The sequence below is a fragment of the Chelativorans sp. M5D2P16 genome (assembly GCF_034427935.1).
Lineage (GTDB): Bacteria > Pseudomonadota > Alphaproteobacteria > Rhizobiales > Rhizobiaceae > Chelativorans.
The window spans coordinates 54862-109868 of record NZ_JAXQNM010000003.1; the positions used below are offsets into that span (position 1 = coordinate 54862).

At 66.9% G+C, this 55007-nt stretch carries 55 protein-coding genes, 3 pseudogenes and 2 riboswitches (2 of these 60 only partly in view); of the genes and pseudogenes, 30 read left to right on the forward strand and 28 right to left on the reverse strand.

The genetic code is table 11. From position 1 onward, the window contains the following. The 4 genes in view from cobA to cbiE are tightly spaced (each overlapping or abutting the next) and all read right to left on the reverse strand, a layout consistent with a single transcriptional unit that may run on beyond the window. Nucleotides 1–363: the 5' end (the start) of a uroporphyrinogen-III C-methyltransferase gene (gene cobA / locus SIN08_RS01070; RefSeq protein ID WP_322449627.1), read on the reverse strand. It extends 444 nt beyond the left edge of the window; the window shows 363 of its 807 coding nt (coding positions 1–363); it begins with the start codon at nt 361–363; its stop codon lies beyond the left edge, outside the window. Further along, entirely contained in the window at nt 360–1124 is a 765-nt protein-coding gene (gene cobM, locus SIN08_RS01075) for a precorrin-4 C(11)-methyltransferase (RefSeq protein ID WP_322449629.1), read from the reverse strand. Before cobM ends, cobA begins: the two co-directional genes overlap by 4 nt. Beyond that, nucleotides 1121–1807: a cobalamin biosynthesis protein gene (locus tag SIN08_RS01080; protein ID WP_322449630.1), complete on the reverse strand. Its 687-nt coding sequence runs from the start codon at nt 1805–1807 to the stop codon at nt 1121–1123. The genes cobM and SIN08_RS01080 overlap by 4 nt, the downstream gene beginning before the upstream one ends. Then, a complete protein-coding gene (gene cbiE, locus SIN08_RS01085; protein ID WP_322449631.1) occupies nt 1804–3045 on the reverse strand; it encodes a precorrin-6y C5,15-methyltransferase (decarboxylating) subunit CbiE in 1242 nt (413 codons plus the stop codon). The genes SIN08_RS01080 and cbiE overlap by 4 nt, the downstream gene beginning before the upstream one ends. Before the next feature lies 1 nt (nt 3046). On the opposite strand from cbiE, the gene SIN08_RS01090 reads away from it, so the two are divergent. After that, complete coding sequence (locus tag SIN08_RS01090) at nt 3047–3817, forward strand: cobalt-precorrin-6A reductase (RefSeq protein ID WP_322449883.1); 771 nt, start codon at nt 3047–3049, stop codon at nt 3815–3817. Here SIN08_RS01090 and SIN08_RS01095 read toward each other — a convergent pair. The 7 genes and pseudogenes from SIN08_RS01095 to SIN08_RS01125 all read right to left on the reverse strand — a co-directional run bounded on the left by SIN08_RS01095 (nt 3781) and on the right by SIN08_RS01125 (nt 12425). Continuing rightward, complete coding sequence (locus SIN08_RS01095) at nt 3781–4545, reverse strand: precorrin-3B C(17)-methyltransferase (protein WP_322449632.1); 765 nt, start codon at nt 4543–4545, stop codon at nt 3781–3783. The genes SIN08_RS01090 and SIN08_RS01095 overlap by 37 nt on opposite strands. Nucleotides 4546–4724: 179 nt before the next feature. Further along, nucleotides 4725–5444, reverse strand: a pseudogene (locus SIN08_RS01100) (precorrin-2 C(20)-methyltransferase); the annotation flags it as partial. Further along, nucleotides 5441–6076 carry a precorrin-8X methylmutase gene (locus SIN08_RS01105; RefSeq protein ID WP_322449633.1) on the reverse strand — a complete coding sequence of 212 codons (636 nt, stop codon included), beginning with the start codon at nt 6074–6076 and terminating at the stop codon, nt 5441–5443. The pseudogene SIN08_RS01100 and the gene SIN08_RS01105, both read right to left, overlap by 4 nt. Continuing rightward, on the reverse strand, nt 6073–7338 hold the full coding sequence (gene cobG, locus SIN08_RS01110; RefSeq protein WP_322449634.1) for a precorrin-3B synthase: 1266 nt from the start codon (nt 7336–7338) through the stop codon (nt 6073–6075). The genes SIN08_RS01105 and cobG overlap by 4 nt, the downstream gene beginning before the upstream one ends. After that, nucleotides 7335–10949, reverse strand: coding sequence for a cobaltochelatase subunit CobN (gene cobN / locus SIN08_RS01115; protein ID WP_322449635.1), 3615 nt, complete (start codon nt 10947–10949; stop codon nt 7335–7337). Before cobN ends, cobG begins: the two co-directional genes overlap by 4 nt. 4 nt (nt 10950–10953) lie before the next feature. After that, nucleotides 10954–11991: a cobalamin biosynthesis protein CobW gene (gene cobW, locus SIN08_RS01120; protein ID WP_322449636.1), complete on the reverse strand. Its 1038-nt coding sequence runs from the start codon at nt 11989–11991 to the stop codon at nt 10954–10956. Then, nucleotides 11988–12425 carry a DUF1636 family protein gene (locus tag SIN08_RS01125; RefSeq protein WP_322449637.1) on the reverse strand — a complete coding sequence of 146 codons (438 nt, stop codon included), beginning with the start codon at nt 12423–12425 and terminating at the stop codon, nt 11988–11990. Before SIN08_RS01125 ends, cobW begins: the two co-directional genes overlap by 4 nt. Nucleotides 12426–12462: 37 nt before the next feature. Then, nucleotides 12463–12675: riboswitch (cobalamin riboswitch) on the reverse strand. A gap of 105 nt (nt 12676–12780) precedes the next feature. On the opposite strand from SIN08_RS01125, the gene SIN08_RS01130 reads away from it, so the two are divergent. The 6 genes from SIN08_RS01130 to SIN08_RS01155 all read left to right on the forward strand — a co-directional run bounded on the left by SIN08_RS01130 (nt 12781) and on the right by SIN08_RS01155 (nt 17239). Beyond that, nucleotides 12781–13068, forward strand: coding sequence for a GIY-YIG nuclease family protein (locus tag SIN08_RS01130; RefSeq protein WP_322449638.1), 288 nt, complete (start codon nt 12781–12783; stop codon nt 13066–13068). A 217-nt stretch (nt 13069–13285) separates the two neighbouring features. Beyond that, nucleotides 13286–13483: riboswitch (cobalamin riboswitch) on the forward strand. 36 nt (nt 13484–13519) lie between these two features. Continuing rightward, entirely contained in the window at nt 13520–13693 is a 174-nt protein-coding gene (locus SIN08_RS01135; RefSeq protein WP_322449639.1) for a CbtB domain-containing protein, read from the forward strand. Between the two features lie 19 nt (nt 13694–13712). After that, complete coding sequence (locus SIN08_RS01140) at nt 13713–14447, forward strand: CbtA family protein (RefSeq protein WP_322449640.1); 735 nt, start codon at nt 13713–13715, stop codon at nt 14445–14447. After that, nucleotides 14440–14952 (forward strand): bifunctional adenosylcobinamide kinase/adenosylcobinamide-phosphate guanylyltransferase, encoded by a 513-nt coding sequence (gene cobU, locus SIN08_RS01145; protein WP_322449641.1) that lies wholly within the window; start codon nt 14440–14442, stop codon nt 14950–14952. The genes SIN08_RS01140 and cobU overlap by 8 nt, the downstream gene beginning before the upstream one ends. Nucleotide 14953: 1 nt before the next feature. Next, nucleotides 14954–15568, forward strand: coding sequence for a cob(I)yrinic acid a,c-diamide adenosyltransferase (gene cobO / locus SIN08_RS01150; protein ID WP_322449642.1), 615 nt, complete (start codon nt 14954–14956; stop codon nt 15566–15568). 213 nt (nt 15569–15781) lie between these two features. Further along, nucleotides 15782–17239 carry a cobyric acid synthase gene (locus SIN08_RS01155; protein WP_322449643.1) on the forward strand — a complete coding sequence of 486 codons (1458 nt, stop codon included), beginning with the start codon at nt 15782–15784 and terminating at the stop codon, nt 17237–17239. Here SIN08_RS01155 and cbiB read toward each other — a convergent pair. Next, a complete protein-coding gene (gene cbiB / locus SIN08_RS01160; RefSeq protein ID WP_322449644.1) occupies nt 17223–18191 on the reverse strand; it encodes an adenosylcobinamide-phosphate synthase CbiB in 969 nt (322 codons plus the stop codon). The genes SIN08_RS01155 and cbiB overlap by 17 nt on opposite strands. Between cbiB and cobD the strand changes: the two genes are divergently transcribed. Then, complete coding sequence (gene cobD / locus SIN08_RS01165; RefSeq protein ID WP_416207997.1) at nt 18190–19224, forward strand: threonine-phosphate decarboxylase CobD; 1035 nt, start codon at nt 18190–18192, stop codon at nt 19222–19224. The genes cbiB and cobD overlap by 2 nt on opposite strands. 10 nt (nt 19225–19234) lie before the next feature. Further along, complete coding sequence (locus tag SIN08_RS01170) at nt 19235–19765, forward strand: protein tyrosine phosphatase (protein ID WP_322449646.1); 531 nt, start codon at nt 19235–19237, stop codon at nt 19763–19765. 117 nt (nt 19766–19882) lie between these two features. Here SIN08_RS01170 and SIN08_RS01175 read toward each other — a convergent pair. Next, nucleotides 19883–20629, reverse strand: a pseudogene (locus tag SIN08_RS01175) (malonyl-CoA decarboxylase domain-containing protein); the annotation flags it as partial. A 114-nt stretch (nt 20630–20743) separates the two neighbouring features. Here SIN08_RS01175 and SIN08_RS01180 point away from each other — a divergent pair. Next, nucleotides 20744–21685 carry a sugar-binding transcriptional regulator gene (locus SIN08_RS01180; protein WP_322449647.1) on the forward strand — a complete coding sequence of 314 codons (942 nt, stop codon included), beginning with the start codon at nt 20744–20746 and terminating at the stop codon, nt 21683–21685. Between the two features lie 143 nt (nt 21686–21828). On the opposite strand, the gene SIN08_RS01185 is transcribed toward SIN08_RS01180, so the two are convergent. Together SIN08_RS01185 and SIN08_RS01190 are read right to left on the reverse strand one after the other, a co-directional pair. Beyond that, nucleotides 21829–24033: an amylo-alpha-1,6-glucosidase gene (locus SIN08_RS01185; protein WP_322449648.1), complete on the reverse strand. Its 2205-nt coding sequence runs from the start codon at nt 24031–24033 to the stop codon at nt 21829–21831. 32 nt (nt 24034–24065) lie between these two features. Then, nucleotides 24066–25157 carry a glycosyltransferase family 4 protein gene (locus SIN08_RS01190; RefSeq protein ID WP_322449649.1) on the reverse strand — a complete coding sequence of 364 codons (1092 nt, stop codon included), beginning with the start codon at nt 25155–25157 and terminating at the stop codon, nt 24066–24068. Between the two features lie 588 nt (nt 25158–25745). On the opposite strand from SIN08_RS01190, the gene SIN08_RS01195 reads away from it, so the two are divergent. After that, nucleotides 25746–26921, forward strand: a complete 1176-nt coding sequence (locus SIN08_RS01195; protein ID WP_322449650.1) for a CaiB/BaiF CoA-transferase family protein — start codon at nt 25746–25748, stop codon at nt 26919–26921. Between the two features lie 20 nt (nt 26922–26941). Then, nucleotides 26942–28069, forward strand: coding sequence for an ABC transporter substrate-binding protein (locus SIN08_RS01200; protein ID WP_322449884.1), 1128 nt, complete (start codon nt 26942–26944; stop codon nt 28067–28069). Here the strand turns inward: SIN08_RS01200 and SIN08_RS01205 are convergent. The 3 genes from SIN08_RS01205 to SIN08_RS01215 form a co-directional block, all read right to left on the reverse strand. Beyond that, nucleotides 28061–28954 (reverse strand): aminoglycoside phosphotransferase family protein, encoded by an 894-nt coding sequence (locus SIN08_RS01205; RefSeq protein WP_322449651.1) that lies wholly within the window; start codon nt 28952–28954, stop codon nt 28061–28063. The genes SIN08_RS01200 and SIN08_RS01205 overlap by 9 nt on opposite strands. Before the next feature lie 30 nt (nt 28955–28984). Then, the gene (locus tag SIN08_RS01210; protein WP_322449652.1) at nt 28985–29821 is read right to left on the reverse strand and encodes an amidohydrolase; all 837 of its coding nucleotides are present in this window, start codon (nt 29819–29821) and stop codon (nt 28985–28987) included. Between the two features lie 137 nt (nt 29822–29958). Then, nucleotides 29959–30741, reverse strand: a complete 783-nt coding sequence (locus tag SIN08_RS01215; protein WP_322449654.1) for an IclR family transcriptional regulator — start codon at nt 30739–30741, stop codon at nt 29959–29961. Nucleotides 30742–30917: 176 nt separating this feature from the next. On the opposite strand from SIN08_RS01215, the gene SIN08_RS01220 reads away from it, so the two are divergent. The 10 genes and pseudogenes from SIN08_RS01220 (at nt 30918) to SIN08_RS01265 (ending at nt 40366) form a co-directional block, all read left to right on the forward strand. Beyond that, the gene (locus tag SIN08_RS01220) at nt 30918–32237 is read left to right on the forward strand and encodes a sugar ABC transporter substrate-binding protein (RefSeq protein ID WP_322449655.1); all 1320 of its coding nucleotides are present in this window, start codon (nt 30918–30920) and stop codon (nt 32235–32237) included. 55 nt (nt 32238–32292) lie between these two features. Further along, entirely contained in the window at nt 32293–33270 is a 978-nt protein-coding gene (locus SIN08_RS01225) for a sugar ABC transporter permease (RefSeq protein ID WP_322449656.1), read from the forward strand. 1 nt (nt 33271) lies between these two features. After that, the gene (locus tag SIN08_RS01230) at nt 33272–34138 is read left to right on the forward strand and encodes a carbohydrate ABC transporter permease (protein ID WP_322449657.1); all 867 of its coding nucleotides are present in this window, start codon (nt 33272–33274) and stop codon (nt 34136–34138) included. A 3-nt stretch (nt 34139–34141) separates the two neighbouring features. Continuing rightward, a complete protein-coding gene (locus SIN08_RS01235) occupies nt 34142–35239 on the forward strand; it encodes a sn-glycerol-3-phosphate ABC transporter ATP-binding protein UgpC (RefSeq protein WP_322449659.1) in 1098 nt (365 codons plus the stop codon). 2 nt (nt 35240–35241) lie between these two features. Then, a complete protein-coding gene (locus tag SIN08_RS01240) occupies nt 35242–36354 on the forward strand; it encodes a mandelate racemase/muconate lactonizing enzyme family protein (RefSeq protein WP_322449660.1) in 1113 nt (370 codons plus the stop codon). A gap of 9 nt (nt 36355–36363) precedes the next feature. Beyond that, nucleotides 36364–36693: an L-rhamnose mutarotase gene (locus tag SIN08_RS01245; protein WP_322449661.1), complete on the forward strand. Its 330-nt coding sequence runs from the start codon at nt 36364–36366 to the stop codon at nt 36691–36693. Next, the gene (locus SIN08_RS01250) at nt 36689–37762 is read left to right on the forward strand and encodes a Gfo/Idh/MocA family oxidoreductase (protein ID WP_322449885.1); all 1074 of its coding nucleotides are present in this window, start codon (nt 36689–36691) and stop codon (nt 37760–37762) included. Before SIN08_RS01245 ends, SIN08_RS01250 begins: the two co-directional genes overlap by 5 nt. A 109-nt stretch (nt 37763–37871) precedes the next feature. Continuing rightward, a pseudogene (locus tag SIN08_RS01255) lies at nt 37872–38333 on the forward strand (MaoC/PaaZ C-terminal domain-containing protein); the annotation flags it as partial. 14 nt (nt 38334–38347) lie between these two features. Beyond that, complete coding sequence (locus SIN08_RS01260) at nt 38348–39073, forward strand: SDR family oxidoreductase (RefSeq protein ID WP_322449663.1); 726 nt, start codon at nt 38348–38350, stop codon at nt 39071–39073. A 21-nt stretch (nt 39074–39094) separates the two neighbouring features. Further along, nucleotides 39095–40366, forward strand: a complete 1272-nt coding sequence (locus tag SIN08_RS01265) for an L-fuconate dehydratase (protein ID WP_322449664.1) — start codon at nt 39095–39097, stop codon at nt 40364–40366. 18 nt (nt 40367–40384) lie between these two features. Here the strand turns inward: SIN08_RS01265 and SIN08_RS01270 are convergent, their stop codons facing one another. The 6 genes from SIN08_RS01270 to SIN08_RS01295 form a co-directional block, all read right to left on the reverse strand. Continuing rightward, nucleotides 40385–40837: a DoxX family protein gene (locus tag SIN08_RS01270; protein WP_322449665.1), complete on the reverse strand. Its 453-nt coding sequence runs from the start codon at nt 40835–40837 to the stop codon at nt 40385–40387. Between the two features lie 193 nt (nt 40838–41030). Continuing rightward, the gene (locus SIN08_RS01275) at nt 41031–41495 is read right to left on the reverse strand and encodes a YbhB/YbcL family Raf kinase inhibitor-like protein (RefSeq protein WP_322449666.1); all 465 of its coding nucleotides are present in this window, start codon (nt 41493–41495) and stop codon (nt 41031–41033) included. A gap of 32 nt (nt 41496–41527) precedes the next feature. Next, nucleotides 41528–42202 (reverse strand): phosphoribosyltransferase, encoded by a 675-nt coding sequence (locus SIN08_RS01280; protein ID WP_322449667.1) that lies wholly within the window; start codon nt 42200–42202, stop codon nt 41528–41530. Nucleotides 42203–42207: 5 nt separating this feature from the next. Continuing rightward, nucleotides 42208–42879 (reverse strand): dienelactone hydrolase family protein, encoded by a 672-nt coding sequence (locus tag SIN08_RS01285; RefSeq protein ID WP_322449668.1) that lies wholly within the window; start codon nt 42877–42879, stop codon nt 42208–42210. 2 nt (nt 42880–42881) lie between these two features. Continuing rightward, nucleotides 42882–44144 carry an erythromycin esterase family protein gene (locus SIN08_RS01290; protein WP_322449669.1) on the reverse strand — a complete coding sequence of 421 codons (1263 nt, stop codon included), beginning with the start codon at nt 44142–44144 and terminating at the stop codon, nt 42882–42884. A gap of 22 nt (nt 44145–44166) precedes the next feature. Then, nucleotides 44167–44604 (reverse strand): DUF2267 domain-containing protein, encoded by a 438-nt coding sequence (locus SIN08_RS01295; RefSeq protein WP_322449671.1) that lies wholly within the window; start codon nt 44602–44604, stop codon nt 44167–44169. A gap of 223 nt (nt 44605–44827) precedes the next feature. Here SIN08_RS01295 and SIN08_RS01300 point away from each other — a divergent pair, with 223 nt between their 5' ends. The 4 genes from SIN08_RS01300 (at nt 44828) to SIN08_RS01315 (ending at nt 48812) form a co-directional block, all read left to right on the forward strand. Then, entirely contained in the window at nt 44828–47503 is a 2676-nt protein-coding gene (locus SIN08_RS01300) for a PQQ-binding-like beta-propeller repeat protein (RefSeq protein ID WP_322449672.1), read from the forward strand. Between the two features lie 17 nt (nt 47504–47520). Then, the gene (locus SIN08_RS01305; RefSeq protein WP_322449673.1) at nt 47521–47757 is read left to right on the forward strand and encodes a hypothetical protein; all 237 of its coding nucleotides are present in this window, start codon (nt 47521–47523) and stop codon (nt 47755–47757) included. A 124-nt stretch (nt 47758–47881) separates the two neighbouring features. Then, nucleotides 47882–48367 (forward strand): CAP domain-containing protein, encoded by a 486-nt coding sequence (locus SIN08_RS01310; protein ID WP_322449674.1) that lies wholly within the window; start codon nt 47882–47884, stop codon nt 48365–48367. Nucleotides 48368–48602: 235 nt separating this feature from the next. Further along, nucleotides 48603–48812, forward strand: coding sequence for a cold-shock protein (locus SIN08_RS01315; protein WP_322449675.1), 210 nt, complete (start codon nt 48603–48605; stop codon nt 48810–48812). A gap of 145 nt (nt 48813–48957) precedes the next feature. Here the strand turns inward: SIN08_RS01315 and SIN08_RS01320 are convergent, their stop codons facing one another. The 4 genes from SIN08_RS01320 to SIN08_RS01335 form a co-directional block, all read right to left on the reverse strand. Beyond that, complete coding sequence (locus tag SIN08_RS01320) at nt 48958–49461, reverse strand: DoxX family protein (RefSeq protein WP_416207998.1); 504 nt, start codon at nt 49459–49461, stop codon at nt 48958–48960. Continuing rightward, on the reverse strand, nt 49451–50254 hold the full coding sequence (locus SIN08_RS01325) for a DNA-binding domain-containing protein (RefSeq protein WP_322449677.1): 804 nt from the start codon (nt 50252–50254) through the stop codon (nt 49451–49453). Before SIN08_RS01325 ends, SIN08_RS01320 begins: the two co-directional genes overlap by 11 nt. Next, nucleotides 50244–51161 carry a DUF692 domain-containing protein gene (locus tag SIN08_RS01330; RefSeq protein WP_322449886.1) on the reverse strand — a complete coding sequence of 306 codons (918 nt, stop codon included), beginning with the start codon at nt 51159–51161 and terminating at the stop codon, nt 50244–50246. Before SIN08_RS01330 ends, SIN08_RS01325 begins: the two co-directional genes overlap by 11 nt. Before the next feature lie 113 nt (nt 51162–51274). Then, nucleotides 51275–51598: a DUF2282 domain-containing protein gene (locus tag SIN08_RS01335; protein ID WP_322449678.1), complete on the reverse strand. Its 324-nt coding sequence runs from the start codon at nt 51596–51598 to the stop codon at nt 51275–51277. A gap of 174 nt (nt 51599–51772) precedes the next feature. On the opposite strand from SIN08_RS01335, the gene SIN08_RS01340 reads away from it, so the two are divergent. From SIN08_RS01340 to SIN08_RS01355, 4 genes are all read left to right on the forward strand, one after another. Further along, nucleotides 51773–52327 (forward strand): sigma-70 family RNA polymerase sigma factor, encoded by a 555-nt coding sequence (locus SIN08_RS01340; RefSeq protein ID WP_416207992.1) that lies wholly within the window; start codon nt 51773–51775, stop codon nt 52325–52327. An 11-nt stretch (nt 52328–52338) separates the two neighbouring features. Then, nucleotides 52339–52971, forward strand: coding sequence for an NrsF family protein (locus SIN08_RS01345; RefSeq protein WP_322449681.1), 633 nt, complete (start codon nt 52339–52341; stop codon nt 52969–52971). A gap of 395 nt (nt 52972–53366) precedes the next feature. After that, nucleotides 53367–54041 carry an SRPBCC family protein gene (locus SIN08_RS01350; RefSeq protein WP_322449682.1) on the forward strand — a complete coding sequence of 225 codons (675 nt, stop codon included), beginning with the start codon at nt 53367–53369 and terminating at the stop codon, nt 54039–54041. 19 nt (nt 54042–54060) lie between these two features. Next, nucleotides 54061–55007, forward strand: partial view of a zinc-dependent alcohol dehydrogenase gene (locus SIN08_RS01355; protein ID WP_322449683.1) — the 5' portion only. Its footprint extends 247 nt past the window's final position; only the first 947 of its 1194 coding nucleotides appear in the window; it begins with the start codon at nt 54061–54063; its stop codon lies beyond the right edge, outside the window.

Sequence of the window (55007 nt, forward strand, 5' to 3'; positions counted from 1 at the left end):
CGCGAGCGCCAGCGCCTCCTCCCCGCCGCGGCCGAAAGTGTTCGGATCGCCGCCCTTCAGCCGCAAGACGCGGCGGCCGGCCCGCGCTCTTTCCACCATCAGGCGGTTGATCTCGTCCTGCGGAGTGGAGGGCTTGCCCCCGCGCTTGCCGACGAAAAGACGCTCCGCGCCCGCCGCCGCCTTCAATACATCCGGCTCGACGAGTGCATCGTAGATGACGGTATCGGCCCGGCCGAGCGCGGCCACCACGTCGAGCGTCAGACAGCCGAGCCCGCCCGGCCCTGCGCCGGCAAGCCAGACATGGCCCGGCTCGAAGGCCGCCGGGGCGTAAGCCAGCCGCGCTATCGCGTCACCAAGGCTCATAGCCCCTCCCGGCCCCTGAAGCGCCGCTGATAGGCGGCATCGTAAAGCGCGCTTTCGCGAAAGCCTTCCGCCCCGAGGCCATGCCCGACGAAGATGATCGCGGTCCGTTCGATCGGGCTGCGTGCGACCTCGCCCTCGATCGTCGCCAGCGTGCCGCGCACGATGCGCTCGTCCGGCCATGTGGCACGCGCGACGATCACCACCGGGCAATCACGCCCGTAAAGAGGTGTAAGCTCCGCCACGATCTCCCCGAGCTTGTGGATGGCAAGGTGGATGGCGAGCGTGGCGCCCGTGCGGCCGAACGCTTCCAACGTCTCGCCTTCCGGCATCTTCGAGGCACGGCCGGAAACGCGCGTCAGCACGAGGCTCTGGGCGACCTCCGGGATGGTGAGCTCCCGCCCCAGCGACGCTGCCGCGGCGGAGAAGGCCGGCACGCCGGGCGTGAGCGTATAGTCGATGCCGAGCCGCTCCAGCCGCCGGATCTGCTCGGCCACCGCGCTCCAGACCGAAAGGTCTCCCGAATGCAGCCGGGCCACGTCGCGTCCCGCCTCGTGGGCGGCCAGATATTCGGCCTCGATCTCGTCGAGCGACAACGGCGCGGTGTCGACGAGCCTGGCGTCCGCCGGACAATGGGAAAGCAGTTCGCCGGGCACGATGGAGCCGGCATAGAGGCAGACCGGGCAGCGGGCGAGCAGGTCGCGTCCCCTGACGGTGATGAGATCCGCCGCGCCGGGGCCGGCGCCGATGAAATGTACGGTCATGTGTCGTCCCTGTCTTGCGCGATGGCGCATGTGACGTTGCCTGTTGCGATGCGCGGGCCCAGAAGGCGCCCCTCTTCGCCCACTGCAGCGAGCGCGGCTGCCTCGGCGAGCGAAGGAACGCCGGTCGCGGCCAGGGAAGCGGCCGAGCGGGTGAGGCAGCGGGCCGAGACGCGCTTCAGATCGCATTCTGAAACTGTTATCAGAGGTAATCCCAAAAATTCCGCCGCTCCGGCAATGCCAGGCTCGTCTCCTTTTGAGGCAGCAGTGGCGAGGGCGTCGATTTGCGGGTGTGGCGCCTCTGCCCCGCCGACGGGTTGAGACGTATCTCCCGAAAGGATCGGCAAACCCGCACTCTTGCGATTTCTAACACTTAGCCTCCGCTTTGCTCCGGCTAAGCCGTTGAAATCGCTTTCTCCCCCGCCAAGGGGGAGAAAGGCGCCCGCACCAGTGAGGCCATCAATCTCCACCGCCGGCAAGTTGTGGCGCAGCAGCGGCGCCTCTTTCTCCCCCTTGGCGGGGGAGAAAGTAAATTCCTGGGCTTGGGCAGCGCACAAGTCCTTGGAATTTACAAGAGAGGGGGTCGGCCGATGCTGTTGCAACAACGCAGCCAGCGCCGCCTCCACCGCCGCGAGTACGTCGCCCACGGCCACGCCTTTGCGGCAGCCGATCCCTGCGACCCTCATGGCTTCCTCCAGGCCCATTGGGTGACCGGCATGGCCGGTCGCCAGCCGGTCATCCCGCCGATGGGTGCTGCGCGGGAGAGCGCGATCCGGGTGAGATCGCCGCCGATGCGGGCATGGAGATGAAGGAGAACGGCTTCCATCTCCAGCGTCACCCCATTGGCAACCAGGCGCCCGCCGAACGCAAGCGCCGCGACGGCCGCATCCATCACGCCTTCGTCGCTGCCCCCGCCGCCGACGAATATCGCATCCGGTGCGGGCAGGTCTTCGAGCGCGCCGGGCGCCGCGCCTTCGACCACCCTCAGGTCCGGCACGCCGAGTTCCGCGGCGTTCCCGTATATGCGCCGTGCCCGTTCCGCGTCTTGCTCGATCGCCACCGCGCGCATGGAGGGATGCGCCAGCATCCATTCGATGGCGACGGAGCCGGCGCCCGCCCCGATGTCCCACAGCAACTCCCCGCGCCGCGGCGCGAGCGCGGAAAGCGTGACCGCGCGGATTTCGCGCTTGGTGATCTGCCCGTCATGATCGAAGAGATCGTCAGCAAGGCCGGGGCCGAGTGGCAGGACGCGCGCACCGGCAGCTTCCCGCATCTCGATCGCCACCACGTTGAGCGGATCGAAAGCGCGCTCGTCAAGTTCCCCGGCGGGGAAGGTGCTCACCTTCTCGCGCGGGCCGCCCAGCGCCTCCAATATGTGCACGCGCGCGGCGCCGAAGCCGTTGCGCCGAAGCAGGGCGGCAACCGCCTTCGGTCCGTCGCCGTCGGAGGTGAGCGCGATGACGCGCCGGCCCGGATGGAGCAGCGGCAGGATGCGCTCGACCGCCCGGCCGTGCAGCGAGACGGTCTCCACCTCCTGGAGCGCCCAGCCGAGCCGGGCGGCGGCAAGGCTGAAGGCGGAAGGTGCCGGGACGACCTGCATCTCGGCGGCGTCCACGTGGCGCGCCAGCGTGGCGCCCACGCCGAAATGAAGGGGATCGCCCGAGGCGAGCACGCAGACCCTGCGTCCGCGCAAGCCCAGCACCTCGGTCATGGCGCTGTCGAAGGGCACCGGCCATGGCCGCGCCTCACCGCCGATCAGCGATCCGGCCAGATCGAAATGACGCCGGCCGCCGAAGACGAATTCCGCCTGCGCGATGAGATCGCGCGCTTTCGGGCTCAGCCCGTCGGCGCCGTCCTCGCCGATGCCGACGATGACGAGCCATTTCTCCGTTGCGCCGGCACGGGTCCATTCTCTAGATGGCATGATGAACCCTCGGCACGTTCTCATCCTCGGCGGCACGGGCGAAGCGCGACGGCTTGCCGAAGCGCTGGCCGGCGAGCCTGCCCTCAGCGTCACCCTGTCCCTGGCAGGACGTACTTCGAACCCGCGCGCGCAGACAGGTCATGTGCGCGTCGGCGGCTTCGGGGGCGCCGATGGCCTGGTGCGCTACATGCGCGAGAACGGCATCGGCATCCTGGTCGACGCCACCCATCCGTTCGCCGCCCGCATTTCGCAGAATGCCGAGCGCGCGACGACTGAAGCCGGAGTGCCGCTCGTGAAACTGGAGCGCCCGCCCTGGCAGGCCGTCGAGGGCGACCGCTGGGTCGAGGCCACGGACGCGGCGGAAGCCGCGCGCCTTCTCGGCGCGGCACCGCGCACGGTCTTCCTCGCCATCGGCCGGCAGGAACTCGTGCCCTTCGCGGCCTTCTCCCAGCACGCCTACATCATCCGCAGCGTCGATCCGGTAGCGCCAGAGGACGCGCCGGCCGGGGCGCGCTTCATCCTCGAACGCGGGCCCTTCGACGCGGCGGCGGAGCGGGCGCTGCTTGAAGAAAACGGCGTCGACATCGTCGTGGCCAAGAACAGCGGCGGCGAGGCCACCTACGGCAAGATCGCCGCGGCGCGTGCGCTCGGCCTGCCCGTCGTCATGGTGCGCCGGCCCCGGCCGCCGGCGGAGGGCGGCATTGCCACGGTCGAGGAGGCGGCGGCGCGCATCCGTCATATGGCGGGTCTCCCGGTCGAACGGGGAGAATAGACGAGCGGCGCCCTGCCCTTGCGTTCGATCACGCGTGTCTCCGCCGAGCCGACGATGATGCAGGTCGCCATGTCGGCCTGGTCGGGGCGGGCTTCGCCGAGCGTGGCCACGGCCATGTGTTCGTCGGCCCGGCCGACGGCGCGGCCGAAGATCACCGGTGTCGCCTCCGGCAGGATTTCGCGCAGGATCTCGAAAGCGCGCCCAAGCTGCCACGGCCGGGCGCGGCTGATGGGGTTGTAGAAGGCGAGCACGAAGCCGGCGCCGGCGGCTGCCCGCAGCCGCGCCTCGATCACGTCCCAGGGCTTCAGATTGTCCGAGAGCGAAACGGTGCAGAAATCGTGTCCCAGCGGCGCGCCCGCGCGGGCGGCGACGGCGAGCATGGCGGTGATGCCCGGCACGACGCGAAAGTCGATTTCGCGGCCGCTGATCGGATCTTGCTCAATCGCCTCGCATATCGCCGCAGCCATGGCGAAGACACCAGCATCGCCGCCCGAGACGACCGCCACGCTGCGGCCCGAAGCCGCCATTTCGAGCGCGGCGCGGGCCCGGGAGAGCTCTTCGCGATTGTCAGAGGCGTGGCACGTCTGATCGGGTGCAAGCTCCAGCCGGTCGAGATAGGGGCCGTAGCCGAAGAAATCGCTCGCCGCCTCGATCGCGGCGCGCGCTTCCGGCGTCGTCTGGTCGGGATTGCCGGGGCCGAGACCAATGACGGTGAGGCTGCCGGTCATGGCCGGTTCCTCGGTTCTGCAAGGGCGGCGGCGGCTGCAGCGCTGCTCCCCCTCACCGATCCCGCTTCGTGGGGGAGAGAAGCCGCCGGCCGCGACGTAGGGTGCTCTTCCTGGCCCGGACCTGATCCGGAGTGGCCCGCGAATCGGGCCGGTGAGGGGGCAGCGCCGGCGTCTTCGTCTTGCTCTCGCCAGCCGGGCACGAGCACGATGGAGAAATAGGCCGCCCTGTCGTCCGGCTTGTCGGCGAGGGGCATGGCGACCATTGATTCCATCGTGCCCCGTTCGACGAACATCGCCTCATCCAGCTTGCCGGCGCCTGCCAGCGCGCGGCGGATCTTCGGCAGGTTGCGCCCGACCTTCATGACGATCGCGGCGTCCGCGCTCGCCAGCCGGCTTGTCAGCTCCGCCTCGGGCAACGTGCCGGGCAGCACCGACAGCACATCGTCCCCCTGGGCGATCGGCAGGCCGACCGCCGACCAGCAGCCGGACATGGCCGTGACGCCGGCGATGACCTCGGTCGGATAGCGGCCCGCGAGCCGCACATGCAGGTGCATGTAGGAGCCGAAGAAGAGCGGGTCGCCCTCGCTCAGAACGGCCACCGTGCGGCCAGCCTCAAGATGCGCCGCGACGGTGCGGGCGGACTCCTCGTAGAACGCCTCGATAGCGCGCCGATAGGTCGGGTCGTCCTTTGGGATCTCGGTCGTCACCGGATAGAGAAGCGGCAGTTCCACCACGTCGGGTTGGATGTAACGCGCCACGATCGTCCGCGCATTGGACATGCGCCCCCGCTTGGCGAAATGGGCGACGACGTCGGCCTGCGCCAGCGCCTTGACCGCCTTGAGCGTGATGAGCTCCGGGTCGCCCGGCCCGGTGCCGACGCCGATCAGCCGCCCGCTCATAGGCCAGCCCTCGCGAGCGCATTGACCGCAGCCGCCGCCATGGCGCTGCCCCCGAGCCGCCCGCGCACGATAGCGAACGGGATGCCGTGATCGCCAGCCGCAAGTGCCTCCTTCGATTCCGCGGCACCCACAAAGCCCACCGGCATGCCGATGATGGCGGCCGGCCTCGGCGCGCCGGCCTCGAGCATGTCGAGAAGATGAAAGAGCGCCGTCGGTGCGTTGCCGATGGCGACCACCGCGCCTTCGAGCCGGTCGCGCCACAGCTCCAGCGCCGCCGCCGAACGCGTATTGCCGATCTTTGCGGCAAGCTCCGGCGTGCGCGGGTCGCGCAGCGTGCAGACCACGTCGTTTCCGGCCGGCAGCCGCGCGCGCGTGATGCCGTGCGCCACCATCTCGGCATCGCAGAAGATCGGGGCGCCCTTTGCGAGGGCCGCCCGCGCGGCCTCCACGAAGCCGGCCGAGAAGACGAAATCCCGCGCCGCCTCCACCATGCCGCAGGCATGGATCATGCGGACCGCCACATCCGCTTCCCCCTGGGCGAAGCGCGACAGGTCCGCTTCCGCCCGGATGATAGCAAAGGATTTCTCGTAGATGGCGGTGCCGTCGCGGATATAGTCGGAATGGATGCTCATGAATTTTGCCCTTGCATGGAGGCGCGATCGTCTTCGGCCAGTTCTTCGAGCAGCGCCTCGAGGTCCGGCGCGCGGTCTGCGCCGTCGTGCATTATCTGGTGGCCGTCTTCGGCGCCCAGCAGCGTCACAGCGGGACCGGACGGCCGGGCACACTGTTTCGCGCAGCCGGAGATGTGGACCGGGTTTTGCCGCGGCAGATCCGGCCGCCGCGCCACCAGCCGATCGGCCAGGCGCTTCGTGGCGAGATGGGCCGAGGCGCAGGCGGGGCGGCCCGCGCAGGTGGCGATAAAGAGACGCGGGTCGGCGCCGTCGACGACGAGACCGGCCTCCTCCGCATCCGTCAACAGCACCTCGTCCTCATTTCCTGAAAGGCCGAGAACGAGCAGGCCGCGCCCCGGCGCGAGGCGGTTTTCGCGGTTTTCGCCAATGCTTTCGGCAAAGCGGGCAAGAGCGCCGCTGTCGATCTGGCCATAGGCCAGCGCGAAGCCGCGCGCCTGCCCGCCGCCGGCGAGGTGGAAACGGCCGACCGGCAGGCACGGCTCTGATCGGCCGGTCGCTGGCGTGGGCACGCGGCCGGTGATCGCGGCCAGTTCGGCATCGGAAACATCGCGGGCGCGGGCGGTCGGGCCGTGCTCGGCGACAGCGGCAAGAACACGCAGCGTGATCTCCGCCGCCTCGCTTTGCGAAAAGCGGCCGAGCACACGGGCGGTGGACGATGAGCCGCCGACACGGAGGAGCCAGGTGATGGCGCTTTCTGCGCAGATGCCGCGCCCCTTCGCCCTTTCAGCCAACTCTTCTCCTGCCACCGCCTCCAGCTTTACATCAGCGATTATTCCGCCAAGGCCAAGCACGCCGCCGCCATCCACCGTCACGGAGACCTTCGGCCCCAGCCGTGACGCGAGCCCGAGTGCTTCGGCGCGCTCGCGGATCTCGCGCGCGCGTTCACGCGGGTCGGCCGCCTCGTCCCTGTCGAGCCCGGCAAGCGGGTTTGTCTCGACCGGCAATCCGGAGCGTACGGCGATACCGAGCGCATCCACCTGCGCGGCCAACCCGCCGGTGCTTTCCAGCGTCAGCCCCCTCACCTGCAAGCTGCCGCGTGCGGTGATCTCGACAATGCCGTTGCCGAAGCATGCCGCCGCGCGGGCGAGCCCGGCAAGTTGGCGGCCGGAGAGCCCGGCCACCGGCGTCAGGCGCGCGAGCAGGCCGTCGCCGGTCTGCATCGGCTCCAGCAGGGTGGGACAGGCGCCGCGCCGGCTGCTCATGCCGCTTCCTCCTCCGCCCGCGCCTCGGAGATCAGCGCGGCAAGGTCGTTGTCGACGGAATTGCGCAGCGGATGCCACAGCCCGCGGCGGCGCGCATCGGCGAAGCGCTCGGCCACGGCGCGCAGTGCCGCCGGGTTTTCCCGCAGCATGAAGTCGCGCAGGTGCGCGTCCTCCAGATAGGCCTTATGCACGGCCTCGATCAGCGCGGGGGAAATAGCCTCGGTCGTCTCGGCAAAGCCCACCAGCCGGTCCACGGTCTCGGCGAACTCCGCCGCCCCGCGCGGCCCGTGGCGCATCTGCCCTTCGATGAAACGCGGATTGAGCGCGCGGGCGCGGACGGCGCGGGTGACCGCCGCCGCGAGTGAACGGGCACGCGGGCGGGCGGGATCGGTGGTGTCGAGCACGACGAGATCCGCCTTGCCCCCGAGTGCGGCGACGGCCGCCGAGAAGCCGCCGATGAAGGCGACGTCGGCGGTGCCCTCGAGAAGGTCACGGCCGGGATCGTCGCCCGCATGGACAAGGAGATCGGCGCCGGCGACACGCTCGGCAAAGGCGCCCGGCACAGAACGCCCCTCCCCTTCCGCGCCGCCGAAGGCATGCGAGGCGGCGTCGAGATAAGCCTGGCCGAGCTCGGCGCGCTCGTCCCAGTCGCCGTGCGACAGGCGCTCCTCGATGCCCGCGCCATAGGTGCCGGGCGCCGAGCCGAAGATGCGCGCCGGCGCCCTGCCCTCGCGTTTTGCGGCCAGAGCCAGCGGGTTCTCGTCCTCCGCCTCCTCGCGGGCGGCCACGGCGGCCACGGCGGCGTCGATGAGCGCGATCTGCACGGGGAACATGTCGCGGAACAGGCCGGAAATCCGCCAGGTGACGTCGATGCGCGGCCGGCCGATCGCGGCCGGCGGCAGCACTTCGATACCCGTGACGCGGCCGGTCGCCCTGTCCCATTGCGGGCGGCAACCCATAAGCGCCAACCCTTGAGCGATCTCCTCGCCACCGGTGCGCAAGGACGCGCTGCCCCAGAGGTCGAGCACGAGCGCGCGCGGATAGTCGCCATGTTCCTGCAGATAGGCGCGTACGATCTCCTCGGCCGCAGCCTCGCCGAGCGCCACGGAAGTCGGTGTCGGCAGGGTGCGCGGGTCGGCGGTGAAAAGATTGCGGCCGGTCGGCAACACGTCGGTGCGCCCGCGTGCCGGCGCGCCCGAGGGGCCCGGCGGCACGCGCTTTCCGTCGAGCGCGGCGATGAAGGCCGTGCGCTCGCGTTCGGCACTTTCCCGCCGCAGGGGCTCGGCACCGTCCTCCGCGCGGCCATAGACATGCAGGCCGTCCTTGATGGCGAAATCCTTGAGGTCGCACAGCCAGGCATCGATCCTGAGCAGGGCTTCTTCCGGATCGTCGCTCTCCGACACCCCTGCTTCGCGAGCAAGCCCGCTTTCCCCCGCCGTCTCGACAATCAGCTTCGCCAGCCGGTCGCGGCGGCGCCGGTCAAGACCGTCGGCCTGGGCGAACTCGTCCACCAGTCGCTCGAGTTCCTGCTGCTCTTCGGAAAGTCCGGCGCCGACGAGCGGCGGCGTGAGATGGCCGAGCGTGACGGCGGCAATCCGGCGCTTGGCCTGGGCGGCCTCGCCGGGATTGCTGACGATGAAGGGGTACACGACCGGCAGCGGCCCGGCGACGATCTCCGGGAAGCAGGTGCGGCTCAGCGCCACCGCCTTGCCGGGCAGCCATTCCAGCGTGCCATGGGCGCCGAGATGCACGAGTGCGTGACAGCCGAGCGCTGCCCGCAGCCATACGCCGAAGGCGACGAGATGATGCCGGGGCGGCAGGAAGGGATCGTGATAGTCCACCCGGCGGTCGGCCGCGCGGCCGCGGTCCGGCGCGAAGCAGATGGTGACATTGCCAAAGCGGGCGGCACGGAAGCGGAAGGCGCCGTCGATCAGGTCTTCCTCGGGCACACCCCATGCGGCTTGCACGGACTCGCGCACCTCCACCGGCAGGTTTGCAAAGGCCGCGGCGTAGTCTTGCCCGGAGAGGGAATCGCCCTCCCGTTCCAGAAGGCGCATCAGATCGCGCGGCGTTTCGGGGATATCCTCGACTTGATAGCCCTCCGCCTTCAGGTCGCGCAGCATCTCGATGGCGCTTTGCGGCACGTCGAGGCCCACGGCATAGCCGGCGCGCCCGGTGGCGGCCGGATAGTCCGGCAGGATGATGGCGAGCTTGCGCGCCGCGCGCGGCGTCGCCTGCAGCTTGAGGTTGGCGGCGATGCGGTCGGCCACCTGTTCCACCCGGTCCGGCTCGGGCCGGTTCACCTGCAGGCCGACGGCAAGGGCGGGGTCGGTCTCCTGCGGCTCCTTGAAGGAGATGGCGCCGGCCATGATGCGCCCGTCGAGTTCCGGCAGCACGACATGCATGGCGAGATCGGCCGGCGCGAGGCCACGGTCGCCTTTCTCCCACGCCTTGCGCCGCGTGGTGGCGACGGCCACCTGGAAGACAGGCAGGCCAAGCCGGTCGAACAGCGCCTCGCCCTCGCCCTCCATGCTGCTGGCGAAGGCGGTGGCGGTGATGAGGGCGGCGGTCTGCAAAGCCTTCACCGTCTCGTCGAGAAGCTGCCGGGCGGTGTCGTCGCGCAGGGTGGCGACGAAGATGGGCACGGCGCGTATGCCCCGCTCCTCCAGCGCCTTTGTCAGAGCATCGATGGGTGCGACGTCGCTGGCCAGAAGCATCGAACGGTAGAAGATGATGGGTACGACGGGGCTGGTGCCCTGAGCTTGGGATGCGGCTTGGCTCTCTCTCTTGCGATTTCTAACACTTAGCTTCCGCTTCGCTCCAGCTAAGACGTTGAAATCGCTATCTCCCCCGCCAAGGGGGAAATAGGCGCCGGCTTCAACGCCGCTGCCACTCTCAGATGCCGGAAATGTGGAGGAACGGAGCCGCGAGGGGTCCCTCTCCCCCTTGGCGGGGGAGAAAGCAAATTCTTGGGCTTGGGCAACGCCCAAGTCCCTAGAATTTGCAAGAGAGGGGGCCGGCAAAACACGTCGAGCAAAATACTCCACTCCCACTACGCCTGCCCCCGGCGCGTAACATCCGGCTCTTGCCAATGGGCGCGGTTCACCCGTTTCCACTTCGCGGCCGGCGAGCCGCGCCATGTGGCGGACGGCAAGACCGATGTTCTCAGGCCCACCCTCGTGAAAGCAGGCGAGCAGCGCCGCATAGCTGTTTTCGGACACGGTCGAGAGCGTCGCCAGGCGCTCGTCCCGTTCCCCACCCTCACCGGGCAGGAGCGCCAGCGCGATCCCTTTCTCGCGCGCCATGGCGGCGAGGCGGTCGCAACCGTAGCGCCACCAGTCATGGCCGCCGAGGATGCGGGCGACCACGACGCGCGCATGGGCCGCCACGCTGTCGACCCAGAGATCCACCGACATGGGATGGCGCAGCTCGCGCAAGGGGGCGAGCCTCAGCGAAGGCAGCGCTTTTTCGTCTGCCTTCCAGGCCGCGGCAATGCCCGAAAGGTCGCTGTCGGTAAAGGACAGCGCCACCATCTCCGCCGGGCTCTGGCGAAGGTCGACCGGCTCGATCAGGTCGTCGAGCGAGGCGGAGCTGGTGGCGAGGATGTGCATCGTTTCATGCCGCCAGGAGCTTCTCGACCGCCGTCCGGTCGAGGCCCTTGAGGCCGATGACGACAAGACGCGTGCCGCGTGCCTCGTCCGCCTTCCAGGGGCGGTCGTAATGATGCGTCACGCGCGGACCGACGGCCTGGACCAGGAGCCGCATCGGCTTGCCCTCCACATGGGCGAAACCTTTGAGCCGCAGAACGTTCTCCGCTTCGGCCGCCGCCGCCACCTTGCGGGCCAGCGCCTCGGGGCTCGCCACTGCCGGCAGGTCGAGTACGAATGTGTCGAAATCGTCGTGCTCGTGATCGTCGGCGCCGTCATGATGCGACTTGCGGTTCTCGATGTCGTTCTCGACCGCGAGCCCGAGACCGAGCAGCACGCCCACATCGACCTTGCCGTTCATGCCGGGCACGATCTTGGTGCCGGCGCGGACATGGCCGTTCATGCGGCCTTCGGCGCTGGCGAGGTCGCCTTCATTCAGAAGATCGGCCTTGGAGAGGATGATGAGATCGGCGCAGGCTACCTGGTCGTCGAAGACCTCCTCGATGGGATCGTCGTGGTCGAGCGATTCGTCGGCCACCCGCTGCGCGGCGAGCGCCTCCATGTCGGCCGCCACCTGGCCGCCGGCCAGCGCCGGCCCGTCGACCACCGCCACCACGCTGTCGACCGTCACGCGGCTCTTGATCCCCGGCCAGTTGAAGGCCTGTACCAGGGGCTTCGGCAGCGCCAGCCCCGATGTCTCGATCAGGATGTGGTCCACCCTCGGTTCGAGTGAGAGGATCCTGTCGAGTGCCGGCGCGAAGTCGTCGGCCACGGTGCAGCAGATGCAGCCATTGGCCAGTTCCAGCACATCGTCGTCCGTGCACCCCTCGAGCCCGCAATTGCGCAGGATCTCGCCGTCGATGCCGATATCGCCGAACTCATTGACGAGCACGGCGATCCGGCGCCCGCCTGCCTGTTCCAGCACGTTGCGGATCAGCGTCGTCTTACCGGCGCCCAGAAAACCGGTGATCACCGTGCAGGGCACGCGTTGGAGAGCGGCGGTCATGGAATCTCCTTCAGGCTGTCATAGGTGGGAATGCGTGCGATAAGCCCCCGCTTGAGCGCCTGGGGCCGGCCGCGAAAGGGCATGAAGCCGTCCTCGGAGCGGGCGAACAGCGCCGCACCCGCGATCAGGTCTTCGCCGCTGCCCGGCTGCAACTCGCCGAAGACATAGGACCAGCACCCCTCGCGCAGGATCGCCGCGGAAAGGCCGCGCTTGCAGTTGCCGAGGCAGGCCACCTGCCGCACGCGCACACCGCCTTCCGCGCCAGCCCGGGCCGCCTCCCTGGCAAGCCGGCTGCCCGGGCGGGGCACATCGTCGCCATCTCCCGGACGCCGGCACGAGCTGCACACGACGACGGTCACCGCCTCGAGCGGGTCCGGTTCGCAGAAATCGCTGGTGGAAGAAGAATCCGCCGGTTCTGGAAAGTCGCTTTTCAAAGTCGCATCCTTTGCCCGGGTCACCCGCCGGGCGGTAGGCGTTCACAATCACGACGGCAGGTCTCCTGGCTCACGGATCACCGCCTTCCGCCGCCTTCCCGAATGCCCGGCCGGGCTTTCAGTGGCCTTGTGGCGAAGGGCTCTCCGCTTACAGTTGCGGGGACAGCTGCGGAATTGCCCGAAGGCGCACCGCATTCCCTCTTAGCTCCCGTCCGGAAGGGACGCGAGAACCGTCGGCGGCCATTTAGAGCCGGCACGACGGCGCTGTCAACGCGATTGCGCTCACATACCGGGTCATCTCTGCGAATGTAACTTCTCGTTGAGCTCGCCTGGTTCTTATGCTCTGGTCAGATGCATGGGAGGGTATGTCTACATTCTCGCATCGCGCAAAAACGGCACGCTCTATACGGGAGTTACCAGTGATCTCGAGCAGAGAATTTGGGAGCATCGCGAGGGCATCACTGGTGGTTTCACCGTAAAGTACGGCGTGAAGCGGCTGGTGTGGTATCGCGACTATCATGACATCCGCGACGCGATCGAAGACGAGAAGCGCATCAAGAGATGGCGCCGGAAATGGAAACTCGAACTGATCGAATCCGTGAACCCGCAATGGGACGATCTCTACGAGACACTGAACGGATAGCGAACCACCCCACCGCGTCATCCCGGCCGACCAGCGGGAGAGCCGGGACCCATTGAGAGGCGCAGGCGGATGCTGGGTTCGGCGAGGCGGTGATGGCGGGCGCCCCGGCGAATACCCGGCCGCGCTGCCCAATGGGTCCCGGATAACCCTCCGGGTTTCCGGGATGACGGAGGTGTGGCGCGCAAAATTCGTCCTTGCCCGCGCGCGCATTTCAGCTAAGGTCTGGCGCGTCGTCGGTTCCCCTTGGGGACGAGAGAGGGAACGCGGTAGGGGCCAGGGCCCTGATCCGCGGCTGCCCCCGCAACTGTAAGCGGCGAGCTCAGCCCGAGCGCCACTGGAGCTTTCAAGGCTTTGGGAAGGCGGGCGAAGCCGAGACCCGCGAGCCAGGAGACCTGCCGCCGGCGGAAACGAAACCTGGAATGCCCTCGGGCGGAGGGCGAAAGGATTGACGATGACAGCTTCCACGACATTTCCCGCCGAATCGGTGAAATCGCGCGTTCTCCCGCTCCTGATGACCGGCTTCCTGGGGCTTTTCATTGTCGGCTTCGCCGGCTTTGCCCAGATGGACGTCGTCCACAACGCCGGACACGACTACCGCCACTCCATGGCCTTTCCCTGCCACTGAGCGTAAAAAGGCCGATATCATGTCTGTTTTCAGGAATGCGGTGTTCCTCGCCGCGATTGCCGGCCTGTTTGCCGGCATCGTGATGACGGGGCTGCAGAGCTTCTTCACAGTGCCGCTGATTCTCGAGGCCGAAACCTACGAATCGGCCGCGCCCGCGCACGATCATGGTGGCGAACACGCCCACGAGGCGGCCGCCGGCGACCACCATCACGGCGGGGAAGCCTGGGCGCCGGCCGACGGCGCGGAGCGAACCTTCTACACCGCGCTCGCCAACATCGTCACCGGCATCGGCTTCGGCCTGCTGCTTGTCGCCGTCTCGGAGCTTGCCGGCGGCATCGGCGGCTGGCGGCAGGGGGTCGTCTGGGGTTTGGCCGGTTTCTCGGTCTTCACGCTGGCGCCGGGCCTTGGCCTGCCGCCGGAACTGCCGGGCATGCCCGCCGCCGATCTCTTCGCGCGCCAGTTCTGGTGGGTCGCCACCGCCGCTGCCACCGCGGCCGGCCTGGCGCTGATCGCCTTCGGGCGCAATCCGCTGCTGGCCGTGCTCGGCGTGGGTCTGATCATAGCGCCGCACATCGTCGGCGCGCCGCAGCCGGTGACGCACGAAACGGATGTCCCAGCGGATCTGCATCGGCGCTTCGTCATGGCAGTGACGATGACGAACCTCGTCTTCTGGGTGGTTCTGGGCGGTGCTGCCGGCTTCCTGCGGACGCGCTTTGCCGAGGGGCTGGGCACGGCGCGAAGCAGCCTTGCCTGAGGGGCACCTCACCCTGGTCCTCGGCGGCGCACGCTCCGGCAAGAGCCGCCACGCCGAGGCCCTCATCGAAGCCTGTCCCGCGCCCTGGACCTATATCGCGACGGCGCAGGCCTTCGACGGGGAGATGCAGGCGCGCATAGCCGAGCATCGCAGCCGGCGCGGGGGAAATTGGCGGGCCATTGAGGCTCCCCTCGCGTTGCCTGAGGCGCTCGCCGACGTTCCGGACGGCCAGCCGGTGCTCGTTGACTGCCTGACGCTCTGGTTGACCAACGTCATTCTGGCAGAACGGGACGTCGAGGCGGAATGCGGCCGGCTCGTCGAGGCTCTGAAAAGCCCGCGCGGGCCGTGGGTCGTCGTCTCCAACGAGGTGGGGCTTGGCATCGTGCCGGAAAACCCGCTCGCCCGGCGCTTTCGCGACGCGGCGGGAAGCCTGAACCAAAAGGTCGCGGCCGGGGCCGGAAGCGTGGTCTTCATGGTCGCCGGCCTGCCGATGAAGGTGAAGTGACATGCACGAGATCGAAGACAAGGATGCAGAACGCCACAAGGCCAAGATGGCCAAGCGCAAGGCGGTGCAGGACGCGGAAGTTGCGGAAAAGAAGATCGAGAAGGGTCTCCTGATCGTCAACACCGGGCCGGGCAAGGGCAAGTCCACCGCCGCCTTCGGCCTGGCGCTGAGAATGTTGGGCTATGGCCGGCGTGTCGGGGTCGTGCAGTTCATCAAGGGCGCCTGGCATACGGGTGAGAAAGACGCCCTCGCCCGTTTCGGCGACCAGGTGGAATGGCACGCCATGGGCGAAGGCTTCACCTGGGAGACACAGGATCTGAAGCGCGACATCGCCGCCGCCGAGCGGGCCTGGGGGAAGGCCAAGGAACTGATGGCCGACCCTGCCTTCGGCCTCGTCATCCTCGACGAGCTCAACATCGCCCTGCGTTACGACTATCTCGACCTGGACGCGGTCGTGGAAGGGCTTCAGGCCCGCCGGGCGGACCTCCACGTCGTCGTGACCGGGCGCAATGCCAAGCCGCAGCTCATCGAAGCGGCCGACCTCGTCACCGAGATGGGCCAGGTGAAGCACCACTTCGGCGCCGGCGTGAAGGCGCAGCAGGGGATCGAGTTTTAGGCCTCAAGGTGCATAGACGGAAATGCCGGTGCGCTCCCATGTATCCTCGTCATTCCGGAAGCCGCAGCGAAGCGGAGGCTGTCCGGGATCCATTCCGGAACGCGGGAAGGAATGGATCCCGGCTCGCGGAAGCTCCGCTCCCTTGGTCGGGATGACGGCGAAGGCGCGTAGGGGCGCCGGCACGTCTTGTTGGTTCTCCCACGCGAGGCGCCCATGCCCGCGCTGATGTTTCAGGGCACAGGCTCGGATGTGGGCAAGTCGCTGATCGTCGCCGGGCTTTGCCGCGCCTTCGCCGACCGGGGCCTCATCGTCCGTCCGTTCAAGCCGCAGAACATGTCGAACAATGCCGCCGTGACGGTCGACGGCGGGGAGATCGGCCGGGCGCAGGCGCTCCAGGCGCGTGCAGCGCGGGAGGAACCGAGCGTCCACATGAACCCGGTGCTTTTGAAGCCGCAGAGCGAGGTGGGCGCCCAGGTGGTGGTGCGGGGCAAGGTCGTCGCCAGCGCCGGGGCCGCCGCTTACCAGTCGATGAAGACGGATCTGCTTGGCGACGTGCTCGACAGCTTCCGCCGTCTCAAGGCGGAAGCCGACCTCGTGCTGGTGGAAGGCGCCGGCAGTGCCTCGGAGACCAATCTGCGGGCAAACGACATTGCCAACATGGGTTTCGCGCGGGCGGGCGGCCTCCCCGTCGTGCTGATCGGCGACATCGACCGCGGCGGCGTGATCGCCAGCCTCGTCGGCACGAAGCACGTGATCGATCCGGCCGACGCCGCACTCATCCGCGGCTTCATCGTCAACCGCTTCCGCGGCGATCCGGCCCTGTTCTCCTCGGGGATGGAAGAGATCGCACGGTTGACCGGCTGGGCACCCTTCGGGCTCGTCCCCTTTTTCGATCAGGCGCGGCGGCTTCCGGCGGAAGACGCGCTGGCGCTGACGCAGAAACATGTCTCCTACGAAGGCAGGGGCCGCATTAGGATCGCCGTGCCGATCCTGCCGCATATCTCGAACTTCGACGATTTCGACCCGCTGGAGGCCGAGCCGGAGGTCGAGCTGGTGCGCGTGTGGCCGGGCGCGGCGCTGCCGGGCGATGCCGCGCTCGTCCTCCTGCCCGGTTCGAAATCCACCATCTCCGATCTCGCGGCGCTCCGACAAGCCGGGTTCGACATCGACATTCGCGCGCATCTGCGGCGCGGCGGCTTTGTCGTGGGCCTGTGCGGCGGCTTCCAGATGCTCGGCCGCACGATATCCGACCCGAACGGGATCGAGGGCCCGCCGGGCACGGTGGAAGGCCTCGGCCTTCTTAACGTCGCGACCGTCTTATCTGCGGAAAAGACATTGCGCCCCTCCGAAGGCCGGACGGCGGACGGCATCTCTTTCAAGGGCTACGAGATGCATATGGGCCGGACGACCGGGCCGGACTGCACGCGCCCCTTCGCGCGGCTTGCCGAGGGCCGGGCGGACGGCGCGGTCTCCGCGAATGGGCAGGTCTTCGGGACCTATATGCACGGCCTCTTTGCCGACGACCGGCAGCGCTCGGCCTGGCTCGAACGGCTCGGCGGTGCGGCCTCGGATCTCGACTACGAGGCTGGCGTGGAGGACACGCTGGATGCCCTGGCGCGGCATCTCGAAACCCATCTCGACCTTGACGGGCTTCTCAGCCATGCAGCATGACGAGCCCCGCCAGAACGCCCAGAAGCGCGATCAGCAGCGCGTCGGCCGTGCGATAGAGCTTGAGGGCACGGCGGATGTCGGCGGCACGCGCTTCCCGCCGTCCCCCCTCGCCCATGGTGGCGTCCGCGACCGCCACGCCGCCATAGATGCGCGGGCCCGCGAGCGCCAGGCCGAGCGCGCCCGCCATCGCCGCCTCCGGCCAGCCGGCATTGGGCGAGCGGTGCCGGCGGGCGTCGCGCAGCACGGTACGCCAGACCTTTGCCGGCGAGGCTTCACCGGTGAGCCGCGCCGCCGCCACGAGGAGCAGTGCAGTCAGCCGCGAGGCTGGCAGGTTGGCCAGGTCGTCGAGACGGGCGGCGGCCCAGCCGAAGGCCTTGTGACGCGGCGTGCGGTGGCCAATCATGCTGTCGGCGGTGTTGACGGCCTTGTAGACGAGCGCGCCGGGAAATCCCAGCACCGCCAGCCAGAAGGCCGGCGCCACCACGCCGTCGGAGAAGTTTTCCGCCAGGCTTTCGATGGCTGCACGGGAAATTCCCGCTTCGTCGAGCTCGGCCGTGTCGCGCCCGACGATCTGAGAAACGGCCTTTCGTCCGGCCGCCAAACCTTCCGTCTCCAGCGCCTCTGCCACGGCTTCGACATGGGCGGCAAGGCTGCGCTGGGCGAGGAGCGTGCTGGCGAGCAATGCGGTGAGGAGGAGCCCAGCGCCGGCGCCGAGCGAGGACTGGACGAGCCAGCCGATCCCGCCGGCGATCAGGACCAGCACCGCCAGCGCGACCATGCCGCCAGCGCGCCGGCCGCCCTTCGGCCATTCGGCGCGGTTGAGCCGGCGGTCGAGAAAACCGATCAGCCCGCCCATCCAGGTGACCGGGTGGCCGATGGCGCCGAACAGGCGGTCGGGATAGCCGATCACCCGTTCGATGGCGAGCGACAGGAAGGCTAGAATGAGGGTCATGGCATCGCGTCTGGAAGACCTGGGCAGTGAAGTGACCGATCACGGCGGCAGCCTCGGGCGCGCCGAGACGCTGTTCCCGGGCGCCCCGAAGCCGTGGCTCGATCTTTCCACGGGTATCAACCCCTACTCCTATCCGCTTCCCGACTTTCCGGCCAGCGCCTTTGAACGCCTTCCCGAAGAAGAAGCACTTCGGGACCTCGCCGACATCGCCGCCCGCGCCTATGGCGCCCCGGCCGGCGCCAACGTCGCGGCAGCGCCGGGAACGCAAATCCTGCTGCCGCTCGTCGCAGCATGCGTGCCGCCGGGCAAAGCCGCCGTGCTCTCGCCCACCTATGCCGAGCACCGGCGCGCCGCCGCGCTCGCCGGGCACGACGTGCGAGAGGTTCAGGATTTCGCCACGCTGTTCGACGCGGATCTTGCGATATTGGTGAACCCGAACAATCCGGATGGCCGCGTGATCAACCGCGCCGACCTTCTGGCGCTTGCCAGGCACATGCGGGAAAGGGGCGGTCTCCTCGTCGTGGACGAGGCCTTCATGGATGTGGGGCCCGAGGCGGAGCGGCTGGACGGGGACGTGGAGGCGGGTGGCATCGTCGTGCTGCGCTCCTTCGGAAAGTTTTTCGGGCTCGCGGGCCTGCGCCTCGGCTTCGCCATCGCGGCCCGGCCGCTGGCGCAGGTCTTGCGCGCCAGGCTCGGGCCTTGGGCCGTCGGCGGCCCGGCGCTGGCGGTCGGCCGCGCGGCCCTTTCAGATTTTCAGTGGCAGGCGGAAATGCGTGCGAAGCTGATGAAACGAACCGCCGCGCTCGACGTTTTGCTGGCCGAGAGCGGGATCGCCGCTGCCGGCGGCACGCCGCTGTTCCGCTTCCTGCGCACACACGAGGCTGAAAGCCTTTTCAATGCGCTCGGGCGGGACGGTATATTGGTGCGCAATTTTAGTGGCGACCTGCACGCCTTGCGCGTAGGATTACCGGGCGATGAGGATGCGTTCGACCGGCTTTCCCGATCCCTCCGCCGCTGGCGGCACGCGGGCTAGGAACCTGGCCATGATCCATGTGACACCCCTTTCCTGCCTGACCGACATCCTGGAGACGACGCGCGCCAGCCACCTCGTCTCTCTGCTCTCCACCGAGGCCGAGCCGCCGCGGCCCGCCCACCTCGATCCGTCCTGCTGCCTTCACCTGTCCATGAACGATATCGTCGAGGAGATGCCGGAGCTGGTCGCCCCCTCGCGCGCGCATGTCGAAAATCTGCTCGATTTCGCCTACGGCTGGAACCGTGCCGCGCCGCTCGTCGTGCACTGCTTTGCCGGCATCAGCCGCTCCACAGCGGCCGCCTACACGATCGCCGCCGCCCTCCAGCCCGCCCACGACGAGATGGAACTTGCCCGCGAGCTGCGCCGCCTTGCTCCTTCAGCCACGCCGAATGCCCGCATCATCGCGCTCGCCGACGACCTTCTCGGCCGCCAGGGCCGCATGGTCGAGGCGATCCGCGCGATCGGCCGCGGCGCCGAGGCCTTCGAGGGCACGCCGTTTGCCTTGCGCATCGATGTCGCGGGCAAGGGGCGTCGGTCGTAGAGGGCCAAGTCCTTAGAATTGCCAAAGAGGGGGTAGTGCCCTGTTGTTTAGAGAGCCCTACACCCCGCGCGCCGCCGGCTCGCCATCTTCGGTGAAAGCGCCGCCGCCCTCCGGGTCGTAGAGGTAGTTGACCATCAGCCCATGCGCCTCGCGCATGGCCTTGGGCGAGCGGTCGGCCACGAAATTGATCCGCTCCAGCCGCGCGCCGTTGCCGAGATGGAAGCGCGCGACCTGGTCCATCGGGCGGCCGCGCCGATCGCGCGCTTTCAGGAGATAGAAGGCTGCGGCCGCCATGAGCGCCGGGCGCAGGGCGGCCGCCTTGTCGGGATCATGCGGCCACTCGGGATCGTCCAGCAGCGCCAGTGCCGCCCTCTGCCGGTCGTCGAGTGGTGCCGGTCCGCCTGCCGCGCGCGCTTCGGCAAGCCAGTCCGCAAAGCCGCCGACGGGGGACAGTGTGACGAAGGTTTCAAGCTGCGGCAGTTCGCGGCGCAGGATCGCCGCCGCGTCCTTGATCAGGAACTTGCCGAAGGAGATGCCGCGCAGGCCGGGCCGGCAGTTGGAGATGGAATAGAATACGGCGACCGTGGCCTCCGCGGCGCGAATCACCTCACGGCCTTCCTTGAGGATCTCGTCGATCGCCGACGGCACCTCCCGCATCAGCGCGACGGAGAGGAAGATCAGCGGTTCGTCCGGCGCCCCGGGATGAAAATCGCCGAAGCAGCGTCTGTCCTCCGGTTCCAGCCGGTCGCGCAGCGCCTTGCGGCTGCCGATCTCGTGCACGGCTTCGCAGTGCATGATCTTGTCGCGAAGTGCAGCCGGCGCAGACCAGTCGATGGAACGTAGCACGAGAAGACCCCGGTGAAACCGCAGCGAGCCAGGATCTTGCTTCGACCACTTCCCGACGGGAAGGGTCAAGGCCTATTTCCACAAACGTCTTCAGGCTGGTAAATGCTGAAACGCTCGACAGGAGAAACATGAATGGTCGTGAATGGGGCTAAGCTGGACGATGCCGCGCGCGCGGCCTGGCTCTACTACGTCGCCGGCAACACGCAGGACCAGATCGCCGCGAAGCTGGGCGTATCGCGTCAGTCGGCCCAGCGGCTGGTCTCGCTGGCGGTTTCGGAAGGGCTGGTGAAGGTCCATATCGACTACCCCATCGCCCGCTGTCTCGACCTTTCGAAGGCGCTGCGCGAGACCTACGGATTGTCCTTCTGCGAAGTGGTGCCGACCGATCCCGATTCGACGTCGGCGACGCTGGGCGTCGCCCAGGCGACGGCGCTGGAGATCGAGCGATGGCTGCGCCGCTCCGATCCGTTGGTCATCGCCATCGGCACCGGGCGCACGCTGCGTGCCGCCGTCGAACAGCTCAGCACGATCGAATGCCCCCAGCACCGCGTTGTCTCGCTGACCGGCAACATCGCACCGGACGGCTCGGCCGCCTATTACAACGTGGTCTTCACCATGGCCGACAAGGTGAAGGCGCGGTTCTTCCCCATGCCGTTGCCCGTCATCGCCTCCTCCCGCGAGGAACGCGCTACCCTGCATAGCCAGCCCATGATCCGCACGACGCTGGATCTCGCGGCCAGGGCCGACGTGACCTTCGTCGGCATCGGCGAGCTCGATGACGAAGCGCCGCTCTACCTCGACGGCTTCATCACCAGGGAGGAACTCGGGGCACTGCAGGCGGCAGGCGGGCTGACGGAGATCGTCGGCTGGGCATTCGACGGCGAAGGCCGCCTGATCGAGGGCATCACCAACGAGCGCGTGGCGAGCGCGCCGATCCCGAGCCGGGAAACCTCGATGGTCATCGCCTCGGCCATGGGCCCCAGAAAGCTGCCCGGCATCCGCATCGCCCTGAAGGGCGGCCTGATCGGCGGCCTGATCACAAACGAGACCACGGCCGAGGCGCTGCTCGGCTAGAGCATTTCGCAGCCAAGTGGAATCATTCGGCGTGGCACAAATGCGGCGAAAACGAATAGATAGAGCACCCTGCTCCAGTGGCTGTCGTTTTCGACAGGTCGTGCATCTTTGCGCCTTCCTGCGTCCTGCCGAGCAGCTTCCCCTCAATACGTGGTAGTGACCACTACCTCGCCCTCGCGTTCGAGCACATGCACGACCACCTCGGTATCGACCTGCCGCAGTGAAACGTCGAGGCGGCCTTGGGGCAGGGTTAAGCCGCGCAGGGTCACCTCCTCCAGGAATTCCGGCAGCATGGGCTGGTGGAAAGTCAGCGTGCCCTGCGCCGCATCGATTGCCATGCCGAGGCAGGATTGCAGGATGGAGAGTGGGGCCACTGCGGCCCAGGCTTGCGGCGAGCAGGCGACGGGATAGAAGGTGGGGCCGCGGCTGCGCTGGCGCGGGAAACCGCAGAAAAGCTCCGGCAGGCGCCGCAGGTCGATATAGGTGGCGGCGGAAAACAGCCCCTCGAAGACGCGTGCCGTCTCTGCGCGGAAGCCGTAACGGGCGAGTCCGGCGGCGATCAGCGCGTTGTCGTGCGGCCAGACGGAGCCGTTGTGGTAGCTCATCGGGTTATAGCGCGCCTCGGTGGTGGCGACGGTGCGGATCCCCCATCCGGAAAAGGAGGAGCGGTCCATCAGGATATCCACAACGGAGCCGGCGCGTTCGGGATATGCGATCCCGGTGAACAGCGCGTGCCCGGCATTGGAGGAGCGTATGCGGCACGCGCGCTTGTCGCCGTCGAGCGCGAGCACATAGGTGCCCAGCTCCTCGTCGAAAAAGGCCCGATCGAATTGCGCGCGCAGTTGCTCGGCCCGAGCTTCGAACTCGATCGAGCGCCCGCGTATCCCGAGCGCCTGCGCCATCTGTGCAGCCGCCTTCCACGCGGCATAGACATAGCCTTGCACCTCGGCCATGGCGATGGGGCCGACGGCGAGCCGGCCGTCGGCATGGAAGACGGCGTCGTAAGAGTCCTTCCAGCCCTGGTTGGAAAGACCCTCCACCGTGCGCCGGCCATACTCCACGAAGCCGTCACCGTCGCGGTCGCCATATTTTGTGACCCAGGCAAGCGCTGCCTCGACGTGTGGCCATAATTCGCGGATCGACGCCACGTCGCCGGTGCGCTCTAGATAGCTGCCGGCAAGGAGGACGAAGAGCGGCGTGGCATCGACACTGCCGTAATAGCGGCGGAACGGCACCTCGCCCAATTCCGCCATCTCGCCGTAGCGTACTTCGTGCAGGATCTTGCCCGGCTCTGCATCGGCAGCCGGATCCTCGGTCTGCGCCTGATTGGCGGCCAGATGTCTGAGCACACCGCGGGCGATCGCCGGGTCCAGCCAGAGGGTCTGGAGCGCGGTGATCAGCGCATCCCGCCCGAAGACGGTGCTGAACCAGGGAATGCCGGCATAGGGATAGGGGCCGTCTTCGGTCTCCGTCATCAGCATGTAGAGGTCGGCCACGGCCCGCCGCACGGCCTCGTTGAAGACGTCGTTCGATGTGGTCACCGAAGCGGCATTTCCGACGGCGGCGCGCATGGCGCGACGGGCCTCGCGCAGGCCGGAGAAGAACTGCCGGCGCGGCGTCAGCTCCCACGGGCTTTCGCCGCAGGTCACCTCGACGAAGAACTGCCGCGTCTGCCGCGGCTTGAGCTCGATCTCGTAGACGGCGCGCCCGCCGGTCAGTTCCTTCGGTGCCGGGTCGAAGCGCAACGTCGTCTGCCGCTCTACACCGTCGAGCCCGGTATAGGCGAGCACGGTGCGGTCCGCCGACACTTTCGGCGTATGCAACTTGCCTCTCCTGGCCCGCCGCGCGCCGCGCACCTCGAACAGATCCGCGAAATCCGCGGCGAAGGCCAGTTCGAGCTGCACCCGCCGGGTGGACTCGTCGTAGTTGCGCACGCTCACCCGCTCGAAGCAGGTGGCGTTCCACAAGAACCGTGTACGGCGAATATGGATGACGTCGTGCTGCAGCTCGAGCCCGCCCTCCGCGTAAAGATCGGGATTTGTGAGGTCGAAGGTGAGAAGCGCATTGTCGTCGCGCAGCATGGAGCTCAACAGCAGCGGCCGCTCGCCACCGATCGTCAGGAAGAAGTGGGAGAGATAGCGCGTGTCGCGGCAATAGATGCCCTCGGGGCTGCCGGGTCCCGAGAGCGCGTCCCCGTTGTGGTCGAACATGGAGAAGGTGTCGCCGTCCTTCTGGGTGCGCGGTCGCCGCTCCTGGAGCGGAGCGGTGGCGGCGATGAAGAACTGCGGTGTTCGTACCGTGCCGAACTCGTCCGGCTGCGGCGCGAGAGGATCGGTGCGCTCGTCCATTGCACCCACCATTCGCTTTGCGCCTTGGAAACTCAAGCCACTGTCTGCACGCCCGCTCCCGCAGCTTCTGTCGGGAACGGAATCATGTGCATGCGATGGTGCATCAGAGAATCGTAAACGTCCAGATAGTCCCTCGCCATGCGGCTGGCGCTGAAGCGCTCCTCGAAAGCGCGGCGCACGCCGGCGCGGCTGATCGCGCCGACCCGGCCGACCGCGCTCACCGCCTCCTCGACGGAACCGACGATGTAGCCGGAAACACCTTCCTCCAGCACCTCCGGAACCGAGCCGCAGCGGAAGGCGATGGTCGGCGTGCCGCAAGCCATCGCCTCGATCATCACGAGTCCGAAAGGCTCCGGCCAGTCGATCGGAAAGAGAAGTGCCGATGCGTCGCCCAGGAAGGCCGCCTTCGCCGTCTCATCCACCTCGCCCACGTAATCGACGTTGGGATGGCGGTCGATCATCGGCTTGATCACGTCGCGCCAATAGTCCTCATCGGCCTTGTCCACCTTCGCAGCGATCTTCAGCGGCATGCCGCTCCTGACCGCAATCTCGATCGCCCTGTCCGGACGCTTCTCCGGTGAGACGCGGCCGAGAAAGGCGAGATAACCGCCCTGCCCGTGCGGGCTGAACGGGAGGATATCGAGCGGCAGCCCGTGCTGCACCGTGGCCGCCCAGTTCGCCATTGGCAGCGGACGGCGCTGGTCGTCGGAAATGGAGACCACGGGGATTTCCGGGAACGCCCGGTAGAAGGGCTGGAGGTCGGGGAGATCGAGCCGTCCGTGCAAGGTGGTCACGGTGCGGTGTGCAAAGGGGCGGATAAGGGGAAAGTGCAGGAGATCGATGTGGAAATGCAGGATGTCGAATTCATCCGACCTCTGCCGCACCTCTTCCAGCATGATCAGGTGGTAGGGAATGGGGTCCCTGATGGCGGGATCGAGCCTCAGCGCCTTTTCGGCACAGGGTACGAGCTCCGCCGATGTCAGCGAATCGCCCGAGGCGAACAGCGTCACCTCGTGTCCCTGGCAGGCCAGTTCCTCGGTGAGATAGGAGACAATGCGTTCCGTTCCGCCGTAGAGCTTCGGGGGAACGCTTTCGGCCAGCGGCGCAATCTGGGCGATCTTCATCGGCAACACCTCCTCTTTAGAGCAAGCATCACAAGGGTGCCCGGGAACGGGCGAAGGAACACCGAATGCGGGTAGTTCGCCGATGATTTAGGAGCCGTTTTGCCGGCGAAAAGAGGGGCCGCGCATTTTTGCACGAGGGCGGTCGCCTCAACCGCGCCTCGGGGGGTCGTGGGGGCCGGTCTTCGTCTACGAGGCGCGCTTTCTCGATATCGTCCCCGACCAGCGCATCATCTATGCCTTCGACATGCATTTCGGGGACAGGCGCGCCACGGAAGAAGGCATGGACCGGCTGCAGCCGTTTCTCGACGGCGCGCTTTAGGGCCTCGGCCGTTTGCGGCGCGAGGCGGGTTTTCGGTGCGGAGCCTCTCGCGCCTCTTCTGTCTTGAAGGTATCGGAATAGCGCCGGCAATCCCTCGCCGCGCGGCGGCAAGCGCTCGCCGTCGACCCGGCCGCGAAACGCCCCTTGCACGATATCCCATATTTAAATAGTTTCTTCACAAGAAAACAGGCTCACCCTTGTGGAGGAGACATGCCGAACCTATTCAAAGGCGCGCCCCGGACCGGACGGGCGGCCTGGGAGCACGCCCGATGACGGGTGCCGACAGTGCACAGGACGAGGATCTCCCGCTTGCCGGGCTCGTCGTGGTGGACATGAGCCAATTCCTTTCCGGGCCGTATTGCTCGCTGCGTCTCGTGGATCTCGGCGCGCGGGTGATCAAGATCGAGCGCCCGGGCGCCGGCGACCTGTCCCGCCAGCTTTATCTGAGCGACACGGAGATCGGCGGGGATTCGACCATCTTCCACGCCATCAACCGGGGCAAGGAGAGCCTTGCCGTCGACCTGAAGAACGCGGACGACCTTGCCGCCCTGCGCAAGCTCCTGAAACGGGCGGACGTGCTGATCCAGAATTTCCGCCCCGGGGTCATCGAGCGCCTCGGCCTCGACTATGCCTCCGTGCGCGCCATCAACCCGGGCATCGTCTACGCCTCGATCAGCGGCTATGGCGAAGACGGCCCGTGGGTGGCGCGGCCCGGCCAGGACCTGCTCGCGCAGGCGCGCTCCGGCGTCATGTGGCTGAGCGGCGACGACGGCCAGGGGCCCGTGCCCTTCGGCCTCGCGGTGGCCGACATGCTGGCCGGCGCGGCGGCCGCGCAGGGCATTCTCGCCCGCCTCGTGCGCCGCGGCATCACCGGCAAGGGGGGGCACGTGCAGACCAGCCTTCTGGAAGTGCTGGTGGACCTGCAATTCGAGGTCCTGACGACCTTCCTCAACGACGGTCGCCGCCTGCCCAGACGCTCGGCCGTGCGCAGCGCGCACGCTTATCTCGCCGCCCCCTACGGCGTCTATCCTGCAAGCGACGGCTTCATCGCCATCGCCATGACGCCGCTCCCCAAGCTCGCCGAGCTGATGGAGATCACCGCACTCGCGCCCTATCGCGACGATCCGGCGAGCTGGTTTTCCAAGCGCGACGAAATCAAGGCCATCATCGCCGAGCGGACGGCGGAGAAGACCGTCGGGGAGTGGCTCGCGATCCTCGAGCCGGCGGATATCTGGTGTTCCAAGGTGCTCGACTGGAACGACCTCATGGACCACGAGGGCTTCAAGCATCTGGACATGCTGCAGACCGTCCGCCGCGAGGACGGCGTGTCGATCACCACCACCGCCTCGCCCATCCGCCTCGGCGGACAGCGGGCCAAGGTCGACCGCGCCGCCCCGCGCGTCGGCGAACACAGCGAAAAGATCCGTCGGGAGTTCGGCCTGTGAGCACCGTCAAACTGAGAGGCATGACCTGGAACCATCCGCGCGGCTACGACCCGATGGTCGCCTGCGCGCGGCTTTGGCGCGAAAGGACCGGTGTCGAGATCGCCTGGGACGCGCGCTCGCTGCAGGATTTCGAATCCTTTTCCGTCGAAGAGCTTGCCCGCCGCTACGACCTGATTGTCATCGACCACCCGCATGTCGGCCAGATCACGGCTGAAGGGTGCCTTACCCCGCTCGACGTGCCGGGGCGCGAGGTGGACCGCGCCGCACTGGCCAAAGGCAGTATCGGGAGATCCTATCCGAGCTACGAATGGCAGGGGCACCAGTGGGCTTTTCCGATCGACGCGGCGGCCCAGGTGCAGGCCTGGCGGCCCGACCTTCTGGAACGCGCGCCGACGGTGTGGACGGAGGTGCAGGCGCTCGCCCGCGAGGGGCGCGTGCTCGTGCCACTGCGTCCGCCGCACTCGCTCATGTGCTTCTTCACCCTCGCCGCGCATCTCGGCCATCCTTGCGCGGAAACGTCCGGCGAAGAGGGCGCGCTGATCGATGAGGAGGCGGGCGCCACCGTCTTCGAGATCATGCGCGAGCTTGCGGATCTGGTGGATTCCGCCTGCATGGACATGGACCCCATCGCCGTTTCGGAGGCGATGGCAGAGGAAGGCGCCCGCATCGCCTGCGCGCCGCTCATCTATGGCTACGTCAGCTACGCGGTTGAAGGTTTCCGACCGCACCGCCTGTCCTTCGCCGACATCCCGACGATGGGCAGCGGCGGTCCCGTGGGCTCCGCCCTCGGCGGCACGGGCATTGCGGTCTCGGCCTTTTCGGCGGCACGGGAAGCGGCGATCGACTTCGCCTACTGGGTGGCGAGTGGCCCGGTCCAGCGCGGTCCCTTCGCTGAGGCCGGCGGCCAGCCCGGCCACGCCGAGGCCTGGGAGGACGACGCCGTCAACGCCGCGACGGGCGACTTCTACCGCGCCACCCGGATGACGCTTGAAGGCGCCTGGCTGCGCCCGAGACACGATGGCTACATGGCCTTTCAGGAGAAGGCCTCGGAGCGGGTGAACCGCGGCTTGCTGGAAAAGCACGATGGCCGCGCTGTCGTAGCCGACCTCAACCGGCTGTTTGCAAGGTCACGCCGACCGTCAGGATGAGCTGCCCTCGCGGCAGCCCGGCGTGGATGCCCAGCGGGCGACGCTCTCGATCATTTCGCCAACATGCCGCCGGTCGTCGGCGAGCTCCGCCAATTCGGAAAGGCGATGGGTTCCGGTCAGAACATCGATGCGGCGACGGTCGAGAGGCTGCCCGGTCAGCTTCTCATATTCGGAGACGACCCGCGCCGTCAGATCACGGGAGATGAAATTGGTGTAGATGAATTCCTGATGGAGATCGCCGAAGCCTGAGTCGCCGAAATCGTAAATGCCGTTGAGGGTGGATGTTTCATGGTCGAAGGCCATGTTCCAGCCATGGCCGTCGAAGAAACCATAGGTGCTGCCGCAGGGGTCGGCGCCCATTTCTTCAAATCCGGCCAGCGTCCGCTCCGCAAAGCTGCGCAATTCGGACGGAAGAACGGGGATCGCCTTTGCCCGGATCTTCTCCGGAGCAAGCCAGGGTTCGATCGGTTCCGCGCCCGCCGCAGCCAGCTCGTCCCGATCCAATGCATGCAGTTCGGCGTAGAAGAGCGCGATCCGCGACGCGAGGCGTTGCCGGTCCCGCTCCTCCAACCGGTCATAGTCGGCCGTGACCAGGTGATCGCCCTGCAGCTTCTCGTGCCGCGAGAAGAGGGGCGGGCCCGATTGCACGGCTAACTCGGGAACCGGTACCGAAACCGCCGGGCGGATAACCGCGAGCAGTCTCGCCTCCCTTACGAGCGCCCTTTCGGCCTCCGCATGACGCGGAAACTTGAATATCCAGCGGTTGTCGACATCCACCCCTGTCGAATCCCAACCCTTGGACAAAAGGGTAAAGCTGGCGCCCGACAGCTCGGGGAAGCTGTCGAGGATCAGTCTCTTCAGTGATTCCAGTTCAGCCTCGGCCATAGCTCGCGTCCATACGCGTGCGCGACGATGTCAAAGCCCCCAGATCCGCCGCGCGTTCTGCCGGAAGAGCTTCGCCCTTTCCTCCTCGCTTGCGCCTGCGAAGAGCACCTGCGTGGCGGCCGCCCAGGTGGAAAGGCCGCCGCCCAGCGTGCAGACGGGCCAGTCGCTGCCCCAGACCACGCGGTCAAAGCCGAAACAGTCGACCGTGTGCTCGACCCAGGGGCGCAGGGTCTCCACCGTCCAGCTTTCCGGGTCGGCATAGGCGACCACGCCGGAAATCTTGGCCGCCACGTTCGGCCGGCGGGCGATCTCGGCCATGTGGGCGCGCCACGGCTCGACCGCATCGCCCTTGATGTCCGGCACGCCGCAATGGTCGAGGATGAACTGCACGTCCGGCGCAAGGTCGGCAAGCGCCATCGCCTTGGGCAATTGCCGCGGCAGGACGCAGAGATCGAAGGTAAAGCGGGTGCCCGAAAGCCGGCCGATGTTCTCGCGGAAAAGCGCCCCCTCGGACACGTCGTCCGGCACGACATGCAGCACGCGGCGGAAGCCCTTCACCAGCGGGTTTTCCTGCTGTCGCTCCAAAAACGCGGCAAAGCCCGCGTTCTCCGGGCGGCAGGCGGCGATCGCGCCGACGAGCAGGCTGTCCGGGCGCCCCTTCAGCCCGCCCACATAGTCGATCTCGGCCTCGATGTCGTCCTCTGCGACGTCGACTTCCATGTGCAGGGTGTTCTCTATGCCCACCCGGCGGGCTTCTCGCGCATAGGCCTCGTAGGAAAAATCCCGGTCGAGCGCCGGCGTGCCGGAAAGCCACGGGTAGCTGAGCTCCGTGCGGTCGATGACGTGCAGATGCGTGTCGATGAACATTGGTCCTCCCTCCTCTGAGGTGCAGCTATTTCCTCAAAATAGAGCCGTTCCCGGACAGTCGGGGCGCTTTATAACCCTCTGTCCGGCAGAACAGGCGGGTGTAGAGCGCACCGGCTTCTCTTGTTGAACCGATCACACTAACCCCCGCCTACCCCGGCGCCGGCAAGCTGTGAAAGCCGCTCGGTGGTCTTGAGCACGAGTTGCATGGTGCCGGAGATGTCCGGCGCGCCCTGGGTGTTGACGAGCGCAATGTAGGGCACGGTGAGCGCGGCGATGGCCTTGCCGTCCGGCCCGAGAACCGGGGCGGACAGGTTGAAGACGCCGGCCGTCTGGGCACTCGGCATCATCTCGTAGCCGCGGTCGCGGATCTGATCGAGCCGGTCGAAGAACTCCGGCGAAAGCGCCGGCTTCTCGTTGCTGCGGGCGTTCTCGGCGATCATCATCTCGCGCTCTTCCGGTGAGCGGAAGGCGAGCAGCACATGGCCGGACCCCGTATCGAACAGGCCGATATGGGAGCCGACGCGGATGGAGATGCCCCAGTAGCCGGGCGCCTCCTGCTGGGCGATGACGACGGCCGAGCCGCGGTCGAAGACGGCGAGCTGATTCGCCTGGCGCGACTCCTCGGCAAGCTCGCGCATCAGCGGCGTGGCGTAGGAGACCAGCCGCCGCACCGGCGCGTGGAGCTGCGCCAGGCCGAACAGCTTCAGGGTAAGCGAGAAACGGTCGCCGTCGATCCGCGTGACGTAGCCGCGGCGCACCAGCCGGTCGAGCATGCGGTAGAACTCGTTCGGGCTGCGCCCGAGGTGCTTGGCGATCTCCGCCTGCGTCATGCCGCCGTCGACGCCCGCCAAAAGCTCCAGGATATCAAGGCCCTTGTCCAGGGCAGGCGCGCGGTAGCGCTCGTTCTCTTCCTCTTTCACAGCCCTCTCCGATAAAGCCCGTTCTTCATATACGCAACCGAACGCAGGGTGCAATTGCGGTTTGCGCTTGACGCCCATCATAGCAGATGTTTGTATATGAATTAAGCTCTCACCAATGAGAGCAACGAATGGAGCCCCGGCGCCTTTGCCGCGGGCGCTTGCCTTGGGAGGTCATCATGAAAAAGTCGCTCCGCGGCGCCTCGATCGGCGTTCTCGCCCTGGTGATTGCGGCCGCGCCCGCCGCCGCGCAGGAACTGCCGGGAAGCTTCGAGGGCGTCACCATCGACGCCAAGCTGATCGGCGGCCAGCAGTACGAGGCGCTCTATGCCCGCATCGCCGAATGGGAAGAGGCGACGGGCGCGACGGTCAACGTCGTCTCGAAGAAGAACCATTTCGAGCTCGACAAGGAGATCAAGTCGGACATCGCCACCGGCACCATCAGCTGGTGCGTGGGTTCCAACCACTCCTCCTTCGCTCCGCAATATCCCGACATCTACACGGATCTTTCGGCACTCCTGCCGCAGGAAGAGATCGACGCCTTCGTGCCGGCCAACATCAAGGCCTCCACCCTCGACGGCAAGCTCGTCATGCTGCCGCGCGCGCAGTTCGACGTCTCCGCGCTCTACTACCAGAAGAGCCTTTACGAGGACGAAGAGAAGAAGGCCGCTTTCCAAGAGGAGTACGGCTACGAACTGGCGCCGCCCGACACCTGGGAAGAGGTCGCCGACCAGGCGAAGTTCTTCGCCGACCCCCCGGATTTCTACGGCACCCAGTTCGCCGGCAAGGAAGAGGCCATCAACGGCCGTTTCTACGAGATGCTGGTGGCGGAAGGCGGCGAATATCTGGACGCAGAGGGCCGTCCCGCCTTCAACTCCGAGGCCGGCGTGCGGGCGCTCAACTGGTTCGTCGATCTCTACGAGGCCAAGGCCGTGCCGGCGGGCACGACCAACTATCTGTGGGACGATCTCGGCCAGGGCTTCGCCTCCGGCACCGTCGCCATCAATCTCGACTGGCCGGGCTGGGCGGGCTTCTTCAACGATCCCGAATCCTCCAAGGTCGCCGGCAATGTCGGCGTGAAGGTGCAGCCGAAGGGCTCTTCCGGAAAGCGCACCGGCTGGTCCGGCCATCACGGTTTCTCGGTCACCGAGAACTGTGCCGACAAGGAAGCCGCCGCCTCGCTGGCCTGGTGGCTGACCAACGAGGACAGCCAGAAGCTCGAAGCCTCGGCCGGTCCGTTGCCCACCCGCACGGGGGTGTGGGACTGGGTGATTGCGGAGGCCGAGGACGATCCCTACCGCCAGGAGGTGCTGGCGGCGTTCCAGAAGGCGGCGGAGCATGCCTTCCCGGTGCCGCAGACGGCCGCCTGGATCGAGATCTCCAACGCCGTCTACCCCGAGCTTCAGGCCGCCATCCTCGGCGACAAGACCCCGCAGCAGGCGCTCGACGACGCCGCCGGGGAAGCGACCATGATCCTCGAGGATCTGGGCGAACTCTGAGGTATCCTCCCATGGGGGCGCGGCGCCTCACGCGCCGCGCCCTTGCCTTTTGCAGATGAGCGATATGAAATTCGGCGCGACAACCATAGAGGCACGGCGTTCCTTCACGCCCCCCTTGGGCAAAGGCAGGCGGTTCGGTTGGCGCTGGCGCCTGCCCGCCCCCCTCCTTCTGCTGCTCCCCGCCTTCATCGTGCTGGCGGCGGTGGTGGTCGTCCCGCTTCTCCTGTCGCTGTGGTCGAGCTTCACGCCGTTCCGGCTCACCCGTCCCGATTCCATCTGGACCTTCATCGGCCTGCGCAATTACGAGCGGCTTTTCACCGACTGGGACTTCTGGGTCGCCTTCGGGCGCACGGTGCTTCTGCTCACCTTCGCCCTCAATCTCGAGATGGTGCTGGGCCTCGGCCTTGCCCTCCTGGTGGAGAAGGCCACCCGCGGCCAGCGCATGCTTCGCACCATCATGATGTTTCCGATGATGTTCTCGCCGGTGTTGGTCGGCTTCCAGTTCAAGTTCATGTTCAACGACAATGTCGGGCTGATCAACAACGCACTGCAATCGCTCGACCTCACCGACCAGGCGATCCCCTGGCTGATCGACGGCACGCTCGCCTTCATCGCCATCCTGACGGCGGAGGTGTGGTCATCGACGGCCGTCTTCGCGATCTTCATCCTCGCCGGCCTCATGGCCATGCCGCGCGAGCCGGTGGAAGCCGCAAGGGTGGACGGCTGCACGCCCTGGCAGACCTTCCGCTATGTCACCTGGCCCTATCTCATGCCGTTCGCCTTCATCGCCATGACGATCCGCTCGCTCGACATCGCGCGCGCCTACGACATCGTGAAGATCATGACCGACGGCGGGCCGGCGGGACGCACCGAGATCCTGTGGACGCTGATCGCGCGCACCGGCTATTCCGACGCCCGCATGGGCCTTGCAAACGCCATGGCCTATGTCGCCATTTTGCTGTCGATCGTCTTCACGGCCATCTTCTTCCGGCAACTCGCCAAGGCGCGTGCCCAGGTGGGAGCGGAGTGGTAGGATGGATACAAACGCCGCACACCGCCTGAAGCGCGGCTTCGCCAAGGCAGCCCATCTCGTCGGTCTGTTCCTGGCCATGGCCGTCATCTGCCTGCCGGGCTTCTGGATCGTGCTTTCCTCGCTCAGACCGACGGTCGAGATCATGGCCAAGCCGCCGGTCTGGATCCCGCGCGAATTGTCCTTCGAGGCCTATGTCGCCATGTTTTCCGGCGTCGGCAGCGGCGGCATTCCCGTCATCGACTATTTCACCAACTCGCTCGTCATTTCCGTCACCTCGACGGTCATAGCGCTCGCCGTCGGCATGGCCGGCGGCTACGCGTTCGCGCGCTACCGCTTCCGCTTCAAGTCCTCCATCTTCCTGGGCTTCATGCTGACGCGCACCGTGCCGGGCATCGCCCTGTCGCTGCCGCTCTTCTACGTCTATGCCAAGCTCGGCATCATCGACACCCATTTCGGGCTGATCCTTGCTTATGTGGCGCTCAACGTGCCCTTCACGATCTGGCTGATCGACGGCTTCTTCCGTCAGGTGCCGAAGGATCTGGCCGAAGCAGCACAGATCGACGGCTGCACGCGCTGGCAGGCGTTCTGGCAGGTGGAGTTTCCGCTCGCCCGCCCGGGCATCGCGTCTGCCGGCATCTTCGCCTTCCTGATCTCCTGGAACGAGTTCGCGCTGGCCTCGCAGCTCACGCGCTCCACGAACTCGAAGACGTTGCCCGTCGGCCTCCTCGACTACACGGCGGAGTTCACCATCGACTGGCGCGGCATGTGCGCGCTTGCCGTGGTGATGATCATCCCCGCCCTCACCCTCACCTTCATCGTCCAGAAACATCTCGTCTCCGGCCTCACCTCCGGCGCGGTGAAAGGATAGGCCATGGCCACCGTCTCCCTCAAAGGTCTCGTGAAGCGTTACGGCCCCGTGCCGGTCGTTCACGGCATCGACCTCGACGTCGCCGATCGCGAGTTCATCGCCCTTGTGGGCCCATCGGGCTGCGGCAAGTCCACGACGCTCAGGATGATCGCCGGTCTGGAAGACATTTCCGGTGGCGAGATCCGCATTGGCGGCCGCGTGGTCAACGACCTGCCGCCGCGATCGCGCAACATCTCCATGGTCTTCCAGTCCTACGCGCTCTACCCGCACATGACCGTCGCGGAGAACATGGGCTTTTCGCTGAAGATCGCCGGTAGATCCAAGGACGAGATCGCGGCGCGCGTGGCCGAGGCCGCGAAGACACTGGGACTTGAGGAACTGCTGGAGCGGCGCCCCTCCCAGCTTTCAGGCGGGCAGCGTCAGCGCGTCGCCATGGGCCGCGCCATCGTGCGCAACCCGGAGGTCTTCCTCTTCGACGAGCCGCTGTCCAATCTCGACGCCAAGCTCCGGACGCAGATGCGCATCGAGATCAAGAAGCTGCACGCGAAGGTCAACTCCACGGTCGTCTACGTCACCCACGACCAGGTGGAGGCGATGACGCTCGCCGACCGTATCGTCATCATGCGCGACGGCTATATCGAGCAGGTGGGCACGCCGGAGGAAGTCTTCCGCCGACCGGCCACCCATTTCGTCGCCGGCTTCATCGGCTCGCCGCCCATGAACCTGCAAGAGGCGGTGGTGGACGACGGCAAGCTCGCCTTCGCCAATGGCGATACGCTCCCCCTGCCCCGCCGGTTCCGCGAACAGGTAACGGCGGGCCGGAAGGTGGTGTTCGGGCTCAGGCCCGACGATCTCTACCCCGCCGGTCACGGCATCCATTCGGGCGAAGATACGGACGTGCATACGATGGAGCGCCCAATTTCGCTGACGGAGCCGCTCGGCAACGAGACGCTCGTCTTCGCCGAGTTTGGCGCGCGCGAATGGATCTCGCGCATGCTCAACCCGAAGACGCTGAGGCCGGGCGAAAAGGTGGACCTGTCCTTCGACCTGTCGCAGGCGCACCTCTTCGACGCCGAAACGGGCAAGAGCTTGAGGACCTGACAATGGCACGCATCGAAAAGGTCGAGATGCGCATGGTGGACCTGGTGCCGAAGGTCAAGCGCACCGACGCCATCCAGAGCTTCGTCTCGCAGGAAACGCCGATCGTCACCATCACGGACTCCGACGGCGCGTCCGGCACGGGCTACAGCTACACGATCGGCACCGGCGGCTCCTCCGTCATGCGGCTTCTGGCCGACCACCTGGCGCCGCGGCTCATCGACCGCGACGCGGACGAGGTTGAGGCGATCTGGCACGCGCTGGAGTTCTCGACACACGCGACCACGGTGGGCGCCATTACGGCGATCGCACTCGCCGCCGTCGACACCGCGCTGTGGGACCTGCGTGCCAAGAAGTGCGGTCTGCCCTTGTGGAAGCTCGCGGGCGGTGCGAAGGACCGTTGCCCGCTCTACACGACCGAGGGCGGCTGGCTGCACATCGAGACGCAAGCGCTGGTCGACGACGCGCTTGCCGCGCAGGTGCAGGGCTTCCGCGGCTCGAAGGTGAAGATCGGCAAGCCGCACGGGGCGGAGGATTTCGGTCGCCTGGAAGCGGTCCGCAAGGCGGTGGGCGAGACCTACGAGATCATGACGGATTGCAACCAGGGCTTCACGCTGGACGAGGCGATCCGCCGGGCCGAGCGCTTGCGTCCGCTCGACATCGCCTGGTTCGAGGAGCCGCTGCCGGCCGACGACATCGACGGCCATGTGCGCCTGTCGCGCTCCACGTCGACGCCGATCGCCATCGGCGAGTCGCTTTATTCGATCCGACATTTCCGCGAATATATGCAGAAGGGTGCCTGCTCGGTCGTGCAGGTCGATGTCGGCCGCATCGGCGGCATCACGCCCTGGCTGAAGGTGGCGCACGCGGCGGAGGCCTTCGACATTCCCGTCTGCCCCCATTTCCTGATGGAGCTGCATGTCAGCCTCGTCTGTGCCGTGCAGAACGGCAAGTATGTCGAGTACATTCCGCAACTCGACGAGTTGACGGCGAGCGGCATGAAGGTGGAGGACGGAGAGGCCTTCGCCCCGGATATGCCGGGCATCGGCATCGATTGGGACTGGAATGCGGTGAGGGCGAAGAGCCTGCCCGCGTTCACCACCGAGATAACGGCATAGGAGGAGACAATGCAGCGCATGGGAATGGTTCTCGGCCTGAAGCCGGGCAAGGTGGAGGAATACAAGCGCCTGCACGAGGCCGTCTGGCCGGAGGTGCTTTCGATGATCTCGGCCTGCAACATCAGGAACTACACGATCTTCCTCAAGGAGCCGGAGAACCTGCTCTTCGCCTACTGGGAGTATCACGGAGACGATTTCGCGGCCGATGCCGCCAAGATGGCGGCAGATCCCAAGACGCAGGAATGGTGGTCCGTCTGCATGCCGCTCCAGGAGCCGCTGGAGACGCGAAAGGAAGGCGAATGGTGGGCCATGATGGAGAACGTGTTCCATCATGATTGAGCCGGCCTTCGATCCTGCGACGCTTACCCAGTCCTGGCCGAAGCCCGCCAACCCTCGGCCCATCGTCACCTTCGGTGCCGGCTCGATCGTCGGTGATGCGCATTTCCCCGCCTATCGAAAAGCGGGCTTCCCCGTCGCCGGGCTTTACGATCCCGACCGCGCCAAGGCCGAGAAGCTGGCGAACGAGTGGGGCGTGAAGGTCTTCACCTCCGTCGAGGAAGCCATGGCGGTGGAAGGCGCGGTCTTCGATCTCGCCACGCCGCCCGCCCGGCACGCGGAGGTGCTTTCAGCTCTCCCCGACGGCGCGGCCGCGCTCATACAGAAGCCCATGGGGAGCAATCTGGAAGAGGCGACGGAGATCCTGACTCTTTGCCGGGAAAAGAACCTCAAGGCGGCGGTCAACTTCCAGCTCCGCTTCGCGCCCATGATGCTGGCGCTGAAGGATGCAGTCCGCCAGGGCTGGCTGGGCGAGGTGGTGGATTTCGATGCCTGGCTGGCGCTCGCCACGCCGTGGCAGCTCTGGCCCTTCCTGAAGGGCCTGCCGCGCATCGAGATCGCCATGCATTCGATCCATTATCTCGATTTCGTCCGTCAGCTCCTGGGCGATCCGAAAGGCGTCCACGCCAAGACGATCGGCCATCCCGGTCACGATGTCGCCCAGACGCGCACCAGCGCCATTCTCGACTACGGGGAGACCGTGCGCTGTGCGCTTTCCGTCAACCACGACCATGATTTCGGGCGCAAACACCAGGCCTGCGAATTCCGCATCTGCGGCACGCAAGGCGCGGCCTATCTGAAGCTCGGCGTCAATCTCGACTACCCGCGCGGCGAGCCGGACGTCCTGGAGATCTTCCCGAAGGGAGGCGACGGCTGGGTGAACGTGCCGCTCGCCGGCACGTGGTTTCCCGATGCCTTCGCCGGCCGCATGGCCAATCTCCAGCGCTTCGTCTCGGGTGAGGACGACACGCTTGTCAGTTCCGCCGAGGACGCCTGGAACACCATGGCGCTGGTGGAGGCCGCCTACCAGTCGAGCGCGGCACCCGCCACGCCCCTTGCAAAGAGACCGTAGAGCGCCATGAGCTTGAGCCCTCAATATGCAACGTCATCCCGGACAGCCTGCACTGTCGCTCCGGCTTCCGGGATGACGCCCCCGTAAGCGTGCCCTCCAGTTCGACAGGCGGAAAACCATGGAAGACGTAAGGTATTTCGAGGACTACGCAATCGGTTCCACCCGCACCACGACGGGACGGACCATCACCGAGACCGATTTCGTCGTACACGCCGGCCACACCGGCGATTTCTTCCCGCACCACATGGATGCGGAATTCATGAAGTCGACGCCCTTCGGCCAGCGCATCGCCCACGGCACCATGGTCTTTGCCATCGGGGTGGGGCTCACGGCCAACGTCATCAACCCGGTCGCCTTCTCCTACGGCTATGACAGGCTGCGCTTCGTGAAGCCGGTCTTCATCGGTGATACGCTCCGCACCCGCACGACGATCACCGCCAAGGAGGACGACCCGAAGCGTCCCGACGCCGGCCGGGTCGTCGAGCGGTGCGAGGTCTTGAACCAACGCGACGAGGTCGTGCTCGCCGCCGATCACATCTATGTGGTGGAGCGGCGCGCGAAGGCCGCCTAGCATAAGGACTTAAGATGAGCCAGTTGGACGGAAAGACAGTACTGATAACAGCCGCGGCGCAAGGCATCGGCCGCGCGAGCGCCCTCGCCTTCGCCCACGCCGGCGCGAAGGTCGTTGCCACGGACGTCAACGAGGCGCTGCTCAAGGAGTTCGAGGCCGGCATCCTCACGCGCAAGCTCGACGTTCTGGACGATCAGGCAGTGAAGGCGCTCGTGGCCGAGATCGGCCCCGTGGACGTGCTGTTCAACTGCGCCGGGGTCGTCCATTCCGGTAATATCCTCGAGATGAAGGACGAGGACCTGGAGTTTGCCTTCGACCTCAACGTCAAGGCGATGGTGCGCACCATCCGTGCCGTGCTGCCGGGCATGATCGAGCGCGGGGGTGGCGCCATCGTCAACATGTCCTCGGTCGCCTCGAGCATGAAGGGGGTGCCCAACCGCTTTGCCTACGGCACGACGAAAGCCGCCGTCATCGGGCTAACCAAGGCGGTCGCCGCCGATTACGTGGCCCAAGGAATCCGCTGCAACGCCATCTGCCCAGGCACGGTGGACAGCCCCTCGCTCCAGGAGCGGCTGAAGGAGACGGGCGACTACGAGGCCGCCCGCAAGGCCTTTATCGCCCGCCAGCCCATGGGCCGGCTCGGCACGGCCGAGGAGATCGCCGATCTCGCGGTTCACCTCGCCGCCGCCACCTACACCACCGGCCAAGCCTATGCCATCGACGGCGGCTGGACAATCTGATCTCGCAGGAAGAGGCGCACCTTGACCCGCATCACCGACCTGCGCACCCACGACCTGCGCTTTCCCACCTCCCAGTCGCTCGACGGTTCGGACGCGATGAATCCGGATCCGGACTATTCCGCTGCCTATGTGGTGCTGGGAACGGACACGCCGGGGCTCGAGGGGCACGGGCTTACCTTCACCATCGGCCGCGGCAACGACATCTGCTGCCACGCCATTGAGGCGATGCGGCATCTTGTGGTGGGGCTGGAGCTCGACTGGATCCGCGAGGACCCGGCGCGCTTCTGGCGGCACGTGACGGGCGACAGCCAGCTGCGCTGGATCGGGCCCGACAAGGGCGCCATGCACCTGGCCACAGGCGCGGTCGTCAACGCGGCCTGGGACCTGTGGGCGAAGGCCGAGGGCAAGCCCGTCTGGCGGCTGGTGGCGGAGATGTCTCCGGAAGAGATCCTGCGCATCGTCGACTTCCGCTACCTCACCGACGCCATCACGCCCGAGGAAGCGCTCGACATCCTGAAGCGCGCCGAGAATGGCAAGGCCGAACGCATCGCCACGCTTACGCGCGAGGGCTATCCCTGTTACACGACCTCGGCCGGCTGGCTCGGCTATTCCGATGAAAAGCTCGCACGCCTCTGCCGGGAAGCGGTCGAGGCCGGCTTCGACCATGTGAAGCTGAAGGTCGGCCGCGACCTTCAGGACGATATCCGGCGTCTGAAGATCGCCCGCGAGGTGCTGGGGTCGGACCGCTACCTCATGATCGATGCCAACCAGGTGTGGGAGGTCGATCAGGCGATCGACTGGGTGAGGAAGCTCGCCTTCGCCAAGCCTTATTTCATCGAGGAGCCGACGAGCCCGGACGACGTAGCCGGCCACAGGAAGATCCGCGAGGCGGTGGCGCCGGTGAAGGTCGCCACCGGCGAGATGTGCCAGAACCGCATCCTCTTCAAGCAGATGATCGCCGGCGGCGCCATCGACGTGGTGCAGATCGACGCCTGTCGCATGGGCGGGCTGAACGAAGTGCTGGCGGTGCTCCTCATGGCGGCCAAATACGGTCTGCCCATCTGGCCGCACGCCGGGGGCGTGGGCCTTTGCGAATACGTCCAGCACCTGTCGATGATCGACTATGTGGCCGTGTCCGGCACGAAGGAGGGCCGGGTGATCGAATATGTCGACCACCTGCACGAGCACTTCCTCGAGCCCTGCCTGATCGAAAACGCCGCTTACATGCCGCCGAGAGCGCCAGGCTTCTCGATCCAGATGAAACCGGAGTCGATCAAGGCTTACGGGCGATGAGGCGCCCTTCGCGCCCCCTCAGAATTCCCGCCCGATCCGCGCGTCGACCGAGTGGCGGTTGCCGCCGCGGATGACGAAGTAGAAGAACATCGTCGCCCAGAGGATGGACTTCTCCGCGCCCTGGTAGCCCTGCTCCAGGGTGATCCAGTGGAACCAGACGGTGACGAGAAGCACGAACATCGCCGCAAACGCGGCGGGGCGCGTCAGAAAGCCGATGGCGACGAAAATGCCGCCGAAGAACTCGGTCAAGGAAAGCAGAAGCGACCAGAACGCGCCCGGGTAGAAGCCGAGTCCTTCCACCATGCCCGCCGCGCCGAACGGATCGAGGATCTTGCCGTAGCCGTGCGTGACCAGCGCAAGGCCGGCGACGACGCGCAGGACCGTCTCGGCACCCTCATGCGCGGGCCCGTAAATGCGTTCGAGCGCCGGCACGAAAAGACGGCGCCCGGCGGTGTCGGTGGTGTTGCTCATGCCGATTTGTTCCTTCCTGAAAAACGTATGCGCAGAAATTGTTCTACCGCAAACGGCATAAGTTCAGTTTCAGCGTCAAGTAAAAAGGATTTGAAGTGCGCGGGCGTGCCGGAAGCTCGACAAAGCGCGACCCCGGCGAGCGAAACGCAAGCCGCGCACGCTTCGGCTCCCAGGATCGTCGCGCCGGCTTACGTCACCGCTCGTAGGTCCCCAGAAGCGTCGCCTCTTCGAGCTTGTGCTTGCCTGCCTCCTTCCACAGGGCCGCGATGCCGGCTTCCGAGGGCAGCTCGATCGAGGGTACGTCGAGGGCGGCGAGGCGGAAGAAATAGCGGTGCGGCCCGTGGCCCCTCGGCGGTTCGGGCCCGTCATAATGCGTGTTGCCGAAATCGTTGCCGGAAACGCGCAGGCGCGCCTTGTCCGGGCCGGTTTCCACGCTCTCGGCCAGCGTATCCCAGTCGGCGGGGATGTTGGACAGGCCCCAGTGGTGGAAGGTCCCACTCGGCGCGTCCGGATCCTCGATGATGAGGACGAAGCTTTTCGTGCCCTCCGGCACGCCGGTCCATTTGAGCGGAGGCGAGAGGTTCTCGCCGTCGCGCGTGTACTTTTCAGGCAATCGTTCGCCGTCGGCGAAAGCCGGGCTGACCAGGGTCAACGGCATCGCTCCATCTCCTTTCTGGACGTTGTCGGGAATCACTGCGGCGCGGGCGACCATTCGCGCGCCGCGTCGAGAAGCTGGACCACCTCCGCGTCGCTCGTCTGATCGAAATTCGCATAATGCAGGCCGACGGCGCGGAAGTTCAGCGGCGCGCTGAGGCAGACCACCTCGTCGGCATCCGGCTTCATCGAGTCGAGCGTATCGCGCGGGGCGACCGGCACGGCGAGCACCAGCCGCTTCGCCTTCGCCTGGCGCACCGCCTGCAGCGCCACGCGCACGGTGCCGCCGGTGGCGATCCCGTCATCGACGACGATCACCGTACGGCCGACGAGCGGTGTGGGCTGGCGGCCAGCGAAATAGGCCTCGCGCCGCCGCTCGATCTCTGCCAACTGGCGCTCCATTTCCGCTTCCACATAGTCGCGCGGCGGGTTGACGATCCGCATGGCTTCGTCGTTGAGGATGAGCTTCGGATCTTCCCCGTCGACCACGGCGCCGATGCCGAATTCGGGGTGACCGGGCGCCCCGAGCTTGCGCACCATCAGAAGATCGAGCGGGGCGGAAAACGCCTTTGCCACCTCGAAGGCGACCGGTACGCCGCCGCGCGGCAGGGCGAGCACGACCGGAGATTCCTCCTTGATGTGCTCGAGCGCCTCCGCCAGTTGCCGCCCTGCATGCGGTCGATCCTTGAACTCCGTTTTCGTGCCGAACATGGCCGTCACCTTGTCTGGCCCGCCGAATCGGACAAATGCGTCAGGAACCAGTCGGTTGCATGGTGGACCACCTCGTCCAGCTTTCCCGGTTCCTCGAACAGATGGCCTGCCCCTTCGATGACGACGAGCCGTTTCTCCGAAGTCAGCGCATCGCAGGCTTTGCGGTTCATCTCGATCACCGGGTGATCGAGGCTGCCGACGATGAGCAGCGTCGGCGCACGCACGCGCGGCAGGTCGGGAAGCGCCAGATCCGGTCGGCCACCGCGTGAGACCACGGCGCCCACCGGTGACTGCGGCCGGGCGGCCGCCATCAGCGCCGCCCCGGCACCGGTGCTGGCCCCGAAATAGCCGGGCGTGAGCCGTGCCGCATCGGCGAAGCCCGCCACCCACTCCGTTGCCCTTTCGAGGCGTCTTGCCAGAAGGGGTATGTCGAAGACGTTGTGTCGGTCTGCCTCCTCCTCGCGCGTCAGGAGGTCGAGCAGGAAAGTCGCCAGGCCCGCCTGCCTGAGCGCGAGGGCCACGTGGTTGTTGCGCGGGCTCAGCCGGCCGCTGCCGCTGCCATGGGCGAAGATGACGATTCCTTCCGCCCGCTCCGGTATGCCGAGGAGACCGTCGAGCCCCTCGGGCTCGACCCGCACCTGTCGAACATCGCGCGTATGGAGATCGGGCACCGTCACACTCACACTCCGAAGGGATAGGTCTCCGGCAGCACAGCTTCGAAATAGTGGCTGTAAAACTCGCTTTCCGGCCGATAGATCACGCCGATCGCCCGCTCGAGCCGGGGCGGGCTCAGAATCTCCCGCACCCCGCGGTTCCCGGGTCCGCGCAGGTCGGTCAGCGAGGTGGCGATGCCCGATTGCCGGAAGACGCGCTCATAGGAATCCTCGCGCGAGGGATTGACGGATTTGACGCGCATGGGCCCGCCCCACTCGTCGGCGGCGGCGACCGTTCCCCGGTCGGTGCCGAAGCCGATCAGGGCGGCACCATCGCCATAGGCGGTGCGGCACAGTTCGCCGATATTGAACTCGCCCTGCCAGCCCATAGCCGTAGCGGCGGCATTACCGATATGCGAGTTGTGCGCCCACACCACGGCCTTGGCATCCGGCCCGCGCGCGGCAAGGAGCTGCTGAAGCGTGTCGAACATATGCCGGTCGCGCAGGTTCCACGACTCCGTCGAGCCATGATACATGATGCGGTAGTAGTGCTCGGCCGCCCGCACCACGCGCGCGTTCTGCGCGGCGTCGAAATAATCCTCGCCATCGGCGGCCATATAGTCCAGGCGCTTTTCCAGAAGTGCTGAAAGCTGGGCGGCGACCTCGTCCTCGCACGTGTCGCGTCCGCCGCGCAGCATGGCGCGACCGTAAAAGGCCGGCTCGTCCTGCCAGGGCGTCAGGCAGCCATAGCGGCGGCGCGCCTCCTTGGCCGCTTCCGGGTCGATCCGCTCCAGATAATCGATCACCGCATTGATCGAACTGTTCAGCGAATAGACGTCCAGACCGTGGAAAGCGACGCGCTTGCCGGCCGGGACGCTTTCATTGCGGGCGCGCAGCCAGTCGACGAAATCGGCAAACTCCCGGTTGCGCCACATCCAGGTGGGAAAGCGGGCGAAAACCTCTTCGTCATAGCGGCCCGCCGGACGATGGCGCACGTAACGATCAACGCGTGATGCATCCGGCCAGTCCGCCTCGACCGCCACGATGTTGAACCCGTGATACTCTATCAGATGGCGCGTGATGGCCGCGCGGGCGCGGTAGAACTCGGACGTGCCGTGCGTGGCTTCCCCCAAAAGCACCACGCGCGCATCGGCGAAGCGATCGAAAAACGCACCAAAGAGCTCGGGCTTTTCCAGCGGCGGAAGCTGCTCGCAGCGGTCGCGCACCCAGCTTGCCGCCTCGTCGGCATGGCGTGCCCGGTCACGATCTATCAGCGGGGCATCAACCATTCTACCTCACCTGTCCGTTGGTTCACACGCCGACGCTCTCCGGCCAGAGCGCCTGCACGCCCTTTGGCAGCGCCTCGCGCACCTTGGCCGACTGGCCGAGATCGATGCGATGTGCGATCACGCGGAACACAGACCGCGTGGCATCCACGGAGTCGACCGGGCGGATGTTCTTCAGCCCTTCCTGGACCCGTTCCAGAAACGCCTCGAGGGAGCGGGTGACCTCGGGCTGCTGCGCGGGTTGGTACTGGTCGTAGTAAAGACCGCGGATCAAGAGCGGCAGCTCGGCGCCCAAATGCGCCGAAAGCTCCATCGGCAGCCGGTCACGCAATGCGTGCAGCACAGCCCCCAGAACGTGCCAGGCGACCTGACGGTCATTGCCGAGATCGGCCATGATCTCGTTCAGCCAGATGTTCGTCGTCTGGGTGGTCTTGTCGAAAACGTCGAGCCCTGTGGCGGTCATCGTTCAGCCCTTTCCTGCGATTGCTGACAGATGCGCCGGTTTCACCGGTTCGGTCTTTCAAACGCAGCGAGGGGCCGAATGTTCTACGCGACCGGGTAAAAAAAGCGTCGGCGCCGCGACCATTCCGAGCAACACACAACCAGCAGGAACGTAATCGCGATTGAGTAGTTTCAGCCCCATTGAAAGCGGCGCGTGCAAGCCGCCGGTATATAGGGGTCGCAAAGTGTATCGCATCATTCTCTCCATCATCGTCATTTTGCTGGGTGTAGTGCTTGCGGCGGGCGGGGCGTGGCTCGCAGCCGTGGGCGGCACGTGGTTCTACATTCTTCTCGGCGTTCTGCTTGCCCTTTCCGGGGCACTGCTTCTGATGCGCAACGGCATGGGGCTGACGCTCTACGGCATCACCATCCTCGTCACGCTCGTATGGGCCCTTTGGGAAGTCGGGTTCGACTGGTGGGCGCTCGCCCCGCGCGGCAGCCTGATCCTGGTGATCGGGGTGCTGCTTCTTCTGCCGCCGATGGTGCGGGCGATGCACCGGCCCGGCATGCCGCGCGGCGGCTACGGCGGCAACAGCGTCGTGCTGGCGATCTCCATCGTCATCGCCGCGATCGTCGGCGTCTATGCCATGTTTCAAACGCCGCACAACATTGCCGGAGCGTTCGATGATGATCGCATGGCCGCGGAGCCGCAGGCCGGCGACGTGCCACCCGGCGAATGGGCCGCCTATGGGCGGACGCCCTATGGCCAGCGGTATTCGCCGCTCGACCAGATCACGCCCGAGAACGCCGACGGGCTCGAGGTGGCCTGGACCTATCAGACGGGTCAGGTGCGCGGCGAGGACGACCCCGGCGAGACCACCTATGAGGTGACGCCGCTGGTGGTCAACGACGTGATGTATATCTGCACGCCGTTCAGCACCGTCATCGCGCTCGACCCCGTTAGCGGAGAGGAGATCTGGCGCTTCGACCCGGAGCTGCGGCAGCCGCCGACGCAGACCACCCAGCACATGACCTGCCGCGGCGTCTCCTTCCACACCGCCTCGCCCGAGGACCTCCCCGCCTCGCCGCCGACGGCCGATACCGCGCAGGCGCCCACCGCCGAGGAGGAGGAGGCCGCAACGACGGAGCCCGGCGAAGAAACCGCACCTGAAGAGGCCGAGGCTCCGGCTGCGGCCGCCGAGGGTGAGGATGCCACCGTACCGGCGACGGAAGAGGCCGACGCCGCACCCGAACCCGGCGAGGAACCGGTGGTCGACGAAAGCGTCACCGAGGTGACCACGCAAGCGGCCGGCGTGCCGCAGAACATCGTCACCGGGCAGGCCGAGCCCGACACGCCGAATCCGCGCATCGAACGCGAAGAACCGCCCGAAAGCGTCACCTTGAGCGAGGAATGCATGAACCGGCTCTTCGTGCCCACCTCCGACGGCCGGCTGATCTCGATCAGTGCCGAGACGGGCGAGATCTGCCCCGGTTTCGGCGGCGCCGACGGCACGGTGAATCTGTGGGCCAACATGCCCAATGTCACCCCGGGCTCGTTCTATTCCACCTCGCCACCGGTGGTCACCGAGGACAATCTCGTCATCATCGGCGGCGCGGTGAACGACAATGCCTCGGTCACCTCGCCCTCGGGCGTGATCCGCGCCTATGACGCATATACCGGTGCGCTGGTATGGAATTTCGACAGCAAGAACCCCGAGGCGACGGAGCCGATCCCGGCGGGGGAAACCTACACGCAGAATGCCCCGAACTACTGGAGCGTGGCGAGCTACGATCCGGACCTGGGGCTGGTCTATATTCCGATGGGCAACGAGTCGCCCGACCAGTTCGGCGGCAATCGCGGCGAGAACACGGAGCGCTTTTCCGCCTCGGTGCTGGCGCTGGACACCTCGACCGGCGAGGTCGCCTGGGTGTTCCAGACGGTCCATCACGATATCTGGGATTATGACGTGCCGGCCCAGCCGAGCCTTGTCGACCTGACGATCGACGGCGAGGAGGTGCCGGCACTCGTCCAGCCCACAAAGCAGGGCGACATCTTCGTGCTCAACCGGGAGACCGGCGAGCCGGTCCTGCCGGTCGAGGAAGAGCCAGCACCGCAGGGCGCGGTGGAAGGCGACTTCACCGCCCCCACGCAGCCCAGTTCGGCGGTCTCCTTCAGGCCGGAGCCACTCAACGGGTCGGATATGTGGGGCGCGACGGTGGTGGACCAGCTTTACTGCCGCATCCGCTTTCACCAGCTCGACTACGAGGGCATCTACACTCCGCCCTCGACCGACGGCACCATCGTCTACCCCGGCAATTTCGGTACCTTCAACTGGGGCGCGGTGGCCGTCGATCCGAGCCGCGACCTGATGTTCGGGATGCCCGTCTACCTGGCGTTCGAGGTGAAACTCGTCCCGCGCCCGGACGAGGCGACCCGCGTCGTCACCCAGGAGGGGGATCCGGTGTTCAACGAGAATTTCGGCGCACCCTACGCCGCCGAGATGGGTCCGTTCTATTCGCCGCTGAACCTGCCCTGCCAGCAGCCGCCCTGGGGCTACATCGCCGCCGTGGACCTGCGCAGCGGCGAGACCGTCTACAAACGGGTCAACGGCACGGTGCGCGACCTCTCGCCCCTTCCCCTGCCCTTCGAGATGGGTGTGCCGGGGATCGGCGGACCGATCGTGACGGCCGGCGGGGTGGCCTTCCTGAGCGGCACGCTGGACTACTACGTGCGCGCCTACGACCTGCAGACGGGCGAAGAAATCTGGCGCGAGAGGCTGCCGGCCGGCGGCCAGGCCACGCCGTCCACCTATATGGGCGCGGACGGACGTCAATACCTCGTCGTGGTGGCCGGGGGTCACGGCTCGACGGGAACGCAGGCGGGCGATTCAATCATCGCCTACGCGCTGCCCCAGCAATGACGAAAGGAGGCCGGAAAATGGGCAAGGACCGCCCGAAACTGCATGTGAAGGCCGAGACCGAGCTTACGGAGACGACGCGCGCCCGGGACCGAAGCGCAGAGGTGGCCACGGGCGGCGAACGCGTGGCCGATGCCGGCGATGTCGGCGCGGGCCAGGCCTCGCCCTACGGCACCGAGGCGCAGGCCGATGCGCTCGCCCGGCAGACGGAAAGGACCGGCGAGCGGCGCGGCGTGGAAAAGCCGAAAAAGCGATAGACGCGCGCGCATGACATGCTAATTGGCCGCCATGATCGGATGGCGGCGAAACGCGACTTGGCGGGCAGCGGTGATCTTTCTCGCCGTTCTGTGCGCGGGTTGCGCAACGCGGCCGGACCGCCCTTTGGACCCCGTCCCCGATATCGCGGGACTGCGCCGCACCGCGCTGGCGCTCGTCAACGACTCGCGCCGTACAGAGGGCCTGCCGCCGCTTGAGATGTCGGCGACCCTGAATGCCGCCGCCGAGGCCCATGCGGAAGACATGGCACGGCGCAACTTCTACGCCCACCGCTCACCGGAGGGACGCGACGTCGCCGATCGCTACCGCGCGGCGGGCGGCGGCGACTGGGCCATCATCGCCGAGAACATCAGCAGCTGCATTTCCTGCGCCCGGCCGGCCGGCCAGCTCCGCGCCTTCCATACGGGCTGGATGCAAAGCCCTGGCCACCGGAGCAACATTCTCGACCCGCGGGTCGACCGCTTCGGCTTCGGCATGGCGGCGGCGGAAGGGCGCCTTTATGCGGTCCAGACCTTCATCAGGGAGCGCGAGGGATACGCGGGCGACACCGGCGCGCTCATGCCGTTGGTGCCCGGGTCCGCTGGGCGATAGAAGCTGTCGGGATCTGCATTGGAAAGCCGGCTGCTGCGCGAAAATCAGCGATCCGGCGCCGGGTGGGCATTGACTCATGCAGCAAAAGCCCCATTTATGGCGCATCGATCTTTCTAAGCGACCTTTGTCCCGGCGCTCTCAGCGTTTCTCGACGAATTTCCTTCCGAAAATCGATCCAGCCGGTCCGGCGTGTGGCCGGGCAGGGATAACCATCGACCGATTGAAAGGAATCGTCATGAGCACTGGAACTGTTAAGTGGTTCAATGGAACCAAGGGCTTCGGCTTCATCCAGCCCGATAACGGCGGAAAGGACGTTTTCGTCCATATCTCCGCCGTCGAGCGGTCCGGCCTCGGCAGCCTCGTGGAAGGCCAGAAGGTCTCCTACGAAGTTTCGGAGGATAGCCGCAGCGGCAGGACGTCGGCGGAAAACCTCCGCGCTGCCTAACGATCCATCTCCGCCGGTGACCACGGATGTACTGGCACTGGTGTAGAGATGTTGGGGAAAGGTCGGGCATGCCCCGGCCTTTTTTCGTTTTCGGGACGTTGGTCCTGTCGGCAAACGGCAACGCCCCCTTATCGCCGCCGCGCGGCTATTTTCTGAAACCCGTTGTGATCCCGTGATCGAGGGAGGCACGTCCTGCTCCCCATGCGACGATGCCGAGCGCCATTGCGGCCCAGGTGAGGTGCACCGGCCAGCCGTCGGGAACAGTGAACTGAATGACGATGGTCATGATCAGAATGGCGAAGGCGGCGAGCCGCGTCGCCAGGCCCAGGACGAGCAGGACGGGCAGCACGATCTCCGCCGAGCCCACGGCCAATGCGGTCAGGGCAGGCGCGGGGAAATCGTAGGGCCCGCCCGGCAGGTGCAGCTTGAACTCCTCCTGGAAGAGGAACACGGCCGTCTCGTTCAGCTGCATAAAGCCGTCCCACTTGTTGACGCCGGAGCGCCAGAAGGGAACGGCAAGCCCCAGGCGCAGCACCAGTTGCGTCACCGAGGGCGCAGCGATCGTGCGCAGCGCCGCATCGACCCGTGCCGCCAGTGTTGCGATACCGCGCGGCGCGTTGTTTTCCTTGGACGCCACATCACTCTCCATCATGGTCGTTCTCCCAGCCAACGGCGGTGAAGGCGCCCGCCTCCAGCATGCCGGCGATATTTGCGGAAAGGTCGAAGGCGGCGCTCTCGGCGAAGGCGGCTTCGGCGGCGCTGCCCAGCGCTTCACCGGCGATGAGGTGCGCGATGAATGCCGCGCCGCCGGGCGGCAAGCGGCGCACGCAGACTTCGAGGCGGGGGCGCGAAACAAGCGCATCTTCCGGCGTGTCCGCTTCGACCCGCTCCACCGGCCGGTCCGCCCGATTGGCGGCAAAGATGGTGACGGCGGGGTAGGAAGAGCGCACCACCCTCGTCGCCGGATGCGGCGTGAAGGTGGTTCCGGCCAGCCTCTCTTGCGGGATCGCGGCAAGCGCCTCCGGCGTCAAAGGGGCGGCGTCGGCGGCGTGGTAGGCGTCCAGCCACGCCCGTTCGATACGCGCCACATCGGCAAGCCAGGACATCGGCCGCGCAAATTCATAAGCCGCGATGAAATCGGGAAAGTCGCGGCCATATTCGAACAGCAGCGGTGAGCAAGGCGGCGTCTTTCGCACATGGAAGCGCGCCATGGCGCGGAAGAACTCATCGCCCGTGATGCGGCGGGTCGCGGGAAAAGTGGCGGCGAGCGCCTCGATCAGGCTGACCGTGACGTTGTTGCGATAGACGGCGTAGCGCTTTCGGGCAGCCTTGCCGTTCGGCCCGCGCACGGCGGCGGGCGCGGCCTGCCGCGGATCGAGCAGGCCCGCGGCAAAATCGGAAGCAAAGCCCAGACGGCTGCCGAAGGGAATTTCAGCCGGCATGGGCTTGTCCATTCAAAGAAAGATGCGCGTGCGCATCGAGGATGGCCTGGGCGGCGGCGGCTTCCGCTTTCAGGACCGGCCATTCGGGGATGGCGCTGTCCCATTCGACGAGCGTCGGGACCGGCCCGCGGCGGCCGATGACGATCTCGTAAAGCTTCCACACCGCGTCCGCCACCGGCCCGTCGTGGCTGTCGATCAAAAGCAGTTCCCCCTCGTCGTCCTCCTGCTCGGCATGACCGGCCAGATGGATCTCGCCCACGTGCTCCAACGGGAAATCGGCGAGATAGCCGAGCGCCGAGTAGCCGTGATTGACGGCCGAGACGAAGACGTTGTTGACGTCGAGCAGGAGACCGCAGCCGGTGCGCCGCACGAGTGTGCGGATGAAGTCCGTCTCGCTCATGGTGGATTCGGCAAAGAGCACATAGGTCGACGGGTTCTCGAGCAGGATCGGCCGGCCGATCGCCTCCTGCACCTCGTCGATGTGCTCCGCCACGCGCTGGAGCGTGGCGTCGGTATAGGGCAGAGGCAGGAGATCGTTGAAAAAGGTGGTCGTGTGCGTCGACCAGGCCAGATGCTCGGAGACCAGGGCCGGCTCGTAGCGCTCCACCAGTTCCTTGAAGCGGGCGAGATGCGCCCGATCGAGCGGCTGCGGGCCGCCGATGGACATGCACACCCCGTGCAGCGAGACCGGGTGCTGCTCGCGAATGCGCGTGAGCGCGGCATGCGGCGGGCCACCCGCGCCCATGTAGTTCTCCGCATGCACCTCGAAGAAGCCGTCGACCCGGCCTTCCGCGAGGATCGAGTGCAGGTGCTCGTGCTTGAAGCTGGTGCCGGCGATGCCGGCGACGGGATGATCCGGGAAACGGGAAGCTCCCGGAGTGTTCGGATGTGGGAAGGCGACGGGCATGTTCATGATGCTCTCCAGCCGACGGGGAGACGCTCGCGGTAAGCGGGAAACGATGCGCAACGGGAAGTCGAAAAGCGCCCGTCCCGAACGGCTGGGACGGGCGCTTCCGGACCTCAGGACGGAATGTCGCGCTCGAGCGGCTCGAGCGAACCCATGCGGTCCCCCGGAACTTCGATGGACTCACAGGTGCCACCGCGCACGAGTTTCCAGGCGTTCCCCTGGAAATCGACGGTCGAGGTACCCTGGCAGGTCGTGCCCGGGCCGGCGGCGCAGTCGTTCTGTCCCGCAAGTGCAACGCCGTAGCACTTCTCCTTCCCGGCGGCCATTGCCGCTTCGGCTTCGGCTTCCGTCAGCGGCTGGGCGGCGGCCATCGAGGCCAGCGCCGTCGTCATCGCACCTGCCAGGAGGGCTGAACTCACGGTCGATTTCACAGACATGTTCCATTCTCCGGTTGCTTGTCGCGCGCCGTTGATCGGACGCACATCGGTGACTTCGATCCGCAGACCCCGCGTGTTACGTCTTTTTTCCGGGTACACGATGTCGTGATTGTCAATTGAATGTTTTGAACGGGATTTCACCGCCGAGGTAACAAAGGACAGCGCCCGGACGTAATGGGAAGGAGGGCAGGTTTGGACCGGAGAGAGGACGACGAACTTGTCCGGCTGATGCGCGCCGCCCTTGCCGGCGATGAAAGGGCCTACGAGGACTTTCTCCGGCGCGCGGCCGGACTCATTCGCGGTTTCGCCCGGAAAATGGCGATACAGGGCGGCATCGACCCAGAGGACATCGTGCAGGAAACGCTGCTTGCAATTCACATGAAACGGCATACCTGGCGTCAGGACTCGCCCGTGGCGCCGTGGCTTTACGCGATCGCGCGCTACAAGCTTATCGACGCCTTCCGCCGCTGCGGGCGCCGGATCGAGATCGACATCGACAATGTGGCCGAAGCGGTCGCCGCGCCGGATCCCGAGAGGGCGCACGACTGGGAGATCGACCGCGCGCTCAAGGCGCTGGCACCGGGGCAGCGCTCCGTCGTCGGCGCCATCTCCGTTGACGGTCACTCGATCAGCGAGACGGCGAAGAGCCTTGGCATGAGCGAGACGGCGGTGCGCGTGGCGCTGCATCGGGGGCTCGCCGCGATCGCCAGGCGTTTTGGACGGAGCTAGTGGGTACCGGTATGGATACGAACGAACTCATAGGCGCCCTGGTGGCGGACAAACACCGCCCGGCTTCGCTTGCCGCTTTCTGGTGGGCCGCCCTTGCCGCCGCCACCGTCGTGGCCGCAATCGTCTTCTTCGCCACCATCGGCCCGCGTCCCGACATCGAAGAAGCGGCCCACAGCGGGCGCTTCCTCTTCAAGTTTGTCGTCACCCTCACGCTGGCGGCGAGCGCATTCGCCGTCGCAAGGGCGCTTTCCCGGCCGGGCGACCGGCGCCACGCCCTCGCCTACACAGCGGCCGCACCCGCGCTTCTCGCCGCCGCTGTCGTGTTCGAGCTCCTCGTTCTGCCGCCGGAGACCTGGACGAGCGCCGCGATGGGCACGAACGCCCTCGTCTGCCTTACCTATATTCCGCTGATCGGCATCGGCCCGCTGGGGCTCCTCGTTCTGGCGCTGCGCCATGGCGCGCCGACGCAGCCCGCCCTTGCGGGCGCGGCGGCGGGGCTCGTCGCCGGCGGGCTAGCCGCCACTTTCTATGCCGCCCACTGCACGGATGATTCCCCGCTTTTCGTGGCCGTGTGGTACACGATCGCCGTTGCGATGCTCGCGCTCGTCGGGGCGGCCGCGGGGAGCCGCCTCGCCCGATGGTGACTCCGCTATCATACCGCGGCACGTCAATGGGCCACGCTGTCCCGGCATCGTCTCCTGCAGCGAATAGTGAATGCTCTGGAAGACGATCTTGCCGTTCTCGATAACGAAGCTGTCCGCACGGTCCTGACGCTACGGCCGGGCTCCCGCGCGCGCCACTCGATAAACGCGAAGCGGCCGCTAGTGAGCTTCGCCGGAAAGACATAAGGCGCGGCACATGTGCCTCCAGCATCTTGTTGAACCGCCGCACCGCCCTGTGGCCTTGCGGTGCCGAACGTAAAAGGTCCCGTGCCGCCGCTTCCGGCCGCGCGAAGACATCTCCGCAAAGACCCGGAACATTCGTCCGGGCGGAAGGTTTGGCGCTGCATGAAGCACGCTGCCACCGGGAGGGCGCATCCATGCATCATCGCAGCCACTTGGCCTATCGCCGCCGCGAAAACGGGGATGCCGGAAAGGTGCTGGCGGCGGCCACGCTCGGCGTTCTCGCCGGCACCGTCGTCCTGGTCTGCGCGCGGCAGGCCCTGCGCAGCAGACCCGTATTGCAACCCGAGGACGCCCCGCACCACACCTGGCGCCGCCACGCCGCCGCCGACCGGCGCGAAACCGCTCTCGTCGGCCGCACGATCACGGTCAACCGGCCGCGCCCGGAGGTCTATGCGCGCTGGCGCGACTTCTCCGGCTTTCCCGATTTCATGGAGAACGTGCACGCGGTCACGCCCGTCGGCGACAAGGGCGCGCGCTGGGTCGTGGCCGCGCCGGGCGGCGGCACAATCACCTTCGAGACGACGATCACCGACGAGCGCCCGGACGAACTCATCGCCTGGAAATCCGACGAAGGCGCCGAGGTGCGCAACAGCGGCCGTATCGTCTTCCGGGACGCACCGGGCGGACGCGGCACCGAGGTCGAAGCGACCATCGCCTACGATCCGCCGGGCGGGGCTTTTGGCCGGGCGACTGCCAAGCTCTTCCAGCGCGAGCCGCGCATCCAGACCCGCCGCGAACTGAAACGCTTCAAGCAGCTCATGGAGACGGGCGAGGTCGCCGTCGCCGGCCGCACCGCCCGGCACGCGTAAACCAGCAAGGGAAGAAACCATGCGAGCCCTTACCTGGCAGGGAAAGAAGGATGTCCGCGTCGAGACCGTTCCGGACCCGGAGATCGTCAATCCGCGCGACGCCGTCATCGAGGTCACCTCGACGGCGATCTGCGGTTCGGACCTGCATCTTTACGACGCGGTGATCCCGACACTGAAACCCGGCGACATTCTCGGCCACGAGTTCATGGGCGAGGTGGTGGATGTCGGGCCCGGCAACGAAAAGCTGAAGAAGGGCGACCGCGTGGTCGTGCCCTTCACCATCGCCTGCGGCAAGTGCTTCTATTGCGAAAGGCAGCTCTATTCCGCCTGCGACAACTCCAACCCGGCCGACAAGGCCGATATGTCGGAGACGCTCTACGGCTATCAGATGAGCGGCCTGTTCGGCTATTCGCACCTGACGGGCGGCTATGCCGGCGGGCAGGCGGAATATGTGCGCGTGCCGTTCTCGGATATCGGCCCCATCGTCGTCCCCGACGGCATGGAGGACGACCAGGTGCTGTTCCTCTCCGACATCCTGCCGACGGGCTGGATGGCGGCGGAGAACTGCGAAATCCAGGAGGGCGACACCGTCGCCGTGTGGGGCTGCGGGCCGGTGGGCCTGTTCGCCATCCAGAGCGCCCTCATCATGGGCGCCGGGCAGGTGATCGCCATCGACCATTATCCGCACCGGCTGGAGCTCGCCAGGAAGCTCGGCGCCAGCGTGATCAACTACAAAAACGCGCGTGTCTACGAGGCGCTGATCGAGATGACAGGCGGGATCGGCCCGGATGCTGTCATCGACGCCGTGGGCATGGAAAGCCACGGCTTTTCGCCCGACAATCTCTACGACTATGTCAAGCAGACGGTGCAGCTCGAGACCGACCGGCCGCATGTGCTGCGCCAGGCGATCTATTCCTGCCGCAAGGGCGGCCGCGTCTCGGTGCCCGGCGTGTATGGCGGCTTCAT

Bases quoted from the DNA above. Each gene is read 5' to 3' on its own strand.
- cobO (WP_322449642.1), top strand. From the start codon at position 14,954: ATGCACGAGATCGAAGACAAGGATGCAGAACGCCACAAGGCCAAGATG.
- SIN08_RS01210 (WP_322449652.1), bottom strand. From the start codon at position 29,821: ATGTTCATCGACACGCATCTGCACGTCATCGACCGCACGGAGCTCAGC.
- SIN08_RS01260 (WP_322449663.1), top strand. From the start codon at position 38,348: ATGAGCCAGTTGGACGGAAAGACAGTACTGATAACAGCCGCGGCGCAA.
- SIN08_RS01155 (WP_322449643.1), top strand. From the start codon at position 15,782: ATGCCCGCGCTGATGTTTCAGGGCACAGGCTCGGATGTGGGCAAGTCG.
- SIN08_RS01185 (WP_322449648.1), bottom strand. From the start codon at position 24,033: ATGGACGAGCGCACCGATCCTCTCGCGCCGCAGCCGGACGAGTTCGGC.
- SIN08_RS01170 (WP_322449646.1), top strand. From the start codon at position 19,235: ATGATCCATGTGACACCCCTTTCCTGCCTGACCGACATCCTGGAGACG.
- cobM (WP_322449629.1), bottom strand. From the start codon at position 1,124: ATGACCGTACATTTCATCGGCGCCGGCCCCGGCGCGGCGGATCTCATC.
- SIN08_RS01270 (WP_322449665.1), bottom strand. From the start codon at position 40,837: ATGAGCAACACCACCGACACCGCCGGGCGCCGTCTTTTCGTGCCGGCG.
- SIN08_RS01340 (WP_416207992.1), top strand. From the start codon at position 51,773: ATGGGAAGGAGGGCAGGTTTGGACCGGAGAGAGGACGACGAACTTGTC.
- SIN08_RS01090 (WP_322449883.1), top strand. From the start codon at position 3,047: ATGAACCCTCGGCACGTTCTCATCCTCGGCGGCACGGGCGAAGCGCGA.
- cobN (WP_322449635.1), bottom strand. From the start codon at position 10,949: ATGCACATCCTCGCCACCAGCTCCGCCTCGCTCGACGACCTGATCGAG.
- SIN08_RS01280 (WP_322449667.1), bottom strand. From the start codon at position 42,202: ATGTTCGGCACGAAAACGGAGTTCAAGGATCGACCGCATGCAGGGCGG.
- SIN08_RS01195 (WP_322449650.1), top strand. From the start codon at position 25,746: ATGACGGGTGCCGACAGTGCACAGGACGAGGATCTCCCGCTTGCCGGG.
- SIN08_RS01275 (WP_322449666.1), bottom strand. From the start codon at position 41,495: ATGCCGTTGACCCTGGTCAGCCCGGCTTTCGCCGACGGCGAACGATTG.
- SIN08_RS01290 (WP_322449669.1), bottom strand. From the start codon at position 44,144: ATGGTTGATGCCCCGCTGATAGATCGTGACCGGGCACGCCATGCCGAC.
- SIN08_RS01205 (WP_322449651.1), bottom strand. From the start codon at position 28,954: ATGGCCGAGGCTGAACTGGAATCACTGAAGAGACTGATCCTCGACAGC.
- SIN08_RS01220 (WP_322449655.1), top strand. From the start codon at position 30,918: ATGAAAAAGTCGCTCCGCGGCGCCTCGATCGGCGTTCTCGCCCTGGTG.
- SIN08_RS01320 (WP_416207998.1), bottom strand. From the start codon at position 49,461: ATGGAGAGTGATGTGGCGTCCAAGGAAAACAACGCGCCGCGCGGTATC.
- SIN08_RS01225 (WP_322449656.1), top strand. From the start codon at position 32,293: ATGAGCGATATGAAATTCGGCGCGACAACCATAGAGGCACGGCGTTCC.
- cobW (WP_322449636.1), bottom strand. From the start codon at position 11,991: ATGACCGCCGCTCTCCAACGCGTGCCCTGCACGGTGATCACCGGTTTT.
- SIN08_RS01190 (WP_322449649.1), bottom strand. From the start codon at position 25,157: ATGAAGATCGCCCAGATTGCGCCGCTGGCCGAAAGCGTTCCCCCGAAG.
- cbiE (WP_322449631.1), bottom strand. From the start codon at position 3,045: ATGCCATCTAGAGAATGGACCCGTGCCGGCGCAACGGAGAAATGGCTC.
- SIN08_RS01295 (WP_322449671.1), bottom strand. From the start codon at position 44,604: ATGACCGCCACAGGGCTCGACGTTTTCGACAAGACCACCCAGACGACG.
- cobG (WP_322449634.1), bottom strand. From the start codon at position 7,338: ATGAGCAGCCGGCGCGGCGCCTGTCCCACCCTGCTGGAGCCGATGCAG.
- SIN08_RS01325 (WP_322449677.1), bottom strand. From the start codon at position 50,254: ATGCCGGCTGAAATTCCCTTCGGCAGCCGTCTGGGCTTTGCTTCCGAT.
- SIN08_RS01135 (WP_322449639.1), top strand. From the start codon at position 13,520: ATGACAGCTTCCACGACATTTCCCGCCGAATCGGTGAAATCGCGCGTT.
- SIN08_RS01345 (WP_322449681.1), top strand. From the start codon at position 52,339: ATGGATACGAACGAACTCATAGGCGCCCTGGTGGCGGACAAACACCGC.
- SIN08_RS01200 (WP_322449884.1), top strand. From the start codon at position 26,942: ATGACCTGGAACCATCCGCGCGGCTACGACCCGATGGTCGCCTGCGCG.
- SIN08_RS01305 (WP_322449673.1), top strand. From the start codon at position 47,521: ATGGGCAAGGACCGCCCGAAACTGCATGTGAAGGCCGAGACCGAGCTT.
- cbiB (WP_322449644.1), bottom strand. From the start codon at position 18,191: ATGACCCTCATTCTAGCCTTCCTGTCGCTCGCCATCGAACGGGTGATC.
- SIN08_RS01235 (WP_322449659.1), top strand. From the start codon at position 34,142: ATGGCCACCGTCTCCCTCAAAGGTCTCGTGAAGCGTTACGGCCCCGTG.
- SIN08_RS01105 (WP_322449633.1), bottom strand. From the start codon at position 6,076: ATGAGCATCCATTCCGACTATATCCGCGACGGCACCGCCATCTACGAG.
- SIN08_RS01240 (WP_322449660.1), top strand. From the start codon at position 35,242: ATGGCACGCATCGAAAAGGTCGAGATGCGCATGGTGGACCTGGTGCCG.
- SIN08_RS01130 (WP_322449638.1), top strand. From the start codon at position 12,781: ATGGGAGGGTATGTCTACATTCTCGCATCGCGCAAAAACGGCACGCTC.
- SIN08_RS01350 (WP_322449682.1), top strand. From the start codon at position 53,367: ATGCATCATCGCAGCCACTTGGCCTATCGCCGCCGCGAAAACGGGGAT.
- SIN08_RS01335 (WP_322449678.1), bottom strand. From the start codon at position 51,598: ATGTCTGTGAAATCGACCGTGAGTTCAGCCCTCCTGGCAGGTGCGATG.
- SIN08_RS01095 (WP_322449632.1), bottom strand. From the start codon at position 4,545: ATGACCGGCAGCCTCACCGTCATTGGTCTCGGCCCCGGCAATCCCGAC.
- SIN08_RS01230 (WP_322449657.1), top strand. From the start codon at position 33,272: ATGGATACAAACGCCGCACACCGCCTGAAGCGCGGCTTCGCCAAGGCA.
- SIN08_RS01245 (WP_322449661.1), top strand. From the start codon at position 36,364: ATGCAGCGCATGGGAATGGTTCTCGGCCTGAAGCCGGGCAAGGTGGAG.
- SIN08_RS01080 (WP_322449630.1), bottom strand. From the start codon at position 1,807: ATGAGGGTCGCAGGGATCGGCTGCCGCAAAGGCGTGGCCGTGGGCGAC.
- SIN08_RS01330 (WP_322449886.1), bottom strand. From the start codon at position 51,161: ATGCCCGTCGCCTTCCCACATCCGAACACTCCGGGAGCTTCCCGTTTC.
- SIN08_RS01315 (WP_322449675.1), top strand. From the start codon at position 48,603: ATGAGCACTGGAACTGTTAAGTGGTTCAATGGAACCAAGGGCTTCGGC.
- SIN08_RS01180 (WP_322449647.1), top strand. From the start codon at position 20,744: ATGGTCGTGAATGGGGCTAAGCTGGACGATGCCGCGCGCGCGGCCTGG.
- cobD (WP_416207997.1), top strand. From the start codon at position 18,190: ATGGCATCGCGTCTGGAAGACCTGGGCAGTGAAGTGACCGATCACGGC.
- SIN08_RS01140 (WP_322449640.1), top strand. From the start codon at position 13,713: ATGTCTGTTTTCAGGAATGCGGTGTTCCTCGCCGCGATTGCCGGCCTG.